Origin of the sequence: Mesorhizobium sp. M4B.F.Ca.ET.143.01.1.1, from assembly GCF_004792275.1 — a bacterium.
Lineage (GTDB): Bacteria > Pseudomonadota > Alphaproteobacteria > Rhizobiales > Rhizobiaceae > Mesorhizobium > Mesorhizobium abyssinicae.
The window spans coordinates 114,774-171,120 of the sequence record NZ_SRSR01000013.1; the positions used below are offsets into that span (position 1 = coordinate 114,774).

Consider the following 56,347-nt stretch of genomic DNA (forward strand, 5'->3'; position numbering starts at 1 on the left):
GGCCGGCCGATCGCCTCCTATCCCCCGCGCGCCGTTTTGTGGGACTACATCAAGGGCCGCGTCGAAAAATCAGGCGTGCGCAAATGGGTGCGTTTCAACACGCCGGTGCGCATGGTCACCTATTCGGACGCAACGAAGAAATTCACCGTCACCGCGCATGACCGCAGCAACGACGTCACCTACTCGGAAGAGTTCGACAATGTCGTCGTCGCCTCCGGCCATTTCTCCGTGCCCAACGTGCCGTTCTTCGAGGGCTTCGCCACCTTCAACGGCCGCATCCTGCACAGCCACGACTTCCGCGACGCCATGGAATTCAAGGGCAAGGACATCCTGATCATCGGCCGTTCCTATTCGGCCGAGGACATCGGTTCGCAGTGCTACAAATACGGCGCCAAATCGATCACCTCCAGCTACCGCTCGAAGCCGATGGGCTTCAAATGGCCGGAGAACTGGAAGGAGGTGCCGCTGCTGCAGAAGGTCGTCGGCAAGACGGCGCATTTCAAGGACGGCACCACCAAGGATGTCGATGCCATCATCCTGTGCACCGGCTATCTGCATTCCTTCCCCTTCCTCACCGACGACCTCAAGCTCAAGACCGCCAACCGCATGTGGCCGCTCGACCTCTATGAAGGCGTGGTGTGGGAAAAGAACCCGAAGCTGTTCTATATCGGCATGCAGGACCAGTTCTATACCTTCAACATGTTCGACGCGCAGGCCTGGTATGCGCGCGACGTCATCATGGGCCGCATCAAGCTGCCTTCGGCCGAGGCAATGGCCGAGCACGGCGCCAAGTGGCGCGCACGCGAGGAGACGCTGGAAGACGCCGAGCAGATGATCTGGTTCCAGGGCGACTACACCAAGGAGCTGATGGACCAGACCGACTATCCGGGCTTCGACGTCGAGGCGGTCAACCACACCTTCATGGAGTGGGAGCATCACAAGGTGGAGGACATCATGGGCTTCCGCGACCACGCCTATCGCTCGCTGATGACCGGCACCATGGCGCCGCTGCACCATACGCCCTGGCTGCAGGCGCTGGACGACTCGATGGAGAGCTATCTCGAGGTGAAGGGCGTCGCGGCGGAATAGCGCCTGCGCGACCAGGCGCGCTTGCCGTCAGGCCGGCACGGCGACCCAGCCGTGCCGGCGCTTGTCGAACACCGAGCGCGTCGGCGCCGGAAAGGATGGGTCGGCGAAACAGCCGACTGCAACGGCGACCGCGGCCGGCCGTCGCGAAGGACACCAGAACACTGTGGAACCGCAGCTTCCGCAGAAGTGGAAGGTGATCGAAAATCCGCTGTCGGAATTGCGCTCGAATGTCCGCGACGATCCGGTGACGTCGGTCGCGGCGGCATCGAAGAAGGCCGCGATCCCGAACGGGCTGCCGGTCCGCCGCTGACAGTCCAGGCAATGGCAAAGCGAAACGATGTCGGGCTCCTGCGGGCAGCGGATCTGCAATTGGCCGCAGGCGCAGCTGGCCGTCCGGCTGGTCATGGTCCTGTCTCCTTTGGAGTTTCGGCGCTTGGGGCTCTACCCGAGCCTCGCCCTGGCTTTCGCTGTCCAGGCATTGAACAGCCGGTCGGCGACGATGCCGATGAAGGCGATGGCCAGCCCCGCGACGATGCCGCGGCCGGAATCGGCCTTGGACAGCGCGATGAACACTTCCTGGCCGAGATCGCGGGTACCGACCATGGCGCAGATGATGATCATCGCCAAGGCCATCAGGATCGTCTGGTTGACGCCGAGCATGATCTCGGGCAGCGCCAGCGGCAGCTGCACGCGGAAGAAGGTCTGGCGCGGCGTGCAGCCCGAAACCTTCGCCGCCTCGATCAGCGCCGGCGGCACCTGGCGGATGCCGTGATTGGTGTAGCGGATCGCCGGCACGACGGCGAAGGCGATCGTCGCGATCATCGCGGTGACGTCGCCGACGCGGAACAGCATCACCACCGGGATGATGAAGCAGAAGGACGGCAGCACCTGCAGCGTGTCGATGATCGGCGTGACGATCTTCTCGAAGCGGTCGCTGCGCGAAGCGGCAAAGCCGATCGGGATGCCGATCAGGCAGGAGATGAAGGCCGAGATGCCGCAGAGATAGACCGTCGCCATGGTCTTTTCCCAAAGCCCGGTGACCGCGCAGAAGGCGGTGAGCACTGCCACCAGCGCGGCAAGCCGCGGGCCGCCGAGCTGAAAGCCGGCAAGGCCGAGCAGGAACACGGCGCCCAGCCACGGAAAGCCTTCGCAGAAGGCGCGCACGGGATTGAGCACGTTGAGGATCAGCGCCACGCGGAAGGCCTCGATTGTGTCGAAGAAATTGATCGTCACCCAGTTCACCGCCGCTTTCCACAACGGCGCCGTCGTGAAGGTGATCGCCTTCGGCACCGCCGCGAAGGCGGGCACGAACAGGCTGAGCAGCGTGGTGGCGGCAAGGATGGCGACGGCCAGCGTCAGGTTGGGATAGCGCCGCCAGAAATTCGGGCTAGCCGCCTGGTGCGTCTGGCCCATCGCGTGGTTGTGGGCGATCGCCTGGCTCAGCCGGTCGAGCGCGATGGCCAAGGCGACGATGGCGAGGCCGGCCTCCATCGCTTCGCCGACCTTCAGCGCCCTCAGCGCCAGGAGCACGTCGTAGCCGAGGCCGCCGGCGCCGATCATCGAGGCGATGATGACCATGTTGAGGGCCAGCATGATGACCTGGTTGACGCCGACCATCAGCGTCGGCCGCGCCGAGGGCAGAAGCACGCGCCACAGTTTCTGCCTGGCCGTGCAGCCGGCCATCTCGCTGAACTCGTCGATCTCGGACGGCACGCGCTGCAGGCCGAGCATCGTTGCCCTGACCATCGGCGGCGTGGCGAAGATGGCGGTGGCGATCATCGCCGACACCGGGCTGTTGCCGAACAGGAGCAGCATCGGGATCAGATAGGCGAAGGTCGGAATGGTCTGCATCAGATCGAGGGCAGGGGAGACGACGAGCCTTTCGGCCCAGGGCTTGCGCCAGCCCCAGATGCCGACGAACAGGCCGGTGACGATGCAGAACGGCACCGCGATCGAGATCAGCGCCAGCGTCAGCATGGCGCTGGTCCATTGGCCGAACAGCGCGACATAGGCAAAGCAGCCGCCGACCAGCACACCCAACTTCCAGCCGCCGGCGGCGCGGCCGGCGAGGAACGCCGCAACGCAGACACCGAGCCATGACAGGCGCGGCAGCGTGAAGGTGTCAGCGCCATGGCCGATCTTGAAGTTCTTGGCCAGAAGATCGAGCGCGAAGTCGAGCGGCACGCCAAGCACCGCCGTGATCGAGCGGGTCAGCCAGGAGAAGTTCGTCTTTATCCACTTCATCAGCCCGCCTATCCAGTCGGCGACCGGAATGACGGCGTCGGCCGGATAATTGACCGCCCAGGGCACTTTGTCCTCGAGCAGGAACACGACCAGCACAGCGGCAAGCGCTAGCGCCCAGATCGCCAGCCAGCGCTGGACCGGCGGTCTGGCTTCGCTGGCGCTCGCCGTTACCGTCATGCGCCGGCTCCGCTGCGCTCGATGCCGGCGAGCAGGTCGATCACCGCTTGCGGCGTCACTTCGCCGATCGGCTTGCCGCTTCCGTTGATCACGGCGAAGGGCTTGCCGGCCGCGACGATACCGGCCGAGAAGCTGGCAATCTTCGCCTCCGGCGAGACTGTGCCGCCATGCTCGGCGCCGCCGCAGGCGCGCATCAGGCTCCTCGCCGAGATCACCTTGGCGCGGTCGACGTCGCGGGTGAACTCGGCGACATAGTCGGTCGCCGGATTGACCACCAGTTCTTCCGGTGTGCCGGTCTGGATGACCTCGCCATCCTTCATGATGGCGATGCGGTCGGCGAGCCGGATCGCCTCGTCGAAATCATGGGTGATGAAGACGATGGTCTTGTGCAGCATCGTCTGCAGCCGCATCAATTCGTCCTGCATCTCGCGGCGGATCAGCGGATCGAGCGCCGAGAACGGCTCGTCGAGGAACCAGATCTCCGGCTTGGTGGCGAGGCTGCGCGCGATGCCGACGCGCTGCTGCTGGCCGCCGGAAAGTTCGCGCGGATAGAAATGCTCGCGCCCGCGCAGGCCGACGAGCTCGATCACCTCGCGGGCGCGGGCCTCTCGCGTCGCCCGGTCCTGTCCCTGGATGCTCAAGGGAAAGGCGATATTGTCGAGCACGTTGAGATGCGGCAGCAGCGCGAAATTCTGGAACACCATGCCCATGCGGTGGCGTCTGAGCTCGATCAGCGCCGCATCGGAAATCTTGAGCAGGTCCTTGCCTTCGAATTCGACCTTGCCATGGCTCGGCTCGACCAGCCGCGACATGCAGCGCACCAGCGTCGACTTGCCTGAGCCGGACAGCCCCATGATGATGAAGATCTCGCCCTGGCGGATCTCGAGGTCGACGGCGCGTACCGCGCCGACCAGTCCCGCCGCCGCGATGTCGGTGGGGCTCGCCTTGCCGGCGCGCTCGCGGATGAAGCTCGCGGCATTGGCGCCGAACAGCTTCCAGACATTGCGGCAGGCAAGCTTTATCGGGCGCGCATCCCTGGGCGCACCTGCGGCCTGCGGTTCAGTCGCGTCGCTCATGCATTCGTCCTTCTGGAACGGGCAGTAGAGACCCGGCCATGCCCGGCCGGGTCTCGCAATTTCCAGTCGGAACGGTCACTGCGCCCAGGCCTTCCAGTCGGCCTCGTGGGCGGCGATCCAGGCGGCGGCGACCTCTTCCGGCGTCTTGCCGTTGAGGTCGATGTCGCCGCTCATCTTGTTGAGCTCGTCGGTGTCGATCGTATAGGCCTTGGCCACCTTGTAGGCGACCGGCCATTTCTCCTTCATGCCGCCCCAGGCATATTTCCAGATTTCGCCATGCGGCTTGCCGCAGTCGTATTTGGCGTCGGGGTTGGTGCCCCATTTGGGGTCGGTGTAGCACTCCGGCGTGTATTCGGGGAATTCGACCCACTCGCCCTTGTACTTGGCCGGCGCCCAGTGCGGCGAATAGATCCACAGCATGATCGGCGCCTTGCGCTGATAGGCGGAATCGAGCTCGGCGAACATCGCCGCGTCGGTGCCGGCATGGATGACGGTGAAGGGCAGTTTCAGCGCCTCGACGCGCTCGTCGTCAAAGCCCTCCCAGGTCACCGGGCCGCCGAGGTAGCGGCCCTTCGGCGTTGTCTCGGCCGTCGAGAAGGCCTCGGCGCATTTCGGGTCCTTCAGCGCTTCCCAGTTGGGCAGGCCGGGGCATTTCTCCTTCATGTATTCGGGGAACCACCATTCTTCCTTGGCCTTCGGGCCGAGCTTGCCCAGCCGCTCGGTCTGTCCGGTGGCGTCGGAGGCCTTCATGGCTTCGCCGGCGGTCGTGTCCCAGAATTCCAGGCCGACATCGAGGTCGCCATTGGTGAGGCCGGTGGTCAGGCTGGAGAGGTAATCGGCGGTCGGGTATTCGACCGTGTAGCCGAGCTTTTCGAGGATGCCGCCAAGAATCTTGGCGTTGAGGTTGACGCTGGTCCAGTCGAACAGGGCGATCTTGATCGGATCGCTGGATTCAGGCGCGGCGGCTTGCGCTGCCGGCGTCAGTGCGCTTGCCAGGGCAAGCGTTAGGGCTCCCATTGATGCTGTCGAAATCATGCTCCGAAGTGACATGCTTGTTCTCCTGTCAAGCTCTAGAGGATTATCGGTCGTTCCCTTCTTCTGGTCTTTTTATGATTGTGTTGGAAAAGCCGGTCGCTGCGCAAGCGCCCATCCGGCACTGAAGCCGGCGCGAAAGGGTGAGATGATGCCAGGATGAAGGTGCCGTGCGGAGCGAGGCCGCGTCATGGCCGCCCGTCGATGGCTGCCGGGGCAGTCATCCGCGGTTCGATCGCCGCCGATGCGGCGCTCTTGAGCATGCGAGCCATCAGGGTCCCATGATCGAGGCCTGCCGCGCCATGCGGCGAGCCGAAGCCGTTTCACAGGATGAAATTATATATACCAAGGTTCATGTCGCGCAACGCACAAACGCACTGAGCGATGCGCAATCCGACAGCCTCAGGACATGATCAGGCCGCCATCGACATTGATGGTCTGGCCGGTGATGTAGGCCGCATCGTTGCTGGCGAGGAAGCTGACCAACCCGGAGACGTCCTCGCCGCTGCCGGCACGGCCCATCGGGATGTTCTTCACCCACTCCGCCATCAGCTCGCCCGGCTTGTAGTCGCCGAGCAGCTTGCCCCAGGCGGTGTCGTTATAGGCCCACATGTCGGTGTCGATGATGCCGGGGCAGATGGCGTTGACGGTGATCTTCTCCTTGGCCACTTCCTTGGCAAGGCTCTGGGTGATGCCGACGACGCCGAATTTCGAGGCCGCATAGTGCGGCGTGTAGATGAAACCCTGCCGCGCCTGGCCCGAAGCGGTGTTGATCAGCCGGCCGCCCTCGCCATGCTTGCGCATGCGCCCGATCGCTTCCTGGCAGCACAGGAACACGCCCTTGGTGTTCACCGCCAGCACCTTGTCCCACTCGGCCTCGGTCATCGCTTCGATCCTGGCGATGGTGATGACGCCGGCGTTCTGCACCGAGATGTCGACGCGGCCGAATTCCTTTTCGGCGAGGTCGTAGAGCGCCGCGACCTCGTCCCTCCTGGTGACGTCCATGCGCATCGAGGCAACCTTCGCGCCCGCCGCCTTGAGGCCTGCCGCGACCTCGTCCACGCGCGGATCGATGGCGCTGACCACGACCGCGGCGCCCTCCGCCGCGAAGCGTTTCGCCATCGCCGCGCCGATGCCGCCGCTGGCGCCCGTGACGACCGCCGTCTTTCCTTCAAAGCGCTTCTGCATCTTCTCTCCTACCAGCAGACGAAGCCGCCATCGACGATGAGGTCGATGCCGGTGACGAAACTCGAGGCGCGGGCCGCCAGGAACACGGTCGGTCCGACCATCTCTTCCGGCGTCGCCATTCGGCCCATCGGCGTGTCGCGCTTGAAGATTTTTATCTGCTCGGCCACCTCCGGCCGCTTGTTCATCGGCGTCAGCGTGTAGCCGGGGCTGACGACGTTGACGCGCAGGCCGCGGTCGGCCCACTCCATGGCGAGGCTTTTCGACATGTGGATCACGGCCGCCTTAGAGGAATTGTAGTGCGCCTGCGTCAGCCCGCGATTGACGATCGAGCCCGACATCGAGGCGACGTTGATGATCGAGCCCCTGCGGCGCGGCAGCATGACGCGCGCCTCGGCCTGGCAAGATAGGAACACGCCGCTGACATTGACGTCGTAGATCTTCTGCCATTTCTCCAGCGGCAGCGTCTCGGCGGGCTCGGCGCCGGCGATGCCGGCATTGTTGACGGCGATGGTCAGCGCGCCGAGTTCTTTCTCCAGGCGCTCGATCGCCGCCGACAGGTCGCTTTCGGAGGTCACCGAGCCAGTCAGCACCAGCGCCTTGCGACCGAGCGCGGATATCTTCTGCGCGGTCTCTTCCAGCCCGCCCTTCGAGCTGTGGCCGAAGCAGGCGATATCGGCGCCGGCTTCCGCGAGGCCGATGGCGATCGCCTGGCCGATGCCGCTGCCGGCGCCCGTCACCAGCGCAACGTCGCCGCTGAGATCGAATAGTTTGGTCATTGGTTCCCTCCTGCCGGCTTTCGCGAAATCAAAGGGCGCCAACACTTTGTTGGCGCCCCGCGCGGTCCGGTGCCTGGGAGGCTATCACCTGCTGCGCCAAGTTTCGATTCCCCGGGTTCCTCACGTCGATCTCAGCTTGTCGCTAGCTCCATCACCGCGACATTGCTGGCTTCGCCGCGCTCGAGGATGCCGCGCTGGCGGCCGCGGCTCAGCACCAGCACGCGGTGAGAGAGCCCCAGCACCTCCTCGAGATCCGAGCTCACCACCACCACCGCCATGCCGGAGCGGGCGAGGTCGGCGATGACGTCGTAGATCGCGGCGCGGGCTCCGACGTCGATGCCGCGCGTCGGCTCGTCGAGGATGAACACCTTGGGTGGCCGTGACACCCATTTGGCGATGATCACCTTCTGCTGGTTGCCACCGGAAAGTTTCGAGACCGCCTGGTTGGGCTTGCCCTTGACGCCGAGCCGGGAGATGCCGGCCTCGGCGAATTTCTGCACTGCCTTGGGAAACACCCAGCCCTTCGGCGCGACATGGTCGAAATTGCCGAATGCCAGGTTCTCGCCGATCGTCTGCTCCAGCACCACGCCTTGCGCCTTGCGGTCTTCCGGCACCAGCACGACGCCGGCCCTGATCGCGGCGGCCGGGCCGTTGAGATGCACCGGCTTGCCGGCGACGCGCACCGCACCGGAAGAGATCGGGTCGGCGCCGGCGATCGCCCGCACCAGCTCCGTGCGCCCGGCCCCGATCAGCCCTGCGATGCCGAGGATCTCGCCTGATTTCACCGAGAAGCTGACGGCGTTGAAGCTCTTGTCCGGCGACGACAGGTTCTCGACCTCGAGCAGCGTTTCGTCGCGCGGCGGCGACAGCTTGGGAAACATGCGCTCGACGCTGCGCCCGACCATCTGCTCGACCACGGTGCGCACCGGGATGTCGGCGCGCTCGTGCCGGGCGACGATGCGGCCGTCGCGCATCACCACCACGCGGTCGGCGATCTGCGCGATCTCGTCGAGGCGATGGCTGATATAGATGAAGGACATGCCCTCGGCCTTGAGCTTGCGGATCTGCTGGAAGAGCAGCTCCGTCTCCTCGCCGCCGAGCGCCGCGGTCGGTTCGTCGAGGATCAGGAGCTCGGCGTTCAGCGTCAGCGCCTTGGCGATCTCGACCTGCTGCTGGGCGGCAATGCGCAACGTGCGCACCTTGCGCTCCGGCGAGACGTCGAGGCCGAGGCGCTTCAACTGCGCCGAGGCCTTGGCATTCATGGTCGCGCGATCGATGCGGCCGCCGCGCATCGGCAGGCGCCCGACATAGACGTTCTCTGCCACCGACAGGTCCGGCAGCAGCTTCAATTCCTGATGGATCATGCCGACGCCGGCCTCGATGGCCGCGGCCGGATTGGCGGGAGAATAGGGCTTCCCCCGCCAGATGATGGTGCCGGCATCCGGCTTGGTCGAGCCGGCGATGATGTTGGAGACGGTCGACTTGCCGGCGCCGTTCTCGCCGAGCAGCGCCACGACCTCGCCCGGCCGCACCTCGAAGCTCGCATCGGCCAGGACCTGCACCGGTCCGTAGCTCTTGCAGAGCCCATTGACGAAGAGCCCGTGATGCGGGCTTTCGCTGTGGCGAGGGTCGGAGGACATCGCGGCGCTGTCTCGGGTGCCTTACGGATGCTTTTCGATGAACTGCGCGACATTGTCCTTGGTGGTCAGCGTCGCTTCCTGCAGCTGCTCGGCAGGGATCTTCTCGCTGGCCACCAGCTTGATCGCCGCGTCGACGGCGAGCCGGCCCATGCCCTGGGTCTGCTGCGTGGCGGTGACGTCGAACACGCCGTCCTTCAAGGCCTTCAGCGCCGCGACGTCGCCGTCGAAGCCGGCAACCCAGACCTTGTGGCCGGGATTGGCGACCTTGACCGCCTGTGCCGCGCCCAACGCCAGCGCATCGGCCTGGCCGAAGATGATCGACACGTCGGGATGCGACTGCAGCAGGTCCTGCGTCAGCTTGAAGCCTTCGTCCTGGTGCCAGCCTTCGCTCCACAGCTCGCCGACCACCTTGATGTCGGGATAGGCCTTGAGCGCCTCGCCGCAGCCCTTGGAGCGGTCGACTTCCGGTGTCGTGCCCTTCTGGCCATGGATGATGATCATCTCGCCCTTGCCGCCGGCCTGCTTGGCGATGTAGTCGCACACGCCCTGGGCCGAGGCGACGCTGTTGGTGGCAATGAAGGTGTCGCCCGGCGCGCCGTCGGCGTTACGGTCGACATTGACCACTGGGATGCCGGCGGCCTTCGCCGTCTTGGTCGGAACGGTGGCGGCGGTGGCGCCGGCCGGGATGTAGATCAGCGCGTCGATGTTCTGCGTGATCAGGTCCTGCACCTGGCTGACCTGGGTCGCCGAATCGCCCTTGGCGTCGACGGTGACCACATCGATGCCCTTCTCCTTGGCGTAGGCTTCGACCGACTGCTTGATCTGGTTGAAGAAGTCGGCCTGCAGGTTGGCGACGGCCAGCCCGAGCTTCTTGGCGTCCTTGGCCGAGGCCGCGTCGGACAGGCCAAGCAGCGGGACGATGGCCGCGGCGGCAAGCAAGAGTGAACGTTTGGTCAGCATGTTTTTCCTCCGTTGATATTCAGTATGTTCCGCCCGCGCACCACGGCGCCCCTTGGCCGAACGTTCCCAGTCTCGGATCGACCGATCCGTCCATCGCCCGGAGATCCGGGCGAATTCTCATTGCGCCCGGCTCCTCACTGCGATCTGCGGCGCCAGGTGTCGGTGGCGACGGCAAGCGCGATCACCACGCCGATCACCACCTGCTGGATGAAGGGAGAGACGCCGAGCAGGTTGAGGCCGTTGCGCAGCACGCCGATGATCAGCACGCCGACCGCGGTGCCGCCGATCGAACCGACGCCGCCCGAAAGGCTGGCGCCGCCGATGACCACCGCCGCGATCGTGTCGAGCTCGTAGCCCAGGCCGGAACTCGGCTGCACGGAATCGAGACGGGCCGCGAGCACGATGCCGGCCAGACCGGCAAGCACGCCGCAGATCGCATAGACCCAGTTGGTCAGCGATTTGACCGGAATGCCGGACAGCCGCGCGACCTCGGCGCTGCCGCCGATCGCATAGAGGCTGCGGCCGGTGGCGCGGTAGTTGAGGAAGATGGCGAAGACGATCGCCAGCACGATCATCAGCCCGACGGTGACCGACAGGAAGCCGAAATGGCGGACGATCGACAGGTTGGTGAACCAGTCGGGGAAGCCGACGATCTGCGAGCCGTCGGTGATCATGTTGGCGAGGCCGCGCGCCACCGACATCATGGCGAGCGTCGCGATGAAGGGCGGCAGCTTGGTCATCGTCACCAGCAGCCCCGACACGAGCCCGCAGAGGCCGGCGACGACGAGCGCCGCCACGACGCCCGCCGGCACGCCGAGATTGAGATAGTCGGGGTGGGCGATGTAGCCCATCACCATGGCGGCCAGCGCCAGCACCGAGCCGACCGAAAGGTCGATGCCGCCGATCAGGATGACCAGCGTCATGCCGATCGCCATGATGCCGAGCACGGTGATCTGGTCGAGCACGTTGAGGATGTTGCGCACCGTCAGGAAGGTGTCGGTTGTCAGCGTCAGCGCCAGGCACAGAAGCGCCAGCCCGATCAGCGGCCCCATGGTTCCGGCGAACAGCACCGAAAGCTTCGTGCCCGTCGCGCCCTGCGCGCCGGCCGCGGCCTTCAGCTCGCTTGCATCATTGCTCACAGCCACCTTGTCTCCTCCGTCGGCGAACCGGCGATGCGCTGCCGTCCGCTCTTGTTCACCAGGCATCCTCCCTTGTGAACAATTTATCTTTGATATGCAATTTTGTTCAGCTAATCTGTTCATCAGAAAATTGTCAAGTGCCGCGGACGCATTCGGCGGCGGTTTGCGCCACCCGACGGATTGGCCTAGGGAGGGCCAAGGGAAATGCGGAGGGGCACGAGGATGGCGGTGATCGAGAACGAGAAGGCCTCGCGCTTCCCGGATGCCGAGCTCAAGGCCCGCGCCGCCTGGCACTATTATGTCGAGGGCCTGACCCAGGAGCGCATCTCCGAGATCCTCGGCATCGGCCGCATCAAGGTGCATCGCATCCTCTCTGCCGCCCGTGAGGAAGGCGTGGTCCAGTTCCGTATCCGCGACAGCGTCGTCGAATGCGTGCAGCTCGAGGAAAGCCTGAAGCAGCGTTTTGGCTTGAGCCAGGCGGTGGTCGTGCCTTCAGCCGCCGACAGGACCAACGCGCCGCTGATGATCGGCCATGCCGCGGCAACCTATCTGGCCGACAACGTCAATCCCGGCGATGTCATCGCGCTGGGCTGGGGCCGAACGCTGAAGTTCGCCATCAACGAACTGCCCCGACGGCCGATCGCCAGAACTACGGTGGTTTCGATGCTCGGCGGTCTTACCCATGCGCAGCCGCTCAACCCGACCGAGAGCGCCTGGGAGTTCGCCGAGAAGATCGGCGCCGAATGCTATCTGCTGCCGGTGCCGGTCTATGCCGACAGGCCGGAGCAGCGCGATGCCTTCATGAGCCAGCGCAGCGTCCAGGACGTTGTCTTCCGCGCCCGGCGCGCCAATATCGCCGTGCTCAGCGTCGGCGCCTTCTCGGGCAATAGCCCGATCGCCAATTACGGTTTCATCAAGCCGAGCGAGCTCGAGGAATTGCAGGCGGCCGGCGCCGTCGGCGACATCCTCTGCTACTTCATCGACGCCGAGGGACGCCCCGTCGACCATGAGGTCAACCGCCGCGTCTGCGCCTATCCGCTGCAGGATCTCTCCGATATTCCGTCGATCATCCTGGTTTCGGGCGGGCAGGACAAGGTGGCCGTCATGCGCGCCGCGCTTGCCAACACCAGGGTCTCGGTGCTGATCACCGACGAGGACGCGGCCAAGGGCCTGCTCAGTCGCTAGTCCAGCCGGCTAGAAAGTCGCAGACCTTGGGGCGCATCTCGTAGGACCAGTCTTTCAGCAGCACGGGCTTGAAATTTCCCTTGATCGGCCTGCTTTCCTCCAGGTCCTTGGAGACGGTGCCCTTGCCGGTTAGGTAGTTGATGTCGCAGTCGCCCTGGATCGTATCGACGGTGTCATCGGAGGTCCGGTTGCCCCAGTCCCAGCTCCGGCTGTAGCCGCCGACCATGAATTGGCCGTGGCGATAGACGACGGTCAGCGTCTCTTCGGTCGATTTGCTGGCGCCGCAGCCGAAGCAGGAGGTGATCGCCAGCGATCCCTTGCCCTTGGCTTCGAGATCGATGATGCGGTCCTCGGTCAGCGCTTTCCTGACGAAGTCGGGTTTTCGCGAGGGACCGGGCCTTTCCGCTCCCGTCCCCAGATAGATGTAGAGCTCGGCTGGACCATCGTCCTGGATCACCACGGCGCGGTCCATCGTGCCGTCCTGGTCGATGTCGAGCGAAAGCTCGAACGCGGGTTTGTCGCCTGCAAGCGCCGGCACGGGCATTGCCGCCAGCGCAACAAGCCAGGCCGCATGATGAAGGGCTGTCGTCATGAGCAATCGTCCGCCGCGCGCCGGGAGCGTATCACCAGCAGGGCAAGACGCAATATGCGTCGGCTCACACAGGCTTCAGGCCGCGCCCAGCCGCGCGTGGATGTCGCGCGTCGCATGATAGAGGTCGCGGTAAATTGCCTTGCGCGCGCGATAGACCGGCACCAGCGCCTCGACCGGATCGACCTGTCTTGCCGGTGGCGCGGCCATCGCCTTGGCGGCGTCCTCCGGCGAACCGAACCATCCGATCGCCGAGGCCGCCAGCATGGCGGCACCGAGTGCGGCCGCCTCGTTGACCGGCGAAACGGAGAGCGGCCGTTCCAGCACGCTCGCCATGATCCGCATCAGCAACGTCGAATTGGTGCCGCCGCCGGCCGCGATCATCGCCTCTGCCTTGCCGGTCTGCGCCTCCATCGCATCGGTGGCGATCGCCTGCTCGAAGGCGATGCCTTCCAGCACCGCGCGGAAGAGATGTCTTGGCTCATGGTCGAGCGACAGGCCGACAATGGCGCCGCGCGCAGCACCATCCCAGTACGGGCTCATGACGCCGGCCCAGTACGGCATGACCAGCAGGCCGTCGCTGCCTGCGGGCAGCTCCATCGCGGCCTTCTCCAGGATGGCGGCGGAGGGTGCACCGGTGGTGCGCACGATCCAGTCGACCAGCTGCATGCCCGAGCGCAGCACCGTCTCCAGCATGAAGCCGGAGCCGGTCGGTGAGACCAGCGTGCGGAACGCGTCCGATGTCGTGACCGTGCCGGAATAACTGCCGCTGACGACGCCCGAGCCCAGCGAGAGATAGCTCTTGCCGGGACCATGGACGCCCATGCCGAGGCCCATCGCCTGGCCGTCGCCGGCGCCGGCGATGATGGGCGTGCCGGCTTTCAGCCCCGTTGCCGATGCGATGATTTCGGAAAGCCCGCCGCAGATTTCTCCCGGCCCGACCAGCTCCGGCAGATGCTCCGGCCGCAACCCGGCGGCCTCGACCAGGCGGGGATGCCAGGCGCCGGTCTTGATGTCGAGCAGGCCGAGCGGATCGGCACTCGCGGTGCTGGTCACGAGCCGCCCGGTCAGCCGATGGACGAAGAAGCCATGCACGTCGACGAGTGCCGCTGCCTGGCCAAGCGCCTGCGGCCGATGTTCTGCAAGCCAGGCGAGCGCATAGAGCGCCGGCGTCGGATCCGGCGGTTTGCCGCTCCAGTCGCGGATCGCCTCGCGGCCGAGCTCGGCCGAAAGCCGCGCCACTTGCGGGCGGGCGCGCTCGTCCAGCCACAGGATCGCCGGGATGAGCGGCTTGCCGGCAGCGTCGATCAGGGTGAACGTCTCGCGCTGGTGGGCGATGGAAATCGCCACCACGCGCGAGCCGCCGACCTTGCCTGCGACCTGCTTCAGCGCGGCAAGCAGCGCCGCCCACCAATGCTCGGCGTCCTGTTCGAAATGGCCGGGCGCAGGGTTGGACAGCGGGTAGGTTTCGCGCGCCTGGAACAGTTCCGCCCCGTTCCGCGCGAAAGCGATCGCCTTCACGGCCGTCGTCGAGGCGTCGATCCCGATTACGACATCGTCCATCAGGCGGGGATCCGGGAGGTCAGGCGGCGTTGGTGACGAACCGTCCGTCCGACTGGTCGAGACGACGGCGGATCTGGGTTATCACCATCGAATCGTCGGGTACACAGTTTTCATAGGTGAGGAAGTCGCCGGCCTTCACCGGCTTCACCACCTTGGCGCGTTCGGCAAGCCCGAGCGGCAGCGCGCCCCTGGCACGCGCGTCCTCCCATGTCATGGCGAAGCCGCGATAGTCGTTCTCGCCGATCATGCCGAGCGACTGGCCGGCGCCGAGGTTGCTCTTGGCGACCGCCACGGCTTCCGCCACCGGATGGTCGAGCGGCTCCATGTCGGCGCGCTTGTAGACCACGGCGCGCGCCGCCGAGAGCGGCACCTCCAGGCTGGTCAGGTGATAGGGGCGGAAGATCGTGAAATAGGGGCCCTTGCCGACCTTGAGGTCGATCATGCGCTCCAGCACGCGCGGATGCCTGGTCTCGATGATGCAGAACACGCCAGGCGCCACGCCCTTGCCGATCGAATAGTCGACCACGCCCTTGCGATGCAGCACGCCGCCATCCTCGCGCGGACAGAGCACGTTGGCGAGTTCGTCAAGCGTCGCCGTCGGGCCGTGCATGCCCGGCACGTCAGGCACCAGGCCGGTGGCGTTGGCGATCGCCACCATCTCGATCGCCGTCTTCGAGCCGTCGACGAACTCGACCAGCATGCGCGCGTTCATGTTGCGCTCGCTGGCCTCCTTCTCGTAGTCTGCCGGCACGGCGTCGATCTTCAGCGGATTGTTCTTGCCCTTGCCGGCGGCAACGATGTTGAAGCCGAGGCTCTTGGCGAAGCCGATGATCTCCAGCGTGCAGGCGGGCTCGTCGCCGGCGGCGCCGGTGTAGACCACGCCTGCCTTGCGCGCCTCTTCCTTGAGGAAGCGGCCGATGGTGATGTCGGCCTCGACATTGAGCATGACGATGTGCTTGCCGTTCTTCATCACTTCGAGCGCGAACAGCGTGCCGATGTTGGGGTTGCCGGTGGCGTCGATGATGACGTCGATGCGGCCGGCGGCAGCAAGCGCATGCAGATCCTCGGTGACGGCGATCTTGCCGGCCTCGATGGCACGGTCGATGGCAGAGGCGTTGGGCGCCTGGACGATGTCGGAGAGGTCATGGCCGGCAAGCAGGGCCGCGTCGATCGCCGCTTGCGGACGCACCTCGGAAATGGCGCCGATGCGCATGCCCGGCATAAGTGCTACCTGAACGACGATGTCGGTGCCCATCTGCCCGGCGCCGGCGAGACCGATGATGATCGGCCCCTGCTTTTCAGCGCGCTGCAGGAGTTCCGCTGCGAATTGCGGATGGGACATATAGCTTCCTCCGGTCCTTGGCGCGCCGCTGCGCCGGGATGATTATCATGAACATTCCTATTTCCAATTGAAAAATATTTCAACCTGCATTTGGGCAGATGCTGCGGGAATCCGATTTGCAGACGCCGGCGCAGCGGCGATGCCGGACCTTCGATCTCGGCAGGGCGCATTCGTGAGGGATTTTGTCAGGCGTTTTTGGCCAAAATCGACGCCTTCAGCACGAATAGTGCTGAGTGTCTCAACAAGCGCTCAACCTGGAATCGGCGTCGCCGATATGCGGCGGATCTTTATCTCAGCCGCCGATCTCGAAGAACGGTTTGCCGAGCAGGTCCGGCACCACGTCGATCCCGAGGCCAGGCCCGTCGGGGATGCCCATGCGGCTGCCGGTCACCGGCGGTTTGTTCGAGGCGGTGCGCACCGTCACCCATTCGTGGAAGGCGATGGCGTGCAGCCGCCGCTCCTCCGGTGTCGACAGCGACAGATGCGCCATGGCGGCCGTGTCGATCTCTGCGCCGCCGGTGTCCTCGACCGTGATCATGAAGCCGAGGTCGACTGCGACGTCGCGGATCTGCCGCGTCCTGGTGACGCCGCCCAGCCGCGAGATCTTCAGCGTCAGCCCGTCGGCCGCGCCCCGGCGGTGAATTTCCAGCATCTCCTCCAGCGAGGTGACGGATTCGTCGAGCACCATCGGCTTGTCGAGCATGCGGCGCACCGACATGTTCTCGTCGAGCGTCGTGCAGGGCTGCTCGAACGTGTAGTCGATGCCGCGCGTCGCATCGGCGAACTGGCGCGCCTGGTAGGGTGTCCAGCCGGCATTGGCGTCGCAGAAGATCACCGTGCCCTTCGATACGGCGGCGGCGACCGTCGTCACGCGCTCGATGTCGTCGCGGACATTGCCGCCGACCTTGACCTGCAGCCGGTGGTAGCCCTCGGCGACGATGCGCCTGGCGAGCGCGGCCATCTGGTCGAGCGTGCCGTGCGTGACGACCCTGTAGAGCTCCGCCGTCTCGCTCTCGCGGCCACCGAGCATCGTCACCAGCGGCACGTCCGCGGCGCGCGCCGCGAGGTCCCAGCAGGCCATGTCGAACGCCGACTTGATGTAGGGATGACCCTTGAACACCGTGTCCATCAGCCGGCCGATGCCGGCAAGGCCGCGCGGATCCTGGCCGATCAGATGCGGCGCGATTTCCGGCACGCCCGCGCGCGTTCCCGCCGGAAACGCCGCCGAGTAGAAATTGCCTAGCGGCGCCATCTCGCCCCAGCCGGTCTCGCCGCTGTCGGAGGTGATGGCGACGATCACCGCGTCGAAGCAGTCGGCGACGCGCCCCTTCGACATCCGGTAGGGCCCGTCCACGAAGGGCTGCACGACATGGTAGGCCTTGATGCTCTTGATCTTCACGTTGTCGTCCACTGTCTGCGGGATTGGTCAGGCGCCTTTCGAGGCGCGCTTTTCGAGGCTGCGCGCATAGGCGAGAAGCTCTTCGAAGTCGAGGTCGATATGCTCGCGCGCGTGGCGCTGGGCGGCGCGCATGTCGTTGCCCTTGAGCAGCGCCACATAGGTCTCGTGCACATCCTCCGCGGGCACCGGCTCGGCGCGCGCCTGCTGATGCAGCGCGAAATACATCTGCAGCCGGCTGGTCAGGCGCTGCCAGGTTTCCAAAAGCACGGAATTGTCGGCCCATTCGTAGATCAGGCCATGCAATTGCAGCGCCGTCTCGATCTGGCGCGTCGTGTCGAGCGCACGCGTCGCCTGCTTGACCGTCGCGTGGCGGCGGTCGAGCTCGTCGAAGAAGCGCTGGTCGCGCAGCGGCCAGGTGCACTCGATGGCGAATTCATCGAGCACCTTGTTGAGCGAATAGGCGTCGATGATGTCCTTGGCGGTGACATCGATGACGAATGTGCCGGCGTAGGGAATGCTGGTCAGGATGCCTTCCTGGACCAGCTCGCGCATCGCCTCGCGCAGCGGCGCGCGGCTTACCCGCATCTGTTCGGAAATCCTGAGCTCGTTGAGCTTCTGCCCCGGCTCCAGCTGGCCGGTCAGGATGGCGCGCCGCAACAGCGCGACGATCTCCGCCCTGCGCGTCGTATCCGCGATCGGACTGAAATCCAGCTTCGCCATGCGCCCACTCCGGATGAACCCTTGGAAGACAAACAGATTGTCGACAATCTAACAAGAGGGCAATTTGCGAATTCCGAAATTTCTGTCGATGGCTCAGGCCGCGCGGCAATCATGGCCGGGGCCGATCTCGAAGCGGGCCGCCTGATCGCGCTCGTCGGTCTCGGTGCGCCTCGGCCAGCCCTATTGCGCCTTCATGCTGCCGGCAAAGGCCGAGCGTGCCGACATCGCCGGGCTGGTCGCCTTGCTCAACAAAACGGCGCCCTCGACGTGGGAGTCGAGGGCGCCGCGGGACCGGGACTGATGGGGGTTATCAGCTGGCCGGTTTTTGTTGCGGCAGCGGCGAGACGGGCATGCCGGGGCCGATCTTCTGCAGGTTGCCGGTGATCACCTGGTCGCCCTCGGCGACGCCGCTCAGGATGGCCACCTGGTCGCCATTGACCGGGCCGAGCGACACCATGCGCTGGTCGACCGTATTGCCCTTGCCGACCACGTAGAGGTACTTGCCGAGCTGGCTGGAGCCGAGCGCCACCTGCGGGACCATCAGCGTGTCGGGCTGCTCCTTCACATGCAGCCGGACGCGAACATACTGGCCGGGCAGCAACGAGAACTTCGCATTGCCGATCGTCGCCCGCGCCGTGATGGTGCCGGTCGAATGATCGATCGTGTTGTCGATGAAGGTCAGCTCGCCCTTCTGGCTGGGTTCCGTCTGACCCGGCAACAGAACATCGACGGCGATCGGGCCGGCCGCCTTGGCCGCCTCGATCTCAACCAGATCCGTCTCGCTCGGATTGAAGGTGACGTAGATCGGATCGAGCTGCACCAGCGTGTTGAGCACCGTGCCGGCGACGCTGACCAGCGTGCCGACCGAAGCCTGGTTGCGGCCGATGCGCCCCGGGAACGGCGCCTTGATCTCCGCATAGCCGAGGTTGAGCTCGGCGGTGCGGAGCGCCGCCCTGTCGACCGCAAGCGCCGCCTCGGCCGCGCGCAAGGTGCTGGTGCGCTGGTCGAAGCTGTCCTTGGCGAGGTAGCCGCTCTTGGCGAGCTCGGTGCCGCGACCGAGATTGGAGCGCGCGTAGTCGAGCGTCGCGGTGTCACGCTCGATCTCGGCCTTCGCCTGGTCGAGTGCGGCCTGATAGTCCTCCGGCGCGATCCGGTAGAGCAGGTCGCCCTGCTTGACGTCGCTGCCGTCGGCGGCAGCCTGCTCCTGCAGATAGCCGGGCACGCGGGCCTGCAGCGTGATGCTGCGGATCGACTCGACGCGCGCGGCATAGTCGAGATAGATCGGAATGGTCTTCTTGACGACGTTCACCACCGGCACCGGCATCACGAAGGCCGCCGGCGCGGGCGCTGCGCCCGCCGTGCCGGCATTGAGGCTCAAGCTGCCCATGTCGAGCAGATGGACGCTGGCCATCGAAATTGCGCCGAGCGCCACGGCCGTTCCCAAAGCGATTTTCCATTTACGCATTTTGGTCTCCAATCCTATTCGGCCGCTTCAGCCAGGCGCAGGGGCGCCGGCTCGGCAGTCGGTTCAATATTCTCTTGTTCATGTTCCGCGGCGGGTTCGCTCCGCTCACGGCGCTCGCGCAACTGCTCGATCACCGCGTAGAAGACCGGCACGAACACCAGCGACAGCACCGTCGCCGCCACCATGCCGCCGAAGACGGTGGTGCCGATCGACTGGCGGCTGGCCGCACCCGCGCCGGTGGCGTACATCAGCGGCAGCACGCCGAGGATGAAGGCGAAGGCCGTCATCAGGATCGGCCTGAGCCTCAGCCGCGCGGCTTCCATCGCCGCCTCGACGATGCTGAGGCCTTCCTCGCGCCGTCGCCTTGCGAACTCGACGATCAGGATCGCGTTCTTCGCCGCCAGGCCGATCAGCATGACGAAGCCGATCTGCGAGTAGACGTCGATCTGCATGCCGCGCAGCAACAGCACCGCGAAAGCGCCGAACAAGGCGAGCGGCACGGCGAGCAGCACCATGAACGGCATTGCCCAGCTTTCATACTGCGCCGCCAGGATCAGGAAGACGAAGACGATTGCCAGGCCGAACACGATCGAGGCGATCGAGCCTGCCTTGAGCTCCTGATAGGTGATGCCGGTCCATTCATAGCCGAAATCCCTGGGCAGGACATTTGCCGCGGCGCGTTCCATCGCCGCCACCGCCTGTCCGGACGAGAAGCCGGGGGCGGCGCCGCCATTGATCAGGGCCGACGCATTGTTGTTGTAGTGCGGCACCGTCTCGGGCCCGACGATCGGCACCAGTTTGCCCAGCGTGCTCAGCGGCACCATGCCGCCCGACGAATTGCGCACATAGAGCCGCGAAATGTCGGTCGCATCGGCGCGCGCATCCTTGTCGGCCTGGATCGTCACCCGGAAGGTGCGGCCGAACAGGTTGAAGTCGTTGACGTAGAGCGAGCCAAGATAGATCTGCAGCGTGTTGAACACGTCGGGCAGGTTGAGGCCGAGGAGCTTCGCCTTGCTCCGGTCGAGGTCGTAGTTGAACTGCGGCGTCGAGGTCGAGAAGGACGAGAACAGCTGCTGCGGATTGAGCTCCGGTTGCTTGCGCGCCTCGGCGAGCAAAGCCTGGGTGACGTCGTTAAGCGCAGCACTTCCGCGACCGGACAGGTCCTCGACCTGGAACTCGAAGCCGCCGGTGGTGCCGAGGCCCGGGATCGAAGGCGGGTCGAAGGAGAGCGCGAAGGCTTCCGGCATTTGCAGCAGCTTGCCGCGCACCTGCTCGACGAGCTTGGAGGCGCTCTGGTCGGGCCCGCGCTCGTCCCATGGCTTTAGGATGGCGAACTCCACCGCCGAGTTCGACTGCGCGGCGCTGGTCAGGAAGTTCAGGCCGCTGATCGATCCGACGATGTCGACGCCGGGCGTGTTCTGCAGGATGTCGCGCGCCTTCTCGGCCACCGCATCGGTGCGCTCCAGCGAGGCGCCGTCGGGCAGCTGGATGACGACGAAGAAATAGCCCTGATCCTCGACGGGGAGGAAGGTTGAGGGCAATTTCTGCCAGACGAAATAGGTCGCGACGAGACCGGCCGCGAACAGGCCGAGCATGATCCAGCGCAGCCTGATCAGGATGCGCACGCCATGCGCATAGGCATGCGACAGCCAGTCGAAGCCAGCATTGAACCAGCGGAACAAGAAGAACTGCGTCTCGCCGCGATGGCGCAGGAATGCGGCACTCAGCGCCGGGCTCAGCGTCAGCGAGTTGAAAGCCGAGATGCCGACGGAGATCGCCACGGTGAGCGCGAACTGGTTGTAGAGCTTGCCCGAGACGCCGGGGATGAAGGCGACCGGAATGAACACCGCCATCAGCACCGCGGTGGTGGCGATGATCGGTCCCGTCACTTCCGCCATCGCCGCGCGCGTGGCTGCCAGCGGTTTGAGGCCGGCCTCGAGCTGTCGCTCGACATTTTCCACCACTACGATCGCGTCGTCGACGACGAGGCCGATCGCCAGCACCATGCCGAGCAGCGACAGCATGTTGAGCGAGAAGCCCAGCATGTACATCACCGCCAGCGTCGCGATCAGCGACACCGGGATGGCGATGGTCGGGATGATGGTGGTGCGCCAGCTTTGCAGGAAGATGAACACCACCGCCACGACCAGCACCAGCGCTTCGCCGAGCGTGATCAGCACGTCATGCATCGAGGCCGACACGAAGCGCGTCGTATCGTAGTGCATTCCGTATTTGACGCCTTTCGGAAAGCGCGCCGACAGCTCCTGCATCTTGTCCTTGACCCGCTGCTGCAGGTCGAGCGCGTTGGAGCCCGGCATCTGGTAGACGGCGAGCACCACCGTCGGGTCCTTGCCGAAGAAGGCGGAGGAGGAATATTGCAATGCGCCGAGCTCGATGCGCGCGACGTCGCGCAAGCGCACCAGCGAGCCGTTCGCCGGGTCGGCGCGCACGACGATTTCGCCGAATTCCTTCGGGTCGCTCAGGCGGCCGACGGCGTTGACCTGCATCTCGAAAGCGGTGCCGGCAGGCGCCGGCGACTGGCCGATCTTGCCGGCCGCCACCTGCACGTTCTGTTCGGCGATCGCGTTCTGCACGTCGACGGCGGTGATGCCGAGATTGGCCAGCTTGTCGGGATCGAGCCAGACGCGCATCGAATAGCGCCGCTCGCCGAAGATCTGCACGTCGCCGACGCCGGGCAGGCGCTTCAGCGGATCGACCACCTGCAGATAGGCGAGGTTGCTCAGCGCCACCGGATCGACCGAGCCGTCCGGCGAGGTGAGGTCGACGATGAGCACGAAATTGGGGTTTTGCTTCTTGATCGTCACGCCGCTTTGGTTAACGATCGCCGGCAGCGAGGATGCGGCCTGCGAGACGCGGTTCTGGACGTCGACGGCGGCGGTGCTCAGCGGATAGCCGACATCGAAGGTGATGGTGATGGTCGAGGAGCCGTCGTTCGAGCTCGTCGACGACATGTAGGTCATGCCCTGCACGCCGTTGATCTGCTGCTCGAGCGGCGTGGTCACGGTGTCGGCCACGACCTGCGCGCTGGCGCCCGGATAGTGGGCGCTGACCACCACCTGCGGCGGCGTGATGTCGGGGAACTGCGAGACCGGCAGCAGGAAATAAGCGATCGCACCGGCGAGCATCATGATGATGGCGATCGCCGATGCGAAGATCGGGCGTTGAACGAAGAAGGTCACCATGACACGCAGGCCTCGTTGAATGCTTTTGCCTCACCAAACGCGTTGGCGATCCTGGACAGCTGCCGGCTGCGCGCCGCGCCTGAATCTTCCAGGAAACGCGGCAGCGTCTTGCGGTCCGGCGCCTGCGTGGCCGCCTTCGAACGCAGCATCGCCTCGAAGCTGCGCGGATCGACCCGATCCGCCATCATCACCAGCCGGATCATCGGATCCCGGATGGCCTCGTCGATCGTCAGGTCTTTGCGCTTCTGCATAGGAGCGGCTCCTTGCTTGCGGTCCGCATCCAAATGATCGCGAACCGTTTTCTCGTCTTCACCGGCCGAAGCCGCATGACAGGCAGGTTTCTGGCCCTATCTCACTCTGGCAGGACCGATCGGCGGGTCTTGTCGTTGACGCGGAGAGACATAGGTGTTACCAGTAAGTAACATTCTGGAAGTTACAGACCGGTAACACCCTAGTCAAGAGGTGGCCGAGGGTTTTTTGGAAACGAAAGGAGATCATGATGGCAGACGGCGTCGTGGAGCGCTCTCGCCCCCGGGATCGGATCCTGGAGACGGCGCAGGACATGTTCCACAAGCACGGCATCAAGGGTGTTGGCGTCGACGCCATCACCGAGGCCGCCGGCACCAACAAGATGACGCTCTACCGTCACTTCGAATCCAAGGACGACCTGATCATCGAATGCCTGCGCGCCACCGCGGCGAAGGCAGCCGCGATATGGGACGCATTCGAGGCCGAGCACCCGGGCGACAAGCTCGCGCAGCTGCACGCCTGGGTCCGCAAGGTCTCCGAGATGCTCACTGCCGACAGCCGCGGCTGCGACATGGCCAATGCCGCCGTCGAGCTCAGCGAGACCGACCATCCGGCCAGGCGCGTCATCAAGGAGCTGAAGGAAGCCCAGCGCGAACGCCTGGTCAGCCTTTGCCGCGATGCCGGCGTCGGCCAGGCGGAGCTTCTTGCCGATACGCTGTCGCTGCTGCTCGAAGGCGCGCGCGTCTCGATGCAGAGCGTCGGCGCCGAGGGCCCGAGCGCGCAGTTCGTGCGCATGGCGGAAGGGCTGATCGCATCGTTCAGGGCGCGCTGACAGCGGCGCCCGTCTCCAGACCGCAACGGCCGGAACAAAAAAAGCCCGCTGCCGGGAGGAGGAGGCAGCGGGCTCGATTTCGAATGCGGCACGGGAGGAGGTGTACCGCATTCACCGTCGGCATCACATCTGGGAGGAGGAGACGGCCGACACCCGGATATCTACTGATTGCTTAACGATTCGGCAACCATGAAACTTGCGTAGCTGATGTGCAGAATTGCCGCACCGTTTGCCAATCATCCGACAAATCTGGATAAAGCAGCCTTGTTGCGGCTCGCTAACCTATTGAACCGGAACGTTTTCCTTGAAGATCAATCGCGGCCCAGTTTGGGCGAGGTAAGGTAGTCGAGCGAGGCTCAGCCGCGCGGCCCGTTCTGCCTGAGTTCCGCGCGCCGGCCGCGCCAGATCCTGCCCAGCCAGTCGACCAGAACGACGAAGCCGCCCAAGCGTTTGGCGACGTTGCGCACGGAGATCGGCGGCAAATCGGACATGATGAAGGCCGGTTCTTGCAGGGTTGTCAGATCAGGCCGGCCTTGGCGAGGTCGCGCATCAGGTGGCTGGCGCCATAGGTCCAGTGCGGGCAATCCGGTGACAGGCGCACCCGGTTGACCAGCGCGCCGAGCTTCTCCGACGAGATGGTGACGATGTCGCCGACCTTGTGGGTGAAGCCCTTGCCCTTCTCGCCGCGATCCTTCGACGGTACGAACATGGTGCCGAGATAGAGCGCCAGCCCGTCCGGATACTGGTGATGCGGCCCCATCGCTGCCTTGACCAGCTCCTCCGGCGAGCGGCTGATCTCGGCCATCGAGCTTGCGCCCTCCAGCGCGAACCCATCCTCGCCCTCGACGCTGAGCCGCACCGTGGCGCGCTTCACGTCGGCGATGGAAAAGGTCTCGTCGAACAGCCGGATGAAGGGACCGAGCGCTGCGGACGCGTTGTTGTCCTTGGCCTTGCCCAAGAGCAGCGCCGAGCGCCCCTCGACGTCGCGCAAATTGACGTCGTTGCCGAGCGTGGCGCCGACAATGCGGCCGGTGCTGTCGGCGATCATGGCGATCTCCGGCTCCGGATTGTTCCAGGTGGAGACCGGGTGCAGGCCGACATCGGCGCCGAAGCCGACAGATGCCATCGGCTGGCATTTGGTGAAGATTTCGGCGTCCGGACCAATGCCCACCTCCAGATATTGCGACCAGGCGCCGCGCGAAATCAGCTTGGCCTTGATCTCCATCGCTTCCGGCGAGCCGGGCTTCAGCTTCGACAGATCGTGGCCGATCAGGCCGGCGATGTCGGCGCGGATGGCATCGGCCTTCTCCGCCGAGCCGCGCGCCTGTTCCTCGATGACGCGCTCGAGCAGGCTGACGACGAAGGTGACGCCGGAAGCCTTCACCGCCTGCAGGTCGGCGGGGGAGAGCAGGAACGGCTTCTTCGCGTCGCGCTCTGCCTCGAAACTGTTGGCGGCGATGTCTTCAAGCGCGCCGATCGGCTTGCCCTTGGCGGAGCGGACATAGCCGGCCGGGTCAGGCAACTCGCAGAGGTCGCGCACGGTTGGAGCGGCGCTCGACGTGATGTCGAAGACCGTGCCGTCGCGCACCGCGACCACCAGCGGATGGGCCGCCTCGCTGGTTCTCGCTCGCCCGATGAAAATTCCGTCGGCGGGCAGGCGGGTCGGGTCGGTCATGGCATCGGTCCTTTCGTTGGCGGCGGGCACTTTCCCCGGATTTTGTCCAGACGTCCATCCCGCCGATGGGATCATTTGGTGGGCCATGGGCGCGCTGTCCGCAGCCACGGGCCGGCTGGCACAATCGAAACGCACTTTCAAATCCATGAAATCGGCAATACGATTTTCACGAGCCCATTGCATTTCCAGGTGTTCCTTGCCCAAGCCGTTTTCCGATCCGATCTGGCAGAGGCCCAAAACGGTGTCCGCGTTCCAGCCGCAACCGGCGGTCGGCGCAGTTGACGTCGTCATCGTCGGTGGCGGGATCATGGGTCTCTCCACCGCGCTCCATGCCGCGCGGCAGGGGCGCACCGTCCAGGTGCTCGAGGCCGGAGTGATCGGCGAGGGCGCCTCGGGTCTCAATGGCGGTCAGGTCATCCCCGGCCTGAAATACGATCCGCAATGGCTGGTCGAGCATTTCGGCAAGGAGCGTGGCGAGGCGCTGGTCAATTTTGCCGCCTCGACCGCGGATGCGGTGTTCGACCTGATCCGCGACGAGAAGCTGGCGGTGCCGTTCACCCGCAACGGCTGGATCCAGGCTGCGCACACCGAGACCGCTTTGACTGCGGCAGCAAACCGGGATCGCCAGTGGCGGGCGCGCGGCGCCGACGTCGAACTGCTAAGCCAGGCCGAGATCGCGGCCATGACCGGCGCCAAGGGCTATCTCGGCGGCTGGCTCGACCGCCGCGCCGGCGTCGTCGATCCGCTGGCCTATACGCTGGAGCTGGCGCGGGTCACCGCTGCCGCTGGCGCAGGGATCGCCGAAGGGCAGAAGGTGGTGAAGCTGCGCAAGGACGCCGGTCTCTGGCGCGTCTTGACCGAAAGCGGCCTGGAGGTGCGGGCGAAGGCGGTAGTTCTTGCCACCAACGCCTACGCCGATGGCCTTCTGCCTGGCCTCGCGCGGACCATCGTGCCGCTGCACTCCTTCCAGATTGCCACTGCGCCGCTGCCGGCTGACATTGGCGCCGGCATCCTGCCGGGCGGGCAGGCGGTGTCGGATTCGCGCCGCATCCTCGTCTACTACCGCAGAAGCGCGGACGGCCGGCTTGTGCTGGGCGGCCGCGGCCGCATGGCACTGCCCTTCAGCGCCGCGGACTGGGCGCATCTGGAACGCGCCTTGATCCGTCTCTATCCGGCGCTTGCCGGCATCGCGATCGAGAAACGCTGGTTCGGCCGGGTGGCGATGACGCCGGATCACCTGCCGCATATCCACGAGCCCGAAATGGGCCTGCTTGCCGTTGCCGGCTGCCAGGGCAGGGGCGTCGGCCTGATGAGCGCGCTCGGCAAGCGCATCGCAAGCTACCTGGCGAGCGGCGATGCGCGGCAACTGCCGTTTCCGTTGTCGCCGATCCGGCCGATCCCGTTCCATGCCTACCGGCAGGTCGGCGTTGCGGCGACGATCGCCTGGTACCGGATGCTCGACGCGTTGGAGCGCTGATTTCGCCGAGCACATTCCGTCACCTTCGCGATTCAGCTTGACAGTTTCATGAATCTGAAAAAATCTAAGTCGATTTCATAAATCCGACGGGCAGATCGATGTCGGCCATTGCAGCAAGTCAGCCATTGCCGGAAACCCGCACTTCGCCGGCGTTCCGCTTCGCCATGCTGCTGCCGGGCGGGCTGGTCACCTTCTTCCTGATCCTGTTCGCTCTCGGACTGGTGATCTTCCTTGCCTTCCGCGGCAATGACGGCTCGCTGCTCGGCGTCGGCCTGACCGCCGCGAACTTCGTCACCGTGGCCACCGATCCGCTCTACTGGACGGTGACGCTGCGCTCGCTGGTCATCGCCGGTCTGGTGACGCTGGCGACGGTGGTGACCGCCTATCCGGTCGCCTACTATCTCGCCTTCCATGCCGGGCGGCGCCGCGGCCTGCTGCTCTTCCTGGTCACGCTGCCATTCTGGACCAGCTATCTTTTGCGCGTCTTCGCCTGGAAGATCGTGCTTGCCTATAATGGCGTGCTCAACTCGGCCTTCATCGAAAGCGGCATCTGGTCGGAGCCGACGCTGGCCTTCCTCAACACGCCGGCGGCGGTCGTGGTCACGCTTGCCCACGCCTACGCGCCCTTTGCCATCCTGCCGATCTATGTCGCGCTGGACACGATCCCGAAGTCGCTGCTCGAAGCCGCTTCCGATCTCGGTGCCCGTCCCCTCACGGCCTTCCGCCGCGTCGTGCTGCCGAATTCGATGCCGGGCGTGCTGGCGGCGGCCCTCGTCGTCTTCGTGCCGACGGTCGGCGACTACGTCACGCCGGCCATGGTCGGCGGCCCGGCCAGCACCATGATCGGCACGCTGATCCAGTCGCAGTTCGGCAAGGCCAATGACTGGCCGTTCGGCGCCGCACTTTCCGTCTGCGTCATGCTGGTCATCCTGTGCGTGGTGCTGGTCGCGCGCGGCGCCGACCGCAGATTTGGCAGCCGCACATGAGCGCGGCGCGCACCGACATCAACACGGGCGGCCGCTGGCTCGGCCTCTACGTGCTTGGCTATCTGGTCTTCCTCTATCTGCCGGTGCTGCTGATCCCGCTGTTTTCCTTCAACAATTCCATCCAGGCTGCGTTTCCGCTGCAGGGCTTCACGCTTGAATGGTACGAGACGCTCTATGGCAATCCGGTGCTGTCGGGCGCGCTCGCCAACAGCCTCGTCATCGCCACGGTTGCAGCCACCGGCGCCACGCTCTGCGGCATCACCGTGTCCTATATGGATCTCTACGGCCGCTCGCCGCTCGCCGCCACGATCAGCGCCATCGCACGACTGCCGATCCTGATCCCAGGCGTCATCGTCGGCATATCGCTGCTTATCCTGGTCAATCTCATCGGTCTCGGCCCGTCGCGCGTTTCGATCGTGCTTGGGCACATCCTTGTCGCGCTGCCGACGACGGTGGTGGTGATGCGCAGCCGCTTCGCCGCTATTCCCAAAACCATCCGCGAGGCGGCGCTCGATCTCGGCGCCTCCGACTGGACGACGTTCCGGCGCGTCATGCTGCCGCTGAGTGCGCCGGCCGTTCTGTCGGCCTTCATGCTTGCCTTCCTTATCTCCTTCGACGAGTTCATCGTCGTCTTCTTCCTCGCCGGCACCGAGCCGACGCTGCCGCTCTACATCTGGAGCCAGCTGCGCTTCCCGCGCTCGCTGCCGACTGTCATGGCGCTGGGCACGGTGATCCTGGCCGTGTCCTTCATCATCGCCGGCTCAGCCGAAATCCTGCGCCACCGCGGCCTTGGCGCTGCGCGTCGGCCAGCCGCCGCCAAACCAGCCTGAACCACAACAAAGAAAGAGAGGAGAACGAAAATGACATTCCAGCTGAAATCGATCACCGGACACAAGACCCGCGCCGGCCTTGCGGCCCTGGCGCTCGCGCTGTCGTCGACCGTCGCCTTTGCCGCCGACAAGCTGCAGTATTTCACCTGGTCGGGCTACGAACTGCCCGACTTCAACAAAAGCTTCCTCGCAGCCCATCCGGACGGCGTCGAGGCCTCGATCTTCGGCGACGACGACGACGCCTTCACCAAGGTCAAGGCCGGTTTCCGGCCGGACATCGCGCACCCCTGCTACGACAAGGTGGCGCGCTGGAACAAGGAAGGCCTGCTGCAGCCGATCGACACCAAGCGCATCAAGAACTGGGATTCGATCTTCCCGGTGTTCAAGAACCTGCCCGACATCCAGGCCGGCGACGGCAAGGTCTGGATGGTGCCGTGGGACTGGGGCAACACCTCGATCCTCTACCGCACCGATCTGGTGAAGAACCCCGAGGCGAGTTGGAACCTTCTGTGGGACAAGCAGTATGCCGGTCGCATGGCGACAATCGACGCCGTGCATGACACGCCGATCGTCGCCGCACTGCTCGCCGGCGTGAACCCCTTCGACATGACTCCGGAGCAGATGGACAAGGTGGCGGAAAAACTGCGCGAGCAGCGGCCGCTGCTGTCCAGCTACACCACCGACATGACCTCGGTCGAACAGGCGCTGGCAAGCGGCCAACTGGTCGCCGCCATGACCTGGAACGCGTCGGCTACGTCGCTGAAGAAGCAGGGCGTGCCGGTCGAGTTCATGAAGCCGAAGGAGGGCATGCTGACCTGGTCCTGCGGCTTCGTCATGCTGAAGGACGCCAAGAACGTCGATCTCGCCTATGACTTCATCAACAGCCGGCTCGACGCCGACTCCGGTAAGTATCTGATCCAGTCCTATGGCTACGGCAGTTCGCTGAGCACCGCTTTCGCCGGCGTGGCGAAGGACGAGCTGGAAAAGCTGCAACTGCCGTCGGATCCGGACGTGATGCTGAAGACCACCATCTTCACCGGGCCGATGAAGCAGAACGACGACGTCGCCAAGATGTTCGAGAAGGTGAAGGCCGGGGGTTGAGCGCCATTGCCAAAGCCGGTGCTGCCCCTCACCTGCCTGCCGGCATCCTCTCCCCGTATAGTGACGGGGAGAGGGGCGCTGTCATCGCCGCTTTCGCAAATCGCCGCTGTTGCTGCAGGAAGACGGCCGACGCTGCGGTCAGCCCCTTCTCCCCGTCACTATACGGGGAGAAGTGCCCGGCAGGGCGATGAGGGGTGGCGCCAACGCCGGTAAGACCAGAACCGGCTTTGTTGGCTGGCCAAAGTACTGCAACGAGGACGAACGCATGGACGTTTTTGACGAAGCCGCCGAAAGGTCGAAGGACGATGCCGATGTGCGCGTCGGCCGGCGCGTGCGGGCGCTGAGGCTGGAGCGCAAGCTGTCGCTGGCCGAGCTTGCGGCAAAGGCCGGCATTTCGATCGGCGCGCTCAGCCAGATCGAGCGAGGCATGTCCTCGCTGCGTGTCAAGGTGATCTGGCCGCTGGCCGCCGCGCTCGACATCGAACCGTCTGCGCTGATCGCCGACGGCAATGACGCCGTCAACGACCTCTATTGCGTGCGCGCCGACAAGCGGCGGCAGATACCGGTCAAGTCGGAAGGCATCGCCAAGGCATTGCTCTCGCCGCCAGCGGCCACGCTCACCGGCATGCTGGTTACGGTCGAGGCCGGCGGCGGCACGGCGGAAGCCTACGCCCATGCCGGCCACGAATTCGGCTTCGTGATGACGGGCGAGGTCGAACTGGTGGTCGATTCGACCACCTACGGATTGAAGGCCGGCGACAGCTTTGCCTTCAAGAGCACGCTTCTGCATGCCTTCCGCAACCCCGGCGCCGAGTGCTGCCAGATCCTCTGGGTCAACACGACAAAACCCTCCGAGGTGCGCGATGGCGCCTGATGCGACAGAGCAATTCCAGGCAAAGCGCGACACGGCTTTCCGTCCGGAATTGCGAGATGCATTAGTTCGACTGCAGAAAGTCTCGAAGGTCTTTCCGGGTGGTGTGGTTGGTCTCGACGCCGTCGACCTGGATATCGCTCCGGGTGAGTTCCTCACTTTGTTAGGCCCGTCCGGTTGCGGCAAGACCACCAGCCTGCGCGTCATCGCCGGTTTCGAGAGCCCGACCAGCGGCAATGTTCTGCTCGAGGGCCGCGACATAACGGGCCTGAGGCCCTTCGATCGTCCGGTCAACACCGTGTTCCAGGACTATGCGCTGTTCCCGCACATGGATGTCGCCGAGAATGTCGGCTTCGGCCTGTCGCTGCGCAAACTGTCCGGCGCCGAGCAGGCGAAACGCGTCGGCGCGGCGCTCGACATGGTCGGCCTCGCCGACAAGCTCGGCGCCCGCGTCCTGGAACTTTCGGGCGGCCAGCGCCAGCGTGTCGCGCTCGCCCGCGCCATCGTCTGCGAGCCGCGTGTGCTGCTGCTCGACGAGCCGCTGTCGGCGCTCGACGCACATCTGCGCGAGCAGATGCAGGTCGAGCTGAAGCGGCTGCAGTCGCGGCTCGGCACCACCTTCGTCATGGTCACCCACGACCAGACCGAAGCGCTGTCGATCTCCGATCGCATCGTCGTCATGAACAAGGGCCGCATCGAGCAGATCGCGCCGCCGGCGACCCTCTACGACCGCCCGGCGACGAAATTCGTCGCCTCTTTCATCGGCACCATGAACCTCCTGCCGTCGCGCTTCGTCGGCCGCGACGGCGAGCGCCTGCGCTTTGCCGCCGGCGAGCTGCCGCTGGAAGCTGTCTCCGAAACCGGCGAGGCGCCGGCCGCCGGCGATACGCGCACCATCGGCGTGCGTCCCGAGGATCTGTTGGCAGCCACCGAAGCCGCTGACGGCACCACGCCGGCACGGGTGAGCGGCGTCGTCTTTCACGGCCGCACGCTGCGCCTTCACGCCGAGCTGGGGCAGGGGATGCGGGTGGTGATCGATGCGCCGCGACGCGCCGACGGTTTTCAGTTCAGCGTCGGCGACGTGGCGCATATCAGCCTGCGCCGGGGCGCCAGCTGCCCTATGCTTTCCAATTGACCGCTTGCCTCAGGACGCTCTGGCGAAAAAACCCTGATAGTCGGATTTGGCCTGCAGCAGGCGCAGGATGTTCTCGCGTGAGCCTCGCACATGCGCGCGGGCGCGCTCGCCGGCAAGCGCCACATCACCGGCGCAGATCGCGTCGACGATGCCGGTGTGCTCCTCGCGGGTGAGCTTCCACTCGTCCAGCCACAGAAGCTCCGTCCAGACATATTGCTGGCACTTGTCGAGTATGCCGCAGAGCATGCCGGAGAGCATCTCGTTGCCGCCGATTTCGGCGATCACGCGATGCAGGTCGATACCGACCTGCAGTTCCTCGAACTGCTCCCTGGTGCTGCGGTCGGGGATCGTGGCCAGACGCTCGCATTCGGCAAGAACTGCGCGCAGCCGCGTCTTGTCGGCGGCGGTGGCGTTGGCCGCCGCCAGCTCGGTCGCGCGTCCGTCGAGCAGCTCGCGGATGTCGAAGGCCTCGCGGAACATTGTCAGATTGAACTCGGCGACCAGATAGCCCTGGCGCGGACGGCCGATGACCAGGCCGTCGCGCTCCAGCCGGTTGAAGGCCTCGCGCACCGGTGTGCGGCTGACCTTCAGGCGCTCGGCCATGTCGGCTTCCGTGACACGCGAGCCGGGCGGAATCTGGCCGGTGATGATCAGCGCCTTCAGCTTCTCGAACACCGAATCGCGCAGCGTGTTCTTTCTCTCCTTGCTCAAGCGTCCCGCCTCCAACGGTCTGTCATGGATTCGCAGTCTAGAGCCTTTTGGCGCTTGCTTGAAACAGGACCGTTTCGAGCAGAGTAGCGCTCCGGCCTTGGCCTCAATCTTCCGTCACCAAAAAACGCATGGCGCGTGTTGACATCGGCTTTCGACGAATTACACTCAAAATTGTATACAAATTCGCATACCAAATCAACGATAATGGGAACACCGGTTGGAGAAGCGAAAATGACGAAGCTGCTTTGCATCAAAAGTCTTGCGGTCGCGGGGCTGCTGGCCTCGGTCGCCGTCCCGGCATCGGCCGCCGACACCATCACCGCCGCCTCCTGGGGCGGCACCTATCAGGAGGCGGAGACCAAGGCCTTCTTCGATCCGACGGCCAAGGAACTCGGCATCACCATCAAGCAGGACACCACCAACGGCCTCGACGACGTGCGCCTGCAGGTCACCGGCAATGCCGTCAAATGGGACATCACCGAGCTCGGTGCCGACGAATGCGCGCGCGGCTCCAAGGAAGGCCTGTTCGAGAAGCTCGACTACAGCGTCATCGACAAGAGCGGCATCAATCCCAAGCTCGTCCATGACGACTGGGTCGGCATTTCCTACACCTCCGTGGTGCTGATCTACCGGACCGACGTTTTCGGCGACAAGGGGCCGAAGACCTGGGCCGATTTCTGGGATGTCGAGAAATTCCCCGGCCGCCGCGCGCTCTCCGGCAGCCAGGCGACGGAAACGCTGAGTGTCGCCGCACTCGCCAAGGGCATTCCGATCGACAAGGTCTATCCGGTCGACATCGACGGCGCGCTGCAATCCGTCGACAAGGTCAAGGGCCATATCGACGCCTGGTGGACCTCGGGCGCCCAGGCCATGCAGCTCGTCAAGGACGGCGAGGTCGACATGGCGAGCATCTGGAACGGCCGCGCCGGCACCTTGCGCAAGGAAGGCGCGCCGGTCAGCTTCTCCTTCGACCAAGGCGTTCTCACCGCCGACTGCATGGTCATCCCCAAAGGCTCGAAGAACAAGGACCTCGCCATGAAGGCGCTGGCCAAGTTCGTCAGCCCCGACCTTCAGGCCAATTTGCCGCTCTATGTCGACAACGGCCCGGCCAACGAAAAGGCCTTCGAGACCGGCAAGATCCCGCCGGAGCGGATCAAGGACATCAATTCCGCGCCGGACAACGTCAAGAAGCAGGTGCTGCAGGATCCCGAATTCTGGCGCGACACCCTCGTCGAGGCGACCGAGAAGTTCAACAACCTGATCCAGCAATAGACAGGGTGGCACCGGTCGGGGCAGCGTCCAGGCGCTGCCCCAGCTCCGTCCCGCCATGAATGATCCGGAGTCCAGGGAGATGCTTTTGTCCATCGCGCCGACCGCGCTTCCCATCGGCATCAGCGGCATCGAAAAGAGATTCGGCGGCGTCTCGGTGCTGCGCGATCTTTCGCTCGATGTCGCGGCGGGTGAATTCCTGACGCTGCTTGGCCCGTCGGGCTCGGGAAAGACGACGCTGCTGATGATCCTGGCGGGCTTCGTCAGGGCGAATGCCGGCAGCATCAAGGTCGGCGGCGAGGAGATCATCGCCATGCCGCCGCACCGGCGCAACATCGGCATGGTGTTCCAGAACTATGCGCTGTTCCCGCATATGAATGTCTTCCACAACATCGCCTTTCCGTTGAAGCAGCGCCGCGTCTCGACGGCGGAGACGGCCGAGCGCGTCGAAAAGGCGCTGGACCTCGTGCAGTTGAAAGGGCTCGGCGAGCGCCGCGTCGACCAGCTTTCCGGCGGCCAGCGGCAGCGCGTGGCGCTGGCCCGCGCCATCGTCTTCGAGCCGCGCATCGTGCTGATGGACGAGCCGCTTTCGGCCCTGGACAAGAGCCTGCGCGAGCACATGCAGATCGAATTGCGCAATCTGCATCGCCGGCTGGGCATGACGACCGTCTACGTCACCCACGACCAGCGCGAGGCGATCACCATGTCGGATCGCATCGCCGTCATGAACGCCGGCTGCATCGAGCAGATCGACAGGCCGGAAGTGCTCTACGCCGCGCCCAAAACGCGCTTCGTCGCCGGCTTCATCGGCGATTCCAACTTCATCCCGGTCGAAAGCCGCAACGGCAGCGTCTGGTATGAGGACAGGAAGATCCGCATGACCTCTGCGGTGCCGGCCGCCGGCTGCCATCTGATGGTGGTGCGGCCGGAAAAGCTGCGCCTCGTCGCCGACGCTCAGCCGGCGGGCAGCGTCAACGTGATCCCGGCGACGGTCGGCGACGTCATCTACCAGGGCGACAGTTTCGCCTGCTATGCCACTCTGCGCGACGGCCGCCAGGTGACGCTGCGCGACTATTGCCGCTCCGACGTGCTGGCCAGACTGCCAAGGCCCGGCGAGCCGGTCAATCTCGGTATCGATGCCGAGGACGTGGTGCTGGTGGCGGCGGACTGATGAGCATGCAATCCGCCAAACTGCCCCATGCCGGCGCCCCGACGCTCAACGCCGATGCGTTGCATGCCGACGCGCGCCGCGAATCCTTCGGGCTGCTGGCGCTGCTGTCGCCCGGCCTGCTGCTCGTCTTCGCCGTCATCATCGTGCCGATCGGCTGGCTGTTCTGGCTGTCGCTGTTCGACGAGACCGGCTCGCTGAGCGCTTCGAACTACGCGCGCTTCTTCCAGCAGCCCTCCTACATCAAGACCTTCCTCACCACCTTCAAGGTTGCCTTCGCCGTCACCGGCGCCTGCGTCGTGCTCGGCTATCCGCTGGCCTACATGCTGTCGCAACTGCCGCGCCGCGCGGCCTCGATCTGCCTGATCCTGGTCATCCTGCCGTTCTGGACCTCGGTGCTGGTGCGCACCTATGCCTGGCTGGTCATCCTGCAGCGCAAGGGCCTGATCAACAGCTGGCTGATCGACCTCGGCGTCATTAGCCAGCCGCTGCCGCTCGCCAACAATTTCGCCGGCGTCATTATCGGCATGACCCACATCATGCTGCCGTTCCTGGTGCTGCCGCTCTACGCCTCGATGAAGACGATCGACATCGATTGCCTGCGCGCCGGCATGAATCTCGGCGCCAGCCCGGCCGCCACCTTCCGGCAGATATTCTTCCCGCTGTCGCTGCCCGGCCTCGCCTCCGGCGTGGTCATCGTCTTCGTGCTCTGCCTCGGATTTTTCGTCACGCCGGCATTGATGGGCGGCGGCAAGGTCATCATGTGGGCGATGCGCATGGAGCAGACCACCAGCCTCTATTCCAACTGGGGCGCGGGGGCCGCGCTCGGCGTCGTTCTGCTTGCCGTCACGCTGGCCCTGCTCGGCCTGTTCCAATGGCTGCTCGGCGCGCGCGCCACCGGCGTCTGGAGCTCGCGATGAGCATGGAAAATGCCCTGCCCATATCGCACCGGCAACGGCTCTGGCTCTATGCGCTCGGAGCGCTGGTCCTGCTGTTCCTGATCGCGCCGTCGGTCATCATCGTCATCATGTCCTTTTCCGGCTCGACGCTGCTGCAGTTTCCGCCCGAGCAATGGTCGCTGCGCTGGTACGAGAGTTATTTCGGTTCGGTCGAATGGCGCGATGCCACCGTCGTTTCGGTGAAGGTCGCTGTGATGACGATGATCGTGGCGACGCCGCTCGGCACCGCAGCCGCCTATGCCATCAATGCCGGCACGCTTCGGCTGACCGGCGCCATCAACGCGCTGCTCACCGCCTCGCTGATCATCCCGGTCATCCTGATCGGCATAGGCACCTTCTTCCTCTACGCCCGCATCGGCCTCAACAACACGCTGACCGGCCTCGTCATCGCGCATACCGTGCAGGCCCTGCCGCTGGTGGTGCTGACCGTTGTTTCCGGCCTGCGGTCCTACGACATGAACCAGGAGAAGGTGGCGCGCAGCCTCGGCGCCAACCGCTTCTCCGCCTTCCTTCAGGTGACGATGCCGCAGATCCGCTTCTCGATCGTGTCGGGCGCGCTGTTTGCCTTCATCACCTCCTTCGACGAGGTGGTGGTTTCGCTGTTCATCTCCGGCGGCGAAACCACGACGCTGACGCGCCGCATGTTCAATGCGCTACGCGACCAGATCGATCCGACTATTGCCGCCATTTCGACTTGCCTGATCGTGCTATCGATCGTCTTGTTGTCCGCCGCTCAGCTTTTCGGCCGCGGACGTTGAATGCAGGGATACCGTAACAGCATGCGTGATTTTCAGTTTCCCGGCCGCTCGCCGGTCCGCGCCACCGAAGCCATGGCCGCGACCTCGCATCCGCTCTCGACCCTCGCCGCGATCGAGATGCTGCGCTCCGGCGGCAATGCGATGGACGCCGCCGTCTGCGCCGCCGCCGTGCAGGCGGTGGTCGAGCCGCAGTCGACCGGCATCGGCGGCGATTGTTTCGTGCTTTATTGCCCTAAGGGCGAGGGGAATGTGCTCGCCTTCAACGGCTCGGGCAGGGCGCCGGCGGCGGCGACCGTCGACTGGTATCTGGAAAAGGGCTTCAGCGAATTGCCGAAGCAAGGCCCGCATGCGGTCACCATTCCGGGGGCCGTCGACGCCTGGTGCAGGCTGCTGGAGGACCATGGCCGCAAGGGCATCGCCGACGCGCTGGCGCCGGCGATCCACTATGCCGAAAACGGCTATGTCGTGCACGACCGCGTCGCCTTCGACTGGAAAGATCCCGAGACCGACCTGTCGGCCGACGAGGTCGCTGCGCGCATCTTCCTGCCCGGCGGCAAACCACCCAGGGCCGGCGACGTCCATCGCCAGCCGGAGCTCGCCGAAACGCTGCGCATCATCGCCAGGAAAGGCCGTGCCGGCTTCTACGAGGGTGCGGTGGCCGAGGACATCGTCGGCCGCTTGCGCCAGCTCAGCGGGCTGCACACGCTCGACGATTTCGCTTCGACCAAGGGCGACTACAAGGCCCCGGTTGGCATCTCCTACAAGGGCTACGGCATCCATCAGATGCCGCCGAACAATCAGGGCCTGACCGCGCTTTTGATGTTGAACGTGCTCTCCGGTTTTGAGCTTGGCGGTCTCGACCCCAATGGCGCCGAGCGCCTGCATCTGGAGATCGAGGCCGGGCGGCTGGCTTACCGGGACCGTGATACATTTCTCGGCGACCAGGATCATGTCGCCGTCCCGGTGAAGGAGCTTTTGTCCGCCGTCTATGCCGACCGGCTGCGCGCCGCCATCGACCGCGAACGCGCCATGACCGATTTGCCGCGCCTCGATCTGCCGGGCAGCGACACGGTCTACATCTCCGTCGTCGACCGTGACTTGAACGCCGTCAGCTTCATCAACTCGACCTACTATTCCTTCGGCAGCGGCGTCGTCAGCCCAAAGACCGGCGTCGTGCTGCAGAACAGGGGCACCAGCTTCCGGCTCGATCCGAAACATCCGAACGCGATAGCGCCCGGCAAGCGGCCGATGCACACCATCATGCCGGGCATGATGACGAAGGACGGCCGCGCGGTGATGCCGTTCGGCGTCATGGGCGGCGGCTACCAGCCTTTCGGCCATGTCCATCTTTTGACCAATATGATCGACTTCGGCATGGACCCGCAGCAGGCGCTGGACGCGCCGCGCGTCTTCTACAATCACGACGTCGTCGAGGCGGAGCGAAACGTCCGTCCCGACACAGTTGAAGGCCTTCGCCGGCGCGGCCATCAGGTGGTGGAGCCGGATCACCCGCTGGGCGGCGGGCAGGCCGTGCTGATCGACTGGGAGAAGGGAACGCTGACCGGCGCTTCCGATCCGCGCAAGGATGGAATGGCGCTCGGATACTGATGCCGGCGGCTTCACGATTGTGTGCTGCCGCTCGGCTGGATTTTTGCAGGCTGGAAAGATAGTCGGTGACCATGACCAATACCGCTGACACCGTGGACCTTGCGCACCGCCTCGCCCCCGGCGCCGCTGACGCGCCGGCTGTTTCGGCCCCTGACAGGCCGACGCTCACCCATGGCGGGCTGCGCCGGCTGATCCGCGAGACGGTCGCGAAGCTGAATGCGCTCGGCCTCGGCCGTGGCGACCGCGTGGCCATCGTGCTGCCAAACGGACCGGAGATGGCGACCGCCTTCCTCGCCGTGGCGGCGGCGGCCTCGACTGCTCCGCTCAATCCCGCCTACCGGGCCGACGAGCTCGATTTCTATCTCTCCGATATCGGCGCCAGGGCGATCCTGGTTGCCAGGGATGAGCAGGGGCCGGCGGTCGAAGTTGCCGAGCGTCTCGGCATCCGTGTGCTGCGGTTGCTGCCGCCGGATGACGCGCCCGCCGGCAGCTTTGCCATCGAAGGCGATCCGGTCGGTCCGCCCGTCGCGTCGGGATTGGCAGCGGAGGGCGACATCGCGCTGCTTCTCCACACTTCCGGCACCACCTCGCGCCCGAAGCTGGTGCCATTAAGCCATGCCAATCTTGCCGCCTCGGCCGGGCATATCGGCGCGACGCTCGGCCTGACCTCGGCCGATCGCTGCCTCAACATCATGCCTCTTTTCCACATCCACGGGCTGATCGCGGCTGTTCTGTCCTCGCTCGCCGCCGGTGGCAGCGTCTTCTGCACGCCGGGCTTCAATGCGCTGCGCTTCTTCCACTGGCTGGGCGAGGCAAAGCCGAGCTGGTACACGGCGGTGCCGACCATGCATCAGGCGATCCTGCCCCGCGCCGCGCGCAATGCGGAAGCGCTTGCGGCCGCACCATTGCGCTTCATCCGCTCGTCCTCCGCGTCCTTGCCGGCGCAGGTGATGGCCGAGCTGGAGGCGACCTTCGGCTGCCCGGTGATCGAGTCCTACGGCATGACCGAGGCCGCGCATCAGATGGCATCCAACCGCCTGCCGCCAGGCCAGCGCAAGCCGGGCAGCGTCGGCGCCGCGGCCGGACCGGACGTAGCTGTCATGGCGCCGGACGGGCGGCTGCTTGACGCCGGCGAGACCGGCGAGATCGTCATTCGCGGCCCCAACGTCACCGCCGGCTACGAGAAGAATCCCGACGCCAACGCCAGCGCCTTCGCCCACGGCTGGTTCCATACCGGCGACCAGGGCGTGCTCGACGAGGATGGCTATCTGCGCGTCACCGGCCGGTTGAAGGAGATCATCAACCGCGGCGGCGAGAAGATCTCGCCGCTCGAGGTCGACGGTGTGCTGATGGACCATCCGGCGGTGGCGCAGGTCGTCAGCTTCGCCATGCCGCACGACAAGCTCGGCGAAGAGGTAGCGGCCGCTGTCGTGCTGCGCGAAGGCCAGAGCGCCAGCGAGTCCGACATACGCGGCTTTGCGTCGACCCGGCTCGCCGATTTCAAGGTGCCGCGCAAGGTGCTGATCCTGGACGAGATCCCGAAGGGCGCGACGGGAAAATTACAGCGCATCGGTCTCGCGGCAAAACTCGGGCTCGGCTGATGCGCGTCACCGTTTTCGGCGCCGGCGCCATCGGCGGCTATCTCGCCGCCAAGCTGGCAGCCGCTGGCACGGTCGATCTGTCGGTCGTGGCGCGCGGCGCGCATCTCGAGGCGATCAAGGCCGATGGCCTCAGGCTGATCGAGGGCGAGAGCGAGATTGCCGCGCCAGTGAGGGCGGCCGCCCGCGCGGAAGAGCTCGGCGTGCAGGACTATGTCGTGCTGGCGCTGAAGGCCCATTCGCTGGCGCCGGCGCTCGACCAGATCGCACCGCTGCTTGGGCCGGAGACAGCGGTGGTTACCATGCAGAACGGCGTGCCCTGGTGGTACTTCTACAAGGCCGGCGGCGCGCTCGAAGGCACGCGCATCCAGGCGGTCGATCCCGGCGGCACGATCTGGCAGCGCATCGGCCCGCAGCGCGTCATCGGCTCCGTCGTCTATCCCGCCGCGGAGGTCGATGCCCCCGGCCTGATCCGCCATGTCGAGGGTACGCGGTTCTCGCTTGGCGAGCCGTCCGGCGAAAAGAGCGAGCGCGTAACCGCGCTGGCGCGCGAGATGGTCAAAGCCGGACTGCAGGCGCCGGTGCGCGAGGACATCCGCTCGGAGATCTGGATAAAACTCTGGGGCAATCTGTCCTTCAATCCGATCTCGGCGCTGACCGGCAGCACGCTCGCGGCCATCGTCGCCGACGAGGGAACGCGAACGCTTGCCCGCGCCATGATGCTGGAGGCGCAAGCGATCGGCGAAAGCCTCGGCGTCCGCTTTCCGATCCCCGTCGACAAGCGCATCAAGGGCGCCGGCGACGTCGGCGAGCACAAGACTTCGATGCTGCAGGATCTGGAGCGCGGCCGCCCCATGGAGATCGACGCGCTGGTGAGCGCGGTGCAGGAACTCGGCCGCCTGACCGGCAAGCCGACGCCGGCCATCGACAGCGTGCTTGCGCTGGTGCGGCGGCTGGCCATCGAGCGCGGGTGTAATGCCCCGTTGTAAGGACGACGCATTGGTCGCCATGCGAGCATTTCAAATCGCTGCAAGCTGGACCTGTCTCTCCTGACACGAATTGTCACCTGTGGGACAGGCCGGCGGTAGCAGCCGAGCAGTCGACCCCCTACCTGCGACTGGTCTGAACAGGAGGAAGTCATGACCACTGCTGAAATTGCCAAGGATTTCACGGAACTCCTCAAGCAGGGCGACAGCCACAGTGCTGCCGCGAGGTACAATTCCGACGACATCGTCAGCTATGAGGCCATGGAAGGGCCGATGGCTGTTTGCAGCGGCAAGGAAGCCGTCAAGCAGAAGGGCGAGTGGTGGGAAGCGAACCATGAGGTTCACGGCGGCTCGGTCGACGGCCCCTATGTCAATGGCGACCAGTTCGCGCTGCGCTTCAAGTTCGACATAACGCCCAAATCCACCGGCGAGCGCGTCACCATGGATGAGGTCGGCCTCTATACGGTCAAGAACGGCAAGATCAGCGAAGAGCGTTTTTACTATTGAAGCGTGAAATTCCAGCAGCCTCCAGGGCTCGCATCGCGCACGGTTAAAGTCAGGCATGGCGGCTGGGATGACATGCTGGCCGCCATGTGATGTCTCAAATCGTCCTCGCATGGTCCGCATCGGCAACCGTGCCCCAGCCGTCAAGGAAGCTCGGCCTAAGTCGCTGGCAAAGCGGGCAGGGCGGGCCTAGCTTGTCGTCAGATTCGCGAACCCATCTGCCCGAGGTCTGTTTTGACGATCACCATGTACGGCATCACCAACTGCGACACGATCAAGAAGGCGCGCGTCTGGTTGGAGAGCCGCGACGTCGCCTACCGCTTCCACGACTACCGGGCCGAGGGCATCGAGGCGGAGAGGCTGAACGGCTGGGTCGGAAAGGTCGGCTGGGAAAAGCTGCTCAACAAGGGGAGCACGACTTTTCGCGAACTGCCCGACGAGGAGAAGGGTGCGCTCGACGAGAAGAAGGCAAAGAAGCTGATGCTCGCCAAGCCGACGATGATCAAGCGACCGGTGCTGGAGGTGGGCGACCGCATCCTGGTTGGGTTCAAGCCGGAGGTCTATGAGGAGGCGGTTGGCGGGAAGTAGGCTCGACTGCTTACGCCGCGTTCCTTCGCCCCCCTCTCTGTCCTGCCGGACATCTCCCCCTCAAGGGGGGAGATTGGCAGCTTTGGCGCGTCGCTCATTCCTGCGACGTTGGCGATTTGGCGAAAGCCGGCGCGACAGCTGATCTCCCCCCTTGAGGGGGAGATGGCCGGCAGGACAGAGAGGGGGGCGAAGGAACTCGACGTCTCAGCGTTTATGCTTGGGCTCGCAAATACGCCGCCAGCGCCACCGCATTGTTGTGCGCCTCATCATGTGCGCCATAGAGCAGCGTCACCTTGCCTTTGCCGAGCAATGCGCGCAGCTGGGCCACCGCCTCGCCATTCCCATCCAGTTCCGCCGAATACCGCTTCCGAAACTCCGCCCAGCGCTCCGGCTGGTGCCCGAACCATTTGCGCAGTTCGTCGCTCGGAGCGATCTCCTTCAGCCATAGCGTCAGCGCGGCATCCTTCTTGGCGATGCCGCGCGGCCAGATGCGGTCGACCAGCACCCGTTGGCCGTCCGCTTTCGCCGGCGCCTCATAGACGCGCTTTACCGCAATATCGAAGGCCATCGCACCTCCGAGTTCGGAAACCTCAGGCCCACTCGCCCTTACGCATCACCGGCACGCGGCTGCCGTCCTTGCCGAGGCCGTCGATGTCGATCTTGTCCGAGCCGATCATCCAGTCGATGTGAATAAAACTCTTGTTGCCGCCGCGCGCGGCGATCTCGTCCTGGCTGAGCGAGGCGCCGTCGACGAAGCACTTCGAATAGCACTGGCCGAGCGCGATGTGGCAGGCGGCGTTCTCGTCGAACAGCGTGTTGAAGAACAAAAGCCCGCTCTTCGAGATCGGCGAGGAATGCGGCACCAGCGCCACTTCGCCGAGCCGGCGCGCGCCTTCGTCGGTGTCGAGCACCTTCTTCAGCACGTCCTCGCCCTTGGAGGCCTTGGCCTCGACGATCCGGCCTTCCTCGAAGCGCACCGAGATCTCGTCGATCAGCGTGCCCTGGTAGGAGAGCGGCTTGGTCGAGGAGACGTGACCGGAGACCCGCCTTGCATGCGGCGTGGTGAACACCTCCTCGGTCGGGATGTTCGGGTTGCAGGTGACGCCGTTCTTGGCCGTCGAGGCGCCGCCCATCCATTCATGGCCCTCGGCCAGCCCGACGGTCAGGTCGGTGCCCGGCCCGGTGAAATGCAGCGCATGGAAATTGTGCTCGTTCAACCATTTCGTGCGCTCGGCCAACGCGGCGTTGTGCGCCTTCCAATTGCCGATCGGATCCTCGACGTCGACGCGCGAGGCCGAGAAGATCGCATCGGCGAGCTTGGCCACCGCGACGTCGTCGGCATCGCCGGGGAACACCTGCTTGGCCCAGGCAAGGTCGGGATAGGCGACGATGTTCCAGTTGATGTCGAAGCCGGTGATCTTCTCCAGCGCCGGCTGGTAGGCCATCGAGTTCGCCTTGTTGGCGCGCGCCACCTTGGCCGGATCCTGCGCCGACAACAGCGCGGGGTCCTCGCCGCGCACGGCAAGCCGCGCCGCATTGTTGGAGAAGGCCTTCGCCATGCCTTCATAGAGCCAGCCGGCGGCACGGTCGAAGCCGGCGTCCGCGCCGTAGCGGAAGCGCGCCAGGGTGATCTCGTCATCATTGAAGATCGGCGTCACCAGCCCCGCGCCGGCCTTGTAGGCGTGCTCGACGATGCGCCGCGTCAAGGGCAGGGCCGCGATCGACGACGTCACCACAAGGTCTTGTCCCGGCTGCAACTGCAGCCCGACCTTGATGGCGACTTCGGCCAGCCTGTCGAGCTTCACCGGGTCGATGGTTGCTGCAACGCCGCGCGAATGTGTGGTCATGATCCTGCCTGCCGTGATTGTGGGGTCTGGCCCATACATAGACCGGCAGGGCTAGCCTTTCCACAAGGATCGACTGGCTCAGGCGGCGCTGTCCAGCGACCGGAACTGCGCCATGGTCGCCGCGATTTCCTCGCGGATCCAGGCTTTGAAGTCGCGCACCTTGCGACTCTCGCTTTTTGTCGCCGAGGTCACCATCCAGTAGCCAAGCCCGCTCTCGGCGCGTACGCCGAACGGCGCGACCAGCCGGCCATCTGCCAGCGCGTCGGCGGTCAGCAACTGCCAGGCAAGCATGACGCCATGGCCGGCGATCGCCGATTCCAGGCACAGCATTGGATCGGTGAAGCGTGCCCCCTTGAGAAAGGTGACCGGCTCGACGCCGGCCGCCGCGAACCAGCTGTCCCAGCTGATCATCGACCGCTCGTCGGTGATGGCGCAGGTCTGCGCCAGGTCCTCGATCGAGCGCAGTCTGGCTGCGATCGACGGCGCGCAGACCGGGAACACCTCCTGCGCCAGAAGCAGTTCCGCTTGCACGCCTGGCCATTTGCCGACGCCCATCCGGATGCCGATATCGATGTCGGAATGATCGAGATCGGCGACCCGACCCGAGGCGTCGATGCGCAAGAGCACGTTCGGATGCCGGGCGAAATGCCGCGACAGCCTCGGCAGCAGCCATTTCGACGCGAAGGCCGGGGCCACCGAAACCACCAGCGTGCATTGGCTGGCCTCGTCGGCCAGCGCCACCGCCTGCGCCAGTTCGCGGAAGCCGGCGCCAAGCCTTGCCGTGAACACCGCGCCGAACTCCGTCGGAACAAGGCCGCCCGGCGTGCGTTCGAACAGCGCCTGGCCGAGCTGCTTTTCCGTGCGCTTGATCTGCTGGCTGACGGCGCTGGCCGAGACGTTGAGCTCGCCTGCCGCCGCCGCAAGCGAGCCCAGCCGGGCGACGGTTTCCACGGCACGCAGGCCGTTCAGATGGACGCGGTTCAGCATGGTCATGTAGATTTTCTAAAACGGCAATCGGGAAATCTCAATTGAAACCCGGCACGAAAAGGCTGATTTTTGGGGCTGAAGCCCGACCATTGGAGGCAAATCGATGAAGATTTTATCATTGCTCAAGGTCTTTTCCGCCGATGACGCACGGCGAAACCGCCATGACGGCGAGATTACCCGCTGGATCGTCGACCCGTTGTCGCATCCTGTATTCGACACCATGTCGGAGCGCGAACTGGGCGATGTCCCCTTCCGGCTGACGGCCCGGCGCACAGATCACGAGACGGCGCGCCCAGGCTGTCGGTAAGACAATCGAACTGTTTCCGGCTGGCGGGCACGCGCCCATCGGCATTCCGAACTGGCCCAACACAAGCGCATTGTCTTGCTGCTCGGCACACTTATTGTGCGCCGCGATGAAAACCGCCTCGCCATCGCCCTTGCGGCTTGCCTTGGCCGGCATGCTCGCCATGGCTGTCGCCATGGGCATCGGCCGTTTCGTCTACACGCCGATCCTGCCCGGCATGATGGAGGAACTGCATCTGTCGCCGGCCGATGCCGGCTGGATCGCCTCCGCCAACTATCTCGGCTATCTCGTCGGCGCCTTCGCCGCCGCCGGCGGCTGGGCGCATGGGCGCGAGCGCATGCTGATGTTTGCCGGCCTCGCCGCCAGCGCCTTGCTCGCCGCCCTGATGGGCCTCGGCGACACGATCGCGGTCTTTCTCGCCATCCGCTTTCTTGCCGGTCTCGCCAGCGCCTTCGTCATGGTCTTCATGGCCTCGATCGTCTTCAGCCATCTTGCCGTGGCCGGCCGTAGTGATCTGCAGGCGCTGCATTTCGGCGGCGTCGGGCTCGGCATCGCGGCTTCCTCGGCATTGATGTCAATTCTCGTCACCGGCCATGCCGGCTGGCCGGCGGGCTGGCTGTGGGCGGCGGCGATCTCCGCTTTGGGTCTCGTCGCGGTCGCCCTGCTTGCCGGCACCACATCGACCATCAACGGCGCCGAAGGCCGCGAGCCCGCACTGCCGAAGCACCGGTCGCTGCTCAAGATGATTGTCGCCTACGGCCTGTTCGGCTTCGGCTATGTGGTGACCGCGACCTTCCTCGTCGCCATCGTGCGCCAGGGCGGCGGCGGGCGCGTGTTCGAGGCCATGGTCTGGATGATCACCGGCCTTGCCGGTGTTCCGTCCGTCTGGCTGTGGCAGAAGGTCGCCGAAAGGTTCGGTCTCTACCCAGCCTACGTACTCGCTTGCCTGATCGAGGTGGTCGGCGTCGCGGCAAGCGTCGTTGTCGGCGGCTATGTCGGGCCTCTGCTGGCCGGCGTTCTGCTGGGCGGCACGTTCATCGCCATCACCGCGCTCGGCCTGCAGGCGGCAAGGCAGCTTGCACCGCAAGCGCCGCGCCGCATCTTTGCGCTGATGACCGCCGCCTTCGGCCTTGGCCAGATCATCGGCCCGATCGCCGCCGGACTGCTCGCGCAAGCCTCCGGCAACTATGTCTCGGCCTCGATCATGGCGGCGGTCGTCCTGCTCGTCTCCGCCGTCATCGCCTGGTCGGCTGCGCCAAAATCGCCATGATTTGTGGTCTTGCTCGGTGCCGGGCATTGGGCACGGGCATTTTCTTTCCACCTAATGTGTGACCTTATGCCCGCCGAGCAGCAATACCGCCGATCAGCGATTCGACCGAGGAACCCGCCACAGTGTTCGTATCCTTCTTCCCGCAGCCGAAGCTCTTCTTCACCTCGGCCGCCGTCTGGAGCCTTGCCGCGATCCTGTTCTGGTTCTTCGGTGGTGAGCAACTGGGCGCCTTGATCGGCCTGCCGCCTGCAGCCGCCGGCGCGCCGCCGATCATCGGCATCGCCGTGCTGTGGTCGAAGCCGTTCCTGTGGTTCTATCTCTATTTCGTTTTCTGTGTGGCCGCCTTCTACGCGTTCTGGGCCTGGTATTCGCCGCATCCCTGGCAGAACTGGTCGATCCTGATGACGGCCGTCATCCTGTTCTTCATCTATTTCAACGTTCAGGTCAGCGTCGCCGTCAACGCCTGGTACGGTCCGTTCTTCGACTATGTGCAGGGCCTGATGTCGGGCACGGGAAAGTCGACCGACAGCGAGTTCTACCTAGGATTGGCCGACTTCTCGTGGCTGGCGCTGGTCGGCATGAATGTGCAGGTCGTCAACGCTTTCATCGTCAGTCACTGGATCTTCCGCTGGCGCACGGCGATGAACGACTATTTCGTGGCGAACTGGGGCCGGTTGCGGCATATCGAAGGTGCCTCGCAGCGCATCCAGGAAGACACGATGCGCTTCTCGCAGATCATGGAGGATCTGGGTTCCAGCTTCGTCCAGTCGATCATGACGCTGATCGCCTTCCTGCCGGTCATGATCCAGCTGCAGGCCCATATCACCGAGTTGCCGATCGTCGGAGCGGTCCCTCAGCCGCTGGTTGTCGCAGCACTTGCCTGGTGTCTGTTCGGCACGATTTCGGTGATGGTCGCGGGCCTGAAGCTGCCGGGATTGCAGTTCCGCAACCAGCGCGTCGAGGCCGCCTATCGCAAGGAACTGGTCTACGGTGAGGATCATGCCGACAGGGCACAGCCGGCGACCACCGCCGAGCTCTTCGCCAATGTCCGTCAAAATTACTTCAGGCTCTATTTCCACTACATCTATTTCAATGTCGTCCGTTACACCTACCTGCAGGCCGACAACATCTTCTCGCTGCTGATCCTCGGCCCCTCGCTGGTGGCGCACAAGATCACCTTCGGCGCGCTGAACCAGATCTCGAACGCCTTCGGCAAGGTCACGGGATCGCTGCAGTTCCTGCTCACCTCATGGTCGACCATCGTCGAACTGCAGTCAGTGCATAAGCGCCTGCGCGCCTTCGAGGCGACGCTGCAGGGCGAGCCGCTGCCGGATATCGACCAGCGCTATCTGGCAAGGCAAAGCGCGGAGGATCCGGCCTGACAGTTCGGGCAGGGCGCGAGGCGGCTCAGCCGCCGACCGTTGCCTGCCGCTCGCCGGCGCGCTGGCGCCCGACATAATCGCGAAAACTGATGCATTCGACCTGCCGCATGACGCAGACTTCGCCGGCAAAGCGCTCCAGCGCGTCCCAGTAGGCGCCGCCGTTCATCTGAGTGAAATGGAAGCCGAGCTCCAGCGGGATGCGCTTGCCCTGGTACTGCCTGTCGAAGGCGGCGCGGAAGGCGCGGTAGCTCCGCTCCGTGAACTCCGCCGCCATGCTCGGCTTCTCGAAGCCGCCGGAATGGCGGACATAGAGATTGTAGTCCATCGCGATTACCGGCCTCGACTTCGGCCCTTCCGGAATCTGCGGCAGCGAAAAGCGCGTAGTGCCGCCTCTCTCCGGCGGCAGGGCAGGGCCTTTCGAGACGCCACTGGCGTCATACTCAAAGCCCGCCTGCGGCAGCGCCTCGTAAAGCGCCTTGTTCGCCGACAAGTACGGCGCGCGAAAACCGGTCACGGCATGTCGTGCTAAATCATGCCAGCCGGCCGGCTCCGGCGCGATGCCGTTGATCGAATAGGCGTTTTCCAGAATGTGCTTGAAGGCGGCGAATTCGGCGAGCCAGTCGGCCTTGCTCCAGCCCTTGCCGTCGAAATGGCCGCAGCCATGGCTGGCGATGTCATGGCCTTCCGAGGCGGCCAGGTTGATCTGCTCCAGCCGCTCCGCCACCTCCTGTTTCGACGCGGCAAAGCCGATGTTCGATTTGCCGGCGCTCTTTCCCGGCCCCGTGTAGTCCTTGCGCGTTTCCGGCGACAGCAGGAAGACGCAGGACAGAAAATAGGTGAAATGCGAGCCGGTGCGTTCGGCCAAGGCGCGGCTGCGCCGCCATTGCGAGATTTCGCGGGCGCTGTCGAAGGAGATGATGACGATCTGCTTCGGCTTGGCCGGCGGCGCCGGCGGGTCGGCGAGCGCCGGGCCGGCGAGGGCGAGGGCGACAAGACTGGACGCAGCAACGAGGAATGGACGGGGCATCGGCAAGGGTCTGGGCATTGGGACGGTCGGCGACCGGCTAGCGGCGAAATGTGGCGTGGGTGCGGTCGGCGGGCGGGGCGCTCCTTGCGGGGTCCGATCCTCTATCCGCCGATTTTCCGGGCGGCCCCCTTCCATGCCGACAAAATTTCGCTAAAACGCGGGCTCAAGAAGCGCCCCGTGCGGGGCAGCAATGGTTTTGATTGATGTCCGACGACAGTTTTATCCGCGAAGTCAACGAAGAGATTCGTCGCGAACAGGCGCAGGCGCTGTGGGACCGTTTTGGTCCGGCGCTGCTTGGCCTTGCCATCCTGATCGTGCTCGGCACCGCCGCCGTCGTCGGCTACCGCTATTGGGACGAGAGCCGCGCCAACCGCTCGGGCGACGCTTTCTCGCAGGCGCTGAAGCTTGCCAATGACGGCAAGAGCGACGAGGCGCTCACCGCCCTCGATCAGCTCCAGAAGGACGGCTACGGCGCCTATCCGCTGCTCGCCCGCATGCGCGCCGCGACGGTCAAGGCCGACAAGGGTGACGTCGCCGCCGCCGTCAAGGATTTCGACGACGTCGCGGCCGACAACGCCATCCCGCAGGGTATTCGCGACATGGCGCGTCTGAGGGCAGCGCTGCTGCTCGTCGACAGCGGCTCTTTCGCAGACGTGTCCAGCCGCGTCGAGGCGCTCACCGCCGACACCAACAAGCTGCGCCACACCGCGCGCGAGGCACTCGGCCTTGCCGCCTGGAAGGAAGGCAAGACCGCGGACGCGCTCAAACTGTTCGACCAGATCGCTTCGGATGACGGCGCCCCGCGCAATGCGCGCCAGCGGGCGACCTTGATGTCCGAGCTGATCCGCGGGTCGGGCAACGCGTCGTGACCCCGGATGGGCTTCAAAGTCGCCATCATCGGCCGGCCTAACGTCGGCAAATCGACTCTTTTCAATCGGCTGGTCGGAAAGAAGCTGGCGCTCGTCGACGACACGCCGGGCGTCACCCGCGATCGCCGCGTCCACGCCGCCAAGCTCTACGATCTTTTCTTCGACGTCATAGACACCGCCGGCTTCGAGGACGCGGCCGCCTCGACGCTGCCCGGCCGCATGCGCCAGCAGACCGAGATCGCCATCCGCGAGGCCGACCTGATCTTCTTCACCATCGACGCCAAGTCCGGCCTGCTGCCCGACGACCGCACCTTCGCCGAGGTCGTGCGCAAGTCCGGCAAGCCGGTGGTGCTGGTCGCCAACAAGGCGGAGGCTCGCGGCGCGCAAGGCGGCATGCTGGAGGCCTGGGAGCTTGGCCTCGGCGAGCCGATCCCGGTCTCGGCCGAGCATGGCCAGGGTATGCCCGACCTGCGCGACGCGGTGATCGCCGCGCTCGGCGAGGAACGCGCCTTCGGCGAGGACGAGCAGGACGATGCGGAGATCGCCGCCAGCGAGGTGCTGATCGGCGAGGACATCACCGACCCCGATGCCGAGCCCGTTTATGACGACACCAAGCCGATGCGCATCGCCGTCGTCGGCCGCCCCAACGCCGGCAAGTCGACGCTGATCAACGCGCTGATCGGCGAAGAGCGCCTGCTGACCGGGCCGGAAGCCGGCATCACCCGCGATTCGATCTCGGTCGACTGGGACTGGCGCGGCCGCCGGATAAAACTGTTCGACACCGCCGGCATGCGGCGCAAGGCCAAGGTCCAGGAGAAGCTCGAGAAGCTCTCGGTGCAGGACGGCCTGCGCGCCATCCGCTTTGCCGAGATCGTCATCATCGTGCTCGATGCCACCATCCCGTTCGAGAAGCAGGACCTGCAGATCGCCGACCTGATCATCCGCGAGGGTCGCGCGCCGGTCATCGCCTTCAACAAGTGGGACCTGATCGACAATCCGCAGGAATTGCTGGCGGAACTGCGCGAGAAGACCGAGCGGCTCTTGCCGCAGGTGCGCGGCATCCAGGCGGTGACGGTGTCGGCCGAGACCGGGCGCGGCCTCGACAAATTGATGGATAGCGTCATCAAGACGCACAAGGTGTGGAACAGCCGCGTCTCGACCGGCAAGCTCAACCGCTGGCTGGAAGGCATCCTTGCGCATCACCCGCCGCCCGCCGTCGCCGGCCGCCGGCTGAAGATCAAATATGTCACCCAGGCCAAGACGCGCCCGCCGGGCTTCGTCGTCTCCTGCTCGCGGCCGGACGCGATGCCGCAATCCTACGTCCGCTATCTCTCGAACAGCCTGCGCGAGGCCTTCGACATGCCCGGCGTGCCGATCCGCATGGCGCTGCGCACCTCGGACAACCCGTTTGCGGGCAGGGCGAAGAAGCGCTGAGGCCTTGGAGTCGGCAGCGCGTCCCTGCGGTCGCCATCCACGGGGCGGAGCAAGGAGCGAGGCGACGCGGCGCAGACCCGAGGATCCACGCCGTGACTTAGACGCGCTGCGGTGCAGAGTTCTGCTCCGTTGCACACCTCGGTCGATGGAACGGCATGGATCCTAGGGTCTACGCTCCGCTTCGCGTCGCTGTCCCTAGGATGACGAAGTCGATAGGCTTCGGCCAAGAAGCTAGGCGACTTTCAGCAGGCTCTCTTTCGTCTCGGCGCTTTCGGGCAGCGCCTCCACTGCCGCCTGCAGTAATATCTCCGCCAGCCGCGCCGCGACCGGGTCGAGCTCAGCGTCCTTCTGGTGCAGCACCAGCGCCATCTTCGGCAGGGCAGGGAGCCCGAGCGTCCCGGACGCCATCGCCCTGACATTGGCGGGCAGGCCGATATCGTTGCGGATCGTCAGCCCGAGACCGGCCGCCACCGCCGCCCAGATGCCGCCGAGACTGGGACTGGAGAAGGCCATCCGCCATGACAGGCCGGCGCGGTCGAGGGTTTCGGTCGCCACCGTGCGCAGCAGGCAGGGCGCCTCCAGCGCCACCAGCGGCAGGGCCTCGCCGCCGGGCGCGCCTAGCTCGATCGGCTTTGCCGGCCCGACCCAGCGCATCTGCACGTCGGCGACGTGCCGGCTGTAGGGCAGGCTCGCGCCATTGTGCCAGGCGAGCGCAATGTCGAGGCTGCCCTGGGTGATCCGCTCGGCGAGCTCGTGGCTGCGCGCGATCCGCGCCTCGATCCGGACCTTGGGATGGCCGCGGGCGAAGCGGCCGAGCACCTCCGGCAGCACCGCCTCGCCGAAATCCTCCTGCAGTCCGAGCCGCACCCAGCCTTCCAGCTCGACGTCGTGAATGGCGGCGGCCGTCTCGTCGTTGAGTTCGAGCAGCCGGCGTGCATAGCCGAGCATGGTCTCGCCGGCCTCGGTCAGCGCCAGCCCGCGCCCGGACTTGCGGAAGATCGGCGTCGCCGCCTGTTCTTCTAGCTTTTTCAGCTGTGCGCTGACGGCCGAGGTCGAACGGCCGAGCCTCTCGGCGGCCTTGGCGAAGCTGCCCAGCTCCATCCCGGTGACGAATGTCCTGAGAACGTCGAGGTCGAATGTGACGCGTCGCATGAGTATTGTCCCGAATTTCAGGATCGTTTGTCAAAAACTTCCTGATTTTATGGACAAAGCTACGGCGCTACATCACGCTCGTCAAGCCGGTCAGCCGGCCGCCACGGGAATGGAACCATGTCCACCATCGTCACACGCACCGATTGCGCGCCGCCTGCCAAAGCCGTTTCCGGCACTGCCGGCCGAACCTTCGGACCCAACCATCGCTGGAAGGTGCTGGGCATCGGAGTTGCCGCCAATGCCGGGTTCTCGGCGACCTTCTCCGGCGTGCCGGCCACCGCAGTGGTGATGCGCCAGGGTTATCAGCTCGACAATGCATCGCTCGGCCTCGCGCTCGGCCTTCTTGGTGCGTGGCGCTCAGCGAACTGCCCTGGGGCGTGCTCACCGATCGCTGGGGCGACCGCCGCGTGCTGTTGACCGGGCTCGGCGCGACGGCGGCCTGGCTGTTCGTCATGGCTTTGCTCGTCGTGCCGACAAAGGGTGCCATCCCCGGCGTCACTCTGCTCTCGGCAAGTCTGCTCGTCGCCGGCCTGCTCGGCGGCAGCGTCAACGGCTCCAGCGGCCGCGCCATCATGGGATGGTTCCGCGAGGGCGAGCGCGGTTTCGCCATGAGCATCAGGCAGACGGCGGTGCCGCTCGGCGGCGGCATCGGCGCGCTCGTCCTCCCCTCGCTTGCCCTGGGCTTCGGCTTTGCCGCCGTCTTCGGCCTGCTGGCGGCCGTTTCCGCCCTCTCGGCCGTCCTTGCCTGGCGCTGGCTGCACGAACCGCCGGCGGAAGGAGGCGGTCATGTCGCCGCGACGGCCGGTCCGGCGTCGCTGCACAATCTCGAGGTCTGGCGCATCTCGAGCGCCATCGGCCTGCTTTGCTTCCCGCAGGTGGCGGTGCTCACCTTCGCCTCGGTGTTATTGCACGATTTCGTAGGGCTGGGGACATTGGCGACCAGCGCGAGCCTCGCCGCCGTGCAGACCGGCGCCATGGTCATGCGCGTCTGGAGCGGCCGCTTCACCGACCGTCACGGCAACCGCCGCCCGTTCCTCAGGCTGTGCAGCGCGCTGAGCGCGCTGGCCTTCGCCGTGCTCTGGCTGCTGGTCGTCACGGCCGCAGGCCGGCCGGCCCTCATGGCGGCGCTTCCCGTCATGCTGGTCGTCGCGGGCATCGCGGTCTCCGCCTGGCACGGCGTCGCCTACACCGAGCTTGCCACGCTTGCCGGCCCCGGCCATGTCGGCACCGCGCTCAGCCTCGCCAACAGTTTCGTCTTCGTCGGCTTCTGCCTGGTGCCGATCGCCATTCCCGGGCTCCTGCACCTCTGGGCATGGCCCGGCGTCTGGCTGGCGGCGGCCGGCTGCGCGCTGATCGCCTGGCCGATCTTCCTGCGGCCAGCCTGATTCAGGGGCCGTCCCGATTCAGGCCAACATCAAAAAACACGATCGATGGCGTTAACGCCCCATCAAGGTTAATGCATCATTTTGGCTCTCCAGAGGGTCAGTTGCGTTTCTGGAGAGTTCCGTGCATCGACGTGTCTTGAAGCGGCTGGTCGCCGCCGCCGGTGAGAGAAAACGTTCCTTCCTGTCTCCGTTCGTTATTGGCCTTGGCATCTGGGTCGGCTTTCCGTCGGTCGTCGCCTATCAGGACATGACCAGCCTCGTTTCCGGCCTTGAGACGTCGAACGCCCGCTGGAACGCCTATGTCGAAAAGTCCGTCGCGGGCTCGGTCCACAACGCCGAGATGCCGTTCGTCGATTCCACCTCCACCGGCTCGATCTCCGGCTCCGGCGTGCAACTGCCGGGCGTCGGCACGGTCGCCTTTCGCGGCAAGGGCAATGTGGCCGGCACGACGCCCGACGAGGACCGCATCGTGCGCGCCGACAAGAAGGGCCGCATCGTTCAGGTCTCGCCGGTGGCGCCACCAAAGGCCTTCAACGCCGGCTCAATCTTCGAACGCACATCCTCGCTGCTTCGCCCGAGCATGGACAGCGGCCTGAAGCTCGCCTTCGCCAAGCCCGGCATCAAGGGCAAGGAGATCCAGATCGCCCAGGCGTTCCACATCCGCGAGGACAAGAAGCCGGATCCCGGCGTGCCGGCCATGCTGGCGGCGCTCGTCAACAACGACAAGCCGGACGTGCTGGCCACCGCCTATGCCCAGGCCGAGCCCGACTATGCCAAGGCCTCGCCCTTCGAGGCGCTGCTGCAGGACGAGGAGCCGAACAACGGCCGCTTCATCCCGCCGATGGCCACGGGCGATCACTGGTGGATCCAGAACCCGCTACCGGCCAGCGTCTTCTCCAAGCCGGAGCAGGCCTGCCTTGCCAACGGCATCTATTTCGAGGCGCGCAGCGAATCCGTGCGCGGCCAGGCCGCCGTCGCCCAGGTGATCCTCAACCGCGTGCGCAACCCGGCCTATCCGAAGTCGATCTGCGGCGTCGTCTACCAGAACGACAACTGGCTGAACCGCTGCCAGTTCTCCTTCGCCTGCGACGGCCGCAAGAAGCGCGTCACCGATCCCGCCGCCTACAAGACCGCGCAGGACGTCGCCATGGCGGTGACAGCCGGCAAGATCTTCATTCCGGAAGTCGGCTCGTCGACCCACTACTATGCCAATTACGTGCATCCGGGCTGGGCGCGCACGATGAAGCGAATGACCAAGATCGGCCTGCATATCTTCTACCGCACCTATGGTGGCGGCTGGAGCTGAGGCTGTTTCGCCGGGACCGTCCGGGCGGTCCGGATGGCTCCGGACGCCGGCAACCGGGGAGCCTTGGTTGCAAGGATTCGCCGGGCGCTTGCCCCCAAGCGCGACGGGCACGATGTCGCACCTCTTTAAGCTATTGATTTTAAAACAAAAAATACATGGGTTTGAAGTTCGGCCCGTGGCTTGACGGGCGCGGACCCTCTAACTATGTTGCCGGCGACTTTAGAAGCGGACGGACGCTAGCGGTCTGACCGGGCAGGGGGGTTGCGATGGCCGACACGAACGGGCCAGACGGAACCGGAGAAACCGGCCGCGGCAAGCAGCGCGAAGCCGACATCCGCGACGACGATCTTGAGCGCCGCCGGCGTGATCTTGAAGCATCGCTTGCGACAAGACGGCCGGACCGGCTCGAGGGGAAAGACGACGCGAAAGCAGTGACCGGATACGGTCAGGCACTCAAGCTGTCCAGCGAGTTCATCGCAGGTATAGTGGTCGGTGTCGCGATCGGCTGGATCATCGACCGGCTGGCGGGAATATCGCCATGGGGTCTGATCGTCGGCCTGCTGCTGGGATTTGGCGCCGGCGTCCTCAATGTCCTGCGTTCGGCGGGGCTAGTGGCGCAATTCGGACAGGGCGGCACGCCGCGCGATCCGGAGGAATGAAGTGGCGCCGTCCTGGCGCTGGGTAAGACACTGAAGCCGCTCGCGGCTTTGACGGGGATGTAAAAGTGGCTGCTGACAAGGTCGATCCGATCCACCAGTTCCATATCGTCAAGCTGATTCCGATCAACATCGGCGGCTACGACCTGTCCTTCACCAATTCCGCCTTGTTCATGGTCGCGACCGTCGCGGTCGCATCGGCCTTCCTCTACCTCACCACTGCCAGCCGCAGCCTCGTTCCCGGCCGCCTGCAGTCGGTCTCGGAAATGGCCTACGAGTTCGTCTCCAACATGCTGCGGGACTCGGCGGGAACGCAGGGGCTGAAGTTCTTCCCCTTCGTCTTTTCGCTGTTCATGTTCGTGCTGGTCGCCAACCTGCTCGGCCTGTTCCCCTATTTCTTCACCGTCACCAGCCACATCATCGTCACCTTCGGTCTCGCCGCGCTGGTCATCGGAACCGTCGTCGTCTACGGCTTCGGCAAGCATGGCCTCGGCTTCCTCAAGCTGTTCGTGCCGCATGGCGTGCCGGTCTTCCTGCTGCCGCTGGTGGTGCTGATCGAGGTGATCTCCTTCGTGTCGCGCCCGGTCAGCCTCTCGGTTCGTCTGTTCGCCAACATGCTGGCCGGCCACATCACGC

General features: G+C 65.4%; 53 protein-coding genes (2 of these 53 only partly in view). 27 read left to right on the forward strand and 26 right to left on the reverse strand.

The window, feature by feature from the left end:
• A protein-coding gene (locus tag EN786_RS26725) for an NAD(P)/FAD-dependent oxidoreductase (protein WP_127282588.1) crosses the window boundary here: on the forward strand, positions 1-1,089 show its 3' portion. 270 nt of this gene lie to the left of the window's left edge; 1,089 of the gene's 1,359 nt are visible here — the last part of the coding sequence; the start codon falls outside the window, past its left edge; the stop codon is at positions 1,087-1,089.
• A 27-nt stretch (positions 1,090-1,116) separates the two neighbouring features.
• Here EN786_RS26725 and EN786_RS26730 read toward each other — a convergent pair whose 3' ends face one another.
• The 9 genes from EN786_RS26730 to EN786_RS26770 form a co-directional block, all read right to left on the reverse strand.
• A complete protein-coding gene (locus tag EN786_RS26730; RefSeq protein ID WP_127310443.1) occupies positions 1,117-1,494 on the reverse strand; it encodes a GFA family protein in 378 nt (125 codons plus the stop codon).
• 36 nt (positions 1,495-1,530) lie between these two features.
• Positions 1,531-3,510 carry an ABC transporter permease subunit gene (locus tag EN786_RS26735; protein WP_127310444.1) on the reverse strand — a complete coding sequence of 660 codons (1,980 nt, stop codon included), beginning with the start codon at positions 3,508-3,510 and terminating at the stop codon, positions 1,531-1,533.
• Positions 3,507-4,586, reverse strand: a complete 1,080-nt coding sequence (locus EN786_RS26740; protein ID WP_127310445.1) for a glycine betaine/L-proline ABC transporter ATP-binding protein — start codon at positions 4,584-4,586, stop codon at positions 3,507-3,509. Before EN786_RS26740 ends, EN786_RS26735 begins: the two co-directional genes overlap by 4 nt.
• Before the next feature lie 75 nt (positions 4,587-4,661).
• Complete coding sequence (locus EN786_RS26745) at positions 4,662-5,636, reverse strand: ABC transporter substrate-binding protein (RefSeq protein ID WP_127282592.1); 975 nt, start codon at positions 5,634-5,636, stop codon at positions 4,662-4,664.
• 384 nt (positions 5,637-6,020) lie between these two features.
• The gene (locus EN786_RS26750) at positions 6,021-6,806 is read right to left on the reverse strand and encodes an SDR family oxidoreductase (protein ID WP_127310446.1); all 786 of its coding nucleotides are present in this window, start codon (positions 6,804-6,806) and stop codon (positions 6,021-6,023) included.
• Between the two features lie 8 nt (positions 6,807-6,814).
• Positions 6,815-7,582 carry an SDR family oxidoreductase gene (locus EN786_RS26755; protein ID WP_127310447.1) on the reverse strand — a complete coding sequence of 256 codons (768 nt, stop codon included), beginning with the start codon at positions 7,580-7,582 and terminating at the stop codon, positions 6,815-6,817.
• 131 nt (positions 7,583-7,713) lie between these two features.
• Complete coding sequence (locus tag EN786_RS26760) at positions 7,714-9,222, reverse strand: sugar ABC transporter ATP-binding protein (RefSeq protein WP_127310448.1); 1,509 nt, start codon at positions 9,220-9,222, stop codon at positions 7,714-7,716.
• A gap of 21 nt (positions 9,223-9,243) precedes the next feature.
• Positions 9,244-10,182 carry a sugar ABC transporter substrate-binding protein gene (locus EN786_RS26765; RefSeq protein ID WP_127282596.1) on the reverse strand — a complete coding sequence of 313 codons (939 nt, stop codon included), beginning with the start codon at positions 10,180-10,182 and terminating at the stop codon, positions 9,244-9,246.
• A gap of 134 nt (positions 10,183-10,316) precedes the next feature.
• On the reverse strand, positions 10,317-11,327 hold the full coding sequence (locus EN786_RS26770; protein WP_127310449.1) for an ABC transporter permease: 1,011 nt from the start codon (positions 11,325-11,327) through the stop codon (positions 10,317-10,319).
• A 216-nt stretch (positions 11,328-11,543) separates the two neighbouring features.
• Here EN786_RS26770 and EN786_RS26775 point away from each other — a divergent pair, with 216 nt between their 5' ends.
• Positions 11,544-12,506, forward strand: coding sequence for a sugar-binding transcriptional regulator (locus EN786_RS26775; protein WP_127282597.1), 963 nt, complete (start codon positions 11,544-11,546; stop codon positions 12,504-12,506).
• Here the strand turns inward: EN786_RS26775 and EN786_RS26780 are convergent.
• From EN786_RS26780 to EN786_RS26820, 8 genes are all read right to left on the reverse strand, one after another.
• A complete protein-coding gene (locus tag EN786_RS26780) occupies positions 12,496-13,098 on the reverse strand; it encodes a hypothetical protein (protein WP_127312181.1) in 603 nt (200 codons plus the stop codon). The two genes, EN786_RS26775 and EN786_RS26780, sit on opposite strands and share 11 nt — an antisense overlap.
• A gap of 75 nt (positions 13,099-13,173) precedes the next feature.
• Positions 13,174-14,658 carry an FGGY family carbohydrate kinase gene (locus EN786_RS26785; RefSeq protein ID WP_135909050.1) on the reverse strand — a complete coding sequence of 495 codons (1,485 nt, stop codon included), beginning with the start codon at positions 14,656-14,658 and terminating at the stop codon, positions 13,174-13,176.
• A 19-nt stretch (positions 14,659-14,677) separates the two neighbouring features.
• Positions 14,678-16,000 (reverse strand): homoserine dehydrogenase, encoded by a 1,323-nt coding sequence (locus EN786_RS26790; RefSeq protein WP_127311943.1) that lies wholly within the window; start codon positions 15,998-16,000, stop codon positions 14,678-14,680.
• A 292-nt stretch (positions 16,001-16,292) separates the two neighbouring features.
• Complete coding sequence (locus tag EN786_RS26795; RefSeq protein ID WP_127311944.1) at positions 16,293-17,399, reverse strand: mandelate racemase/muconate lactonizing enzyme family protein; 1,107 nt, start codon at positions 17,397-17,399, stop codon at positions 16,293-16,295.
• Between the two features lie 27 nt (positions 17,400-17,426).
• Positions 17,427-18,119 carry a GntR family transcriptional regulator gene (locus EN786_RS26800; protein ID WP_127287319.1) on the reverse strand — a complete coding sequence of 231 codons (693 nt, stop codon included), beginning with the start codon at positions 18,117-18,119 and terminating at the stop codon, positions 17,427-17,429.
• Between the two features lie 310 nt (positions 18,120-18,429).
• Positions 18,430-19,584 carry an efflux RND transporter periplasmic adaptor subunit gene (locus EN786_RS26810; RefSeq protein WP_127311220.1) on the reverse strand — a complete coding sequence of 385 codons (1,155 nt, stop codon included), beginning with the start codon at positions 19,582-19,584 and terminating at the stop codon, positions 18,430-18,432.
• A 14-nt stretch (positions 19,585-19,598) separates the two neighbouring features.
• On the reverse strand, positions 19,599-22,787 hold the full coding sequence (locus EN786_RS26815) for a multidrug efflux RND transporter permease subunit (protein WP_135909052.1): 3,189 nt from the start codon (positions 22,785-22,787) through the stop codon (positions 19,599-19,601).
• Positions 22,781-23,071, reverse strand: coding sequence for a hypothetical protein (locus tag EN786_RS26820; RefSeq protein WP_245478390.1), 291 nt, complete (start codon positions 23,069-23,071; stop codon positions 22,781-22,783). The genes EN786_RS26815 and EN786_RS26820 overlap by 7 nt, the downstream gene beginning before the upstream one ends.
• Before the next feature lie 215 nt (positions 23,072-23,286).
• On the opposite strand from EN786_RS26820, the gene EN786_RS26825 reads away from it, so the two are divergent.
• A complete protein-coding gene (locus EN786_RS26825; protein ID WP_127286709.1) occupies positions 23,287-23,868 on the forward strand; it encodes a TetR/AcrR family transcriptional regulator in 582 nt (193 codons plus the stop codon).
• A 356-nt stretch (positions 23,869-24,224) separates the two neighbouring features.
• Here the strand turns inward: EN786_RS26825 and EN786_RS39330 are convergent, their stop codons facing one another.
• Entirely contained in the window at positions 24,225-24,359 is a 135-nt protein-coding gene (locus tag EN786_RS39330; protein WP_281033925.1) for a hypothetical protein, read from the reverse strand.
• Between the two features lie 26 nt (positions 24,360-24,385).
• A complete protein-coding gene (locus tag EN786_RS26830) occupies positions 24,386-25,543 on the reverse strand; it encodes a fumarylacetoacetate hydrolase family protein (protein ID WP_127311222.1) in 1,158 nt (385 codons plus the stop codon).
• 196 nt (positions 25,544-25,739) lie between these two features.
• Between EN786_RS26830 and EN786_RS26835 the strand changes: the two genes are divergently transcribed.
• From EN786_RS26835 to EN786_RS26865, 6 genes are all read left to right on the forward strand, one after another.
• Positions 25,740-27,020, forward strand: a complete 1,281-nt coding sequence (locus EN786_RS26835; protein WP_127312034.1) for an FAD-dependent oxidoreductase — start codon at positions 25,740-25,742, stop codon at positions 27,018-27,020.
• Positions 27,021-27,118: 98 nt separating this feature from the next.
• Positions 27,119-28,006 (forward strand): ABC transporter permease, encoded by an 888-nt coding sequence (locus tag EN786_RS26840; protein WP_127312033.1) that lies wholly within the window; start codon positions 27,119-27,121, stop codon positions 28,004-28,006.
• Positions 28,003-28,836 carry an ABC transporter permease gene (locus tag EN786_RS26845; RefSeq protein ID WP_135909054.1) on the forward strand — a complete coding sequence of 278 codons (834 nt, stop codon included), beginning with the start codon at positions 28,003-28,005 and terminating at the stop codon, positions 28,834-28,836. The genes EN786_RS26840 and EN786_RS26845 overlap by 4 nt, the downstream gene beginning before the upstream one ends.
• A 30-nt stretch (positions 28,837-28,866) precedes the next feature.
• The gene (locus EN786_RS26850; RefSeq protein ID WP_127286372.1) at positions 28,867-29,937 is read left to right on the forward strand and encodes an ABC transporter substrate-binding protein; all 1,071 of its coding nucleotides are present in this window, start codon (positions 28,867-28,869) and stop codon (positions 29,935-29,937) included.
• 265 nt (positions 29,938-30,202) lie between these two features.
• Complete coding sequence (locus EN786_RS26860) at positions 30,203-30,811, forward strand: cupin domain-containing protein (protein WP_127311581.1); 609 nt, start codon at positions 30,203-30,205, stop codon at positions 30,809-30,811.
• Positions 30,801-31,943, forward strand: coding sequence for an ABC transporter ATP-binding protein (locus EN786_RS26865; protein ID WP_245478431.1), 1,143 nt, complete (start codon positions 30,801-30,803; stop codon positions 31,941-31,943). Before EN786_RS26860 ends, EN786_RS26865 begins: the two co-directional genes overlap by 11 nt.
• Before the next feature lie 9 nt (positions 31,944-31,952).
• On the opposite strand, the gene EN786_RS26870 is transcribed toward EN786_RS26865, so the two are convergent.
• Positions 31,953-32,654 carry a GntR family transcriptional regulator gene (locus EN786_RS26870; protein WP_189340652.1) on the reverse strand — a complete coding sequence of 234 codons (702 nt, stop codon included), beginning with the start codon at positions 32,652-32,654 and terminating at the stop codon, positions 31,953-31,955.
• Positions 32,655-32,885: 231 nt separating this feature from the next.
• On the opposite strand from EN786_RS26870, the gene EN786_RS26875 reads away from it, so the two are divergent.
• The 9 genes from EN786_RS26875 to EN786_RS26915 all read left to right on the forward strand — a co-directional run bounded on the left by EN786_RS26875 (position 32,886) and on the right by EN786_RS26915 (position 42,092).
• Entirely contained in the window at positions 32,886-33,926 is a 1,041-nt protein-coding gene (locus EN786_RS26875; protein WP_127311577.1) for an ABC transporter substrate-binding protein, read from the forward strand.
• A gap of 85 nt (positions 33,927-34,011) precedes the next feature.
• Positions 34,012-35,094: an ABC transporter ATP-binding protein gene (locus tag EN786_RS26880; protein WP_135909063.1), complete on the forward strand. Its 1,083-nt coding sequence runs from the start codon at positions 34,012-34,014 to the stop codon at positions 35,092-35,094.
• Positions 35,094-36,011, forward strand: coding sequence for an ABC transporter permease (locus tag EN786_RS26885; protein ID WP_127311654.1), 918 nt, complete (start codon positions 35,094-35,096; stop codon positions 36,009-36,011). The genes EN786_RS26880 and EN786_RS26885 overlap by 1 nt, the downstream gene beginning before the upstream one ends.
• Complete coding sequence (locus tag EN786_RS26890; protein WP_127311653.1) at positions 36,008-36,808, forward strand: ABC transporter permease; 801 nt, start codon at positions 36,008-36,010, stop codon at positions 36,806-36,808. The genes EN786_RS26885 and EN786_RS26890 overlap by 4 nt, the downstream gene beginning before the upstream one ends.
• 21 nt (positions 36,809-36,829) lie before the next feature.
• On the forward strand, positions 36,830-38,416 hold the full coding sequence (ggt, locus tag EN786_RS26895) for a gamma-glutamyltransferase (RefSeq protein WP_127311652.1): 1,587 nt from the start codon (positions 36,830-36,832) through the stop codon (positions 38,414-38,416).
• 71 nt (positions 38,417-38,487) lie between these two features.
• Positions 38,488-40,017, forward strand: a complete 1,530-nt coding sequence (locus tag EN786_RS26900; protein WP_135909056.1) for an acyl--CoA ligase — start codon at positions 38,488-38,490, stop codon at positions 40,015-40,017.
• Positions 40,017-41,003: a 2-dehydropantoate 2-reductase gene (locus EN786_RS26905; protein ID WP_127311670.1), complete on the forward strand. Its 987-nt coding sequence runs from the start codon at positions 40,017-40,019 to the stop codon at positions 41,001-41,003. Before EN786_RS26900 ends, EN786_RS26905 begins: the two co-directional genes overlap by 1 nt.
• Positions 41,004-41,153: 150 nt before the next feature.
• Positions 41,154-41,507, forward strand: a complete 354-nt coding sequence (locus EN786_RS26910) for a nuclear transport factor 2 family protein (protein WP_127311671.1) — start codon at positions 41,154-41,156, stop codon at positions 41,505-41,507.
• A gap of 231 nt (positions 41,508-41,738) precedes the next feature.
• Positions 41,739-42,092, forward strand: a complete 354-nt coding sequence (locus EN786_RS26915; protein WP_127284891.1) for an ArsC family reductase — start codon at positions 41,739-41,741, stop codon at positions 42,090-42,092.
• 211 nt (positions 42,093-42,303) lie between these two features.
• Here EN786_RS26915 and EN786_RS26925 read toward each other — a convergent pair whose 3' ends face one another.
• From EN786_RS26925 to EN786_RS39490, 4 genes are all read right to left on the reverse strand, one after another.
• Positions 42,304-42,660, reverse strand: a complete 357-nt coding sequence (locus EN786_RS26925) for a DUF488 domain-containing protein (RefSeq protein WP_135909058.1) — start codon at positions 42,658-42,660, stop codon at positions 42,304-42,306.
• Positions 42,661-42,682: 22 nt separating this feature from the next.
• The gene (locus tag EN786_RS26930) at positions 42,683-43,939 is read right to left on the reverse strand and encodes an aminopeptidase (protein ID WP_127311672.1); all 1,257 of its coding nucleotides are present in this window, start codon (positions 43,937-43,939) and stop codon (positions 42,683-42,685) included.
• Between the two features lie 78 nt (positions 43,940-44,017).
• On the reverse strand, positions 44,018-44,932 hold the full coding sequence (locus tag EN786_RS26935) for a LysR substrate-binding domain-containing protein (RefSeq protein WP_189524308.1): 915 nt from the start codon (positions 44,930-44,932) through the stop codon (positions 44,018-44,020).
• A 109-nt stretch (positions 44,933-45,041) separates the two neighbouring features.
• Positions 45,042-45,395, reverse strand: coding sequence for a hypothetical protein (locus tag EN786_RS39490; protein WP_189340485.1), 354 nt, complete (start codon positions 45,393-45,395; stop codon positions 45,042-45,044).
• Here EN786_RS39490 and EN786_RS26945 point away from each other — a divergent pair.
• Together EN786_RS26945 and sbmA are read left to right on the forward strand one after the other, a co-directional pair.
• Positions 45,340-46,500 (forward strand): YbfB/YjiJ family MFS transporter, encoded by a 1,161-nt coding sequence (locus EN786_RS26945; RefSeq protein WP_127310243.1) that lies wholly within the window; start codon positions 45,340-45,342, stop codon positions 46,498-46,500. The genes EN786_RS39490 and EN786_RS26945 overlap by 56 nt on opposite strands.
• Before the next feature lie 122 nt (positions 46,501-46,622).
• The gene (sbmA, locus tag EN786_RS26950; RefSeq protein ID WP_127284886.1) at positions 46,623-47,882 is read left to right on the forward strand and encodes a peptide antibiotic transporter SbmA; all 1,260 of its coding nucleotides are present in this window, start codon (positions 46,623-46,625) and stop codon (positions 47,880-47,882) included.
• 25 nt (positions 47,883-47,907) lie between these two features.
• Here the strand turns inward: sbmA and EN786_RS26955 are convergent, their stop codons facing one another.
• Positions 47,908-48,909, reverse strand: coding sequence for a polysaccharide deacetylase family protein (locus EN786_RS26955; protein WP_127284885.1), 1,002 nt, complete (start codon positions 48,907-48,909; stop codon positions 47,908-47,910).
• Positions 48,910-49,112: 203 nt separating this feature from the next.
• Between EN786_RS26955 and EN786_RS26960 the strand changes: the two genes are divergently transcribed.
• Both EN786_RS26960 and der read left to right on the forward strand, forming a co-directional pair.
• A complete protein-coding gene (locus EN786_RS26960) occupies positions 49,113-49,778 on the forward strand; it encodes a tetratricopeptide repeat protein (protein ID WP_127310244.1) in 666 nt (221 codons plus the stop codon).
• Between the two features lie 6 nt (positions 49,779-49,784).
• Complete coding sequence (der, locus tag EN786_RS26965) at positions 49,785-51,212, forward strand: ribosome biogenesis GTPase Der (protein ID WP_127310245.1); 1,428 nt, start codon at positions 49,785-49,787, stop codon at positions 51,210-51,212.
• Positions 51,213-51,443: 231 nt separating this feature from the next.
• On the opposite strand, the gene EN786_RS26970 is transcribed toward der, so the two are convergent.
• The gene (locus EN786_RS26970; protein ID WP_127310246.1) at positions 51,444-52,364 is read right to left on the reverse strand and encodes a LysR substrate-binding domain-containing protein; all 921 of its coding nucleotides are present in this window, start codon (positions 52,362-52,364) and stop codon (positions 51,444-51,446) included.
• 117 nt (positions 52,365-52,481) lie between these two features.
• Between EN786_RS26970 and EN786_RS38735 the strand changes: the two genes are divergently transcribed.
• The 5 genes from EN786_RS38735 to EN786_RS26990 all read left to right on the forward strand — a co-directional run.
• A complete protein-coding gene (locus EN786_RS38735) occupies positions 52,482-52,781 on the forward strand; it encodes a hypothetical protein (protein ID WP_245478261.1) in 300 nt (99 codons plus the stop codon).
• Entirely contained in the window at positions 52,715-53,749 is a 1,035-nt protein-coding gene (locus EN786_RS26975) for an MFS transporter (RefSeq protein WP_245478262.1), read from the forward strand. The genes EN786_RS38735 and EN786_RS26975 overlap by 67 nt, the downstream gene beginning before the upstream one ends.
• Positions 53,750-53,870: 121 nt before the next feature.
• Positions 53,871-55,055 carry a cell wall hydrolase gene (locus EN786_RS26980; protein WP_127310247.1) on the forward strand — a complete coding sequence of 395 codons (1,185 nt, stop codon included), beginning with the start codon at positions 53,871-53,873 and terminating at the stop codon, positions 55,053-55,055.
• A 266-nt stretch (positions 55,056-55,321) separates the two neighbouring features.
• Complete coding sequence (locus EN786_RS26985; RefSeq protein WP_127284879.1) at positions 55,322-55,714, forward strand: AtpZ/AtpI family protein; 393 nt, start codon at positions 55,322-55,324, stop codon at positions 55,712-55,714.
• 65 nt (positions 55,715-55,779) lie between these two features.
• A protein-coding gene (locus EN786_RS26990; RefSeq protein ID WP_127284233.1) for a F0F1 ATP synthase subunit A crosses the window boundary here: on the forward strand, positions 55,780-56,347 show its 5' portion. Its footprint extends 191 nt past the window's final position; the window shows 568 of its 759 coding nt (coding positions 1-568); the start codon lies at positions 55,780-55,782; the stop codon falls past the right edge of the window.

Excerpts from the sequence above, each read along its gene's own strand:
- EN786_RS26730 (WP_127310443.1), bottom strand. The coding sequence starts at position 1,494 with ATGACCAGCCGGACGGCCAGCTGCGCCTGCGGCCAATTGCAGATCCGC.
- EN786_RS26735 (WP_127310444.1), bottom strand. The coding sequence starts at position 3,510 with ATGACGGTAACGGCGAGCGCCAGCGAAGCCAGACCGCCGGTCCAGCGC.
- EN786_RS26740 (WP_127310445.1), bottom strand. The coding sequence starts at position 4,586 with ATGAGCGACGCGACTGAACCGCAGGCCGCAGGTGCGCCCAGGGATGCG.
- EN786_RS26745 (WP_127282592.1), bottom strand. The coding sequence starts at position 5,636 with ATGTCACTTCGGAGCATGATTTCGACAGCATCAATGGGAGCCCTAACG.
- EN786_RS26750 (WP_127310446.1), bottom strand. The coding sequence starts at position 6,806 with ATGCAGAAGCGCTTTGAAGGAAAGACGGCGGTCGTCACGGGCGCCAGC.
- EN786_RS26755 (WP_127310447.1), bottom strand. The coding sequence starts at position 7,582 with ATGACCAAACTATTCGATCTCAGCGGCGACGTTGCGCTGGTGACGGGC.
- EN786_RS26760 (WP_127310448.1), bottom strand. The coding sequence starts at position 9,222 with ATGTCCTCCGACCCTCGCCACAGCGAAAGCCCGCATCACGGGCTCTTC.
- EN786_RS26765 (WP_127282596.1), bottom strand. The coding sequence starts at position 10,182 with ATGCTGACCAAACGTTCACTCTTGCTTGCCGCCGCGGCCATCGTCCCG.
- EN786_RS26775 (WP_127282597.1), top strand. The coding sequence starts at position 11,544 with ATGGCGGTGATCGAGAACGAGAAGGCCTCGCGCTTCCCGGATGCCGAG.
- EN786_RS26780 (WP_127312181.1), bottom strand. The coding sequence starts at position 13,098 with ATGACGACAGCCCTTCATCATGCGGCCTGGCTTGTTGCGCTGGCGGCA.
- EN786_RS26785 (WP_135909050.1), bottom strand. The coding sequence starts at position 14,658 with ATGGACGATGTCGTAATCGGGATCGACGCCTCGACGACGGCCGTGAAG.
- EN786_RS26790 (WP_127311943.1), bottom strand. The coding sequence starts at position 16,000 with ATGTCCCATCCGCAATTCGCAGCGGAACTCCTGCAGCGCGCTGAAAAG.
- EN786_RS26800 (WP_127287319.1), bottom strand. The coding sequence starts at position 18,119 with ATGGCGAAGCTGGATTTCAGTCCGATCGCGGATACGACGCGCAGGGCG.
- EN786_RS26810 (WP_127311220.1), bottom strand. The coding sequence starts at position 19,584 with ATGCGTAAATGGAAAATCGCTTTGGGAACGGCCGTGGCGCTCGGCGCA.
- EN786_RS26815 (WP_135909052.1), bottom strand. The coding sequence starts at position 22,787 with ATGGTGACCTTCTTCGTTCAACGCCCGATCTTCGCATCGGCGATCGCC.
- EN786_RS26825 (WP_127286709.1), top strand. The coding sequence starts at position 23,287 with ATGGCAGACGGCGTCGTGGAGCGCTCTCGCCCCCGGGATCGGATCCTG.
- EN786_RS39330 (WP_281033925.1), bottom strand. The coding sequence starts at position 24,359 with ATGTCCGATTTGCCGCCGATCTCCGTGCGCAACGTCGCCAAACGCTTG.
- EN786_RS26830 (WP_127311222.1), bottom strand. The coding sequence starts at position 25,543 with ATGACCGACCCGACCCGCCTGCCCGCCGACGGAATTTTCATCGGGCGA.
- EN786_RS26840 (WP_127312033.1), top strand. The coding sequence starts at position 27,119 with ATGTCGGCCATTGCAGCAAGTCAGCCATTGCCGGAAACCCGCACTTCG.
- EN786_RS26845 (WP_135909054.1), top strand. The coding sequence starts at position 28,003 with ATGAGCGCGGCGCGCACCGACATCAACACGGGCGGCCGCTGGCTCGGC.
- EN786_RS26850 (WP_127286372.1), top strand. The coding sequence starts at position 28,867 with ATGACATTCCAGCTGAAATCGATCACCGGACACAAGACCCGCGCCGGC.
- EN786_RS26860 (WP_127311581.1), top strand. The coding sequence starts at position 30,203 with ATGGACGTTTTTGACGAAGCCGCCGAAAGGTCGAAGGACGATGCCGAT.
- EN786_RS26865 (WP_245478431.1), top strand. The coding sequence starts at position 30,801 with ATGGCGCCTGATGCGACAGAGCAATTCCAGGCAAAGCGCGACACGGCT.
- EN786_RS26875 (WP_127311577.1), top strand. The coding sequence starts at position 32,886 with ATGACGAAGCTGCTTTGCATCAAAAGTCTTGCGGTCGCGGGGCTGCTG.
- EN786_RS26885 (WP_127311654.1), top strand. The coding sequence starts at position 35,094 with ATGAGCATGCAATCCGCCAAACTGCCCCATGCCGGCGCCCCGACGCTC.
- EN786_RS26890 (WP_127311653.1), top strand. The coding sequence starts at position 36,008 with ATGAGCATGGAAAATGCCCTGCCCATATCGCACCGGCAACGGCTCTGG.
- ggt (WP_127311652.1), top strand. The coding sequence starts at position 36,830 with ATGCGTGATTTTCAGTTTCCCGGCCGCTCGCCGGTCCGCGCCACCGAA.
- EN786_RS26900 (WP_135909056.1), top strand. The coding sequence starts at position 38,488 with ATGACCAATACCGCTGACACCGTGGACCTTGCGCACCGCCTCGCCCCC.
- EN786_RS26905 (WP_127311670.1), top strand. The coding sequence starts at position 40,017 with ATGCGCGTCACCGTTTTCGGCGCCGGCGCCATCGGCGGCTATCTCGCC.
- EN786_RS26910 (WP_127311671.1), top strand. The coding sequence starts at position 41,154 with ATGACCACTGCTGAAATTGCCAAGGATTTCACGGAACTCCTCAAGCAG.
- EN786_RS26925 (WP_135909058.1), bottom strand. The coding sequence starts at position 42,660 with ATGGCCTTCGATATTGCGGTAAAGCGCGTCTATGAGGCGCCGGCGAAA.
- EN786_RS26930 (WP_127311672.1), bottom strand. The coding sequence starts at position 43,939 with ATGACCACACATTCGCGCGGCGTTGCAGCAACCATCGACCCGGTGAAG.
- EN786_RS26935 (WP_189524308.1), bottom strand. The coding sequence starts at position 44,932 with ATGACCATGCTGAACCGCGTCCATCTGAACGGCCTGCGTGCCGTGGAA.
- EN786_RS26945 (WP_127310243.1), top strand. The coding sequence starts at position 45,340 with ATGAAAACCGCCTCGCCATCGCCCTTGCGGCTTGCCTTGGCCGGCATG.
- EN786_RS39490 (WP_189340485.1), bottom strand. The coding sequence starts at position 45,395 with ATGGCGAGCATGCCGGCCAAGGCAAGCCGCAAGGGCGATGGCGAGGCG.
- EN786_RS26955 (WP_127284885.1), bottom strand. The coding sequence starts at position 48,909 with ATGCCCCGTCCATTCCTCGTTGCTGCGTCCAGTCTTGTCGCCCTCGCC.
- EN786_RS26960 (WP_127310244.1), top strand. The coding sequence starts at position 49,113 with ATGTCCGACGACAGTTTTATCCGCGAAGTCAACGAAGAGATTCGTCGC.
- der (WP_127310245.1), top strand. The coding sequence starts at position 49,785 with ATGGGCTTCAAAGTCGCCATCATCGGCCGGCCTAACGTCGGCAAATCG.
- EN786_RS26970 (WP_127310246.1), bottom strand. The coding sequence starts at position 52,364 with ATGCGACGCGTCACATTCGACCTCGACGTTCTCAGGACATTCGTCACC.
- EN786_RS38735 (WP_245478261.1), top strand. The coding sequence starts at position 52,482 with ATGTCCACCATCGTCACACGCACCGATTGCGCGCCGCCTGCCAAAGCC.
- EN786_RS26985 (WP_127284879.1), top strand. The coding sequence starts at position 55,322 with ATGGCCGACACGAACGGGCCAGACGGAACCGGAGAAACCGGCCGCGGC.